General features: G+C 72.0%; 46 protein-coding genes (1 of these 46 running past the window's edge). 30 read left to right on the top strand and 16 right to left on the bottom strand.

Going from position 1 to position 57671, the window contains the following annotated elements; translation table 11 throughout:
* The 3 genes from O3X23_RS24610 to O3X23_RS24600 form a co-directional block, all read left to right on the top strand.
* Positions 1-287 carry the 3' portion of an NAD(P)/FAD-dependent oxidoreductase gene (locus O3X23_RS24610; protein WP_269273681.1) on the top strand. It extends 1108 nt beyond the left edge of the window, so 287 of the gene's 1395 nt are visible here — the last part of the coding sequence; its start codon lies beyond the left edge, outside the window; the stop codon is at positions 285-287.
* A gap of 167 nt (positions 288-454) precedes the next feature.
* Positions 455-907, top strand: a complete 453-nt coding sequence (locus O3X23_RS24605; RefSeq protein WP_269273680.1) for a hypothetical protein — start codon at positions 455-457, stop codon at positions 905-907.
* A 198-nt stretch (positions 908-1105) separates the two neighbouring features.
* Complete coding sequence (locus O3X23_RS24600) at positions 1106-2611, top strand: CoA-acylating methylmalonate-semialdehyde dehydrogenase (protein ID WP_269273679.1); 1506 nt, start codon at positions 1106-1108, stop codon at positions 2609-2611.
* On the opposite strand, the gene O3X23_RS24595 is transcribed toward O3X23_RS24600, so the two are convergent.
* Together O3X23_RS24595 and gabT are read right to left on the bottom strand one after the other, a co-directional pair.
* Entirely contained in the window at positions 2583-3548 is a 966-nt protein-coding gene (locus tag O3X23_RS24595) for a phosphatase PAP2 family protein (protein WP_269273678.1), read from the bottom strand. The two genes, O3X23_RS24600 and O3X23_RS24595, sit on opposite strands and share 29 nt — an antisense overlap.
* Positions 3549-3643: 95 nt before the next feature.
* Entirely contained in the window at positions 3644-4975 is a 1332-nt protein-coding gene (gabT, locus tag O3X23_RS24590) for a 4-aminobutyrate--2-oxoglutarate transaminase (RefSeq protein WP_269273677.1), read from the bottom strand.
* A 335-nt stretch (positions 4976-5310) separates the two neighbouring features.
* Here gabT and O3X23_RS24585 point away from each other — a divergent pair, with 335 nt between their 5' ends.
* From O3X23_RS24585 to O3X23_RS24575, 3 genes are all read left to right on the top strand, one after another.
* Complete coding sequence (locus tag O3X23_RS24585) at positions 5311-7332, top strand: ATP-binding protein (protein ID WP_269273676.1); 2022 nt, start codon at positions 5311-5313, stop codon at positions 7330-7332.
* Between the two features lie 189 nt (positions 7333-7521).
* Positions 7522-9156 (top strand): PucR family transcriptional regulator, encoded by a 1635-nt coding sequence (locus tag O3X23_RS24580; protein ID WP_269273675.1) that lies wholly within the window; start codon positions 7522-7524, stop codon positions 9154-9156.
* A gap of 118 nt (positions 9157-9274) precedes the next feature.
* Positions 9275-10720 carry an aldehyde dehydrogenase family protein gene (locus tag O3X23_RS24575; RefSeq protein WP_269273674.1) on the top strand — a complete coding sequence of 482 codons (1446 nt, stop codon included), beginning with the start codon at positions 9275-9277 and terminating at the stop codon, positions 10718-10720.
* Positions 10721-10869: 149 nt separating this feature from the next.
* Here the strand turns inward: O3X23_RS24575 and O3X23_RS24570 are convergent, their stop codons facing one another.
* From O3X23_RS24570 to O3X23_RS24555, 4 genes are all read right to left on the bottom strand, one after another.
* Positions 10870-11628: an anti-sigma factor gene (locus O3X23_RS24570; RefSeq protein ID WP_269273673.1), complete on the bottom strand. Its 759-nt coding sequence runs from the start codon at positions 11626-11628 to the stop codon at positions 10870-10872.
* The gene (locus O3X23_RS24565; RefSeq protein WP_269273672.1) at positions 11625-12212 is read right to left on the bottom strand and encodes a sigma-70 family RNA polymerase sigma factor; all 588 of its coding nucleotides are present in this window, start codon (positions 12210-12212) and stop codon (positions 11625-11627) included. The genes O3X23_RS24570 and O3X23_RS24565 overlap by 4 nt, the downstream gene beginning before the upstream one ends.
* Before the next feature lie 70 nt (positions 12213-12282).
* Positions 12283-12942, bottom strand: a complete 660-nt coding sequence (locus tag O3X23_RS24560; protein WP_269273671.1) for a fasciclin domain-containing protein — start codon at positions 12940-12942, stop codon at positions 12283-12285.
* Between the two features lie 89 nt (positions 12943-13031).
* Positions 13032-14621, bottom strand: coding sequence for a molybdopterin-dependent oxidoreductase (locus O3X23_RS24555; protein WP_443047954.1), 1590 nt, complete (start codon positions 14619-14621; stop codon positions 13032-13034).
* A gap of 225 nt (positions 14622-14846) precedes the next feature.
* Here O3X23_RS24555 and O3X23_RS24550 point away from each other — a divergent pair, with 225 nt between their 5' ends.
* From O3X23_RS24550 to O3X23_RS24520, 7 genes are all read left to right on the top strand, one after another.
* Entirely contained in the window at positions 14847-16787 is a 1941-nt protein-coding gene (locus O3X23_RS24550; protein WP_269273669.1) for an acyl-CoA dehydrogenase family protein, read from the top strand.
* 73 nt (positions 16788-16860) lie between these two features.
* Positions 16861-18108, top strand: a complete 1248-nt coding sequence (gene dxr / locus O3X23_RS24545) for a 1-deoxy-D-xylulose-5-phosphate reductoisomerase (protein ID WP_269273668.1) — start codon at positions 16861-16863, stop codon at positions 18106-18108.
* Positions 18105-19406: a M50 family metallopeptidase gene (locus O3X23_RS24540; protein ID WP_269273667.1), complete on the top strand. Its 1302-nt coding sequence runs from the start codon at positions 18105-18107 to the stop codon at positions 19404-19406. Before dxr ends, O3X23_RS24540 begins: the two co-directional genes overlap by 4 nt.
* A 95-nt stretch (positions 19407-19501) precedes the next feature.
* Positions 19502-20656 (top strand): flavodoxin-dependent (E)-4-hydroxy-3-methylbut-2-enyl-diphosphate synthase, encoded by a 1155-nt coding sequence (gene ispG / locus O3X23_RS24535; RefSeq protein WP_269273666.1) that lies wholly within the window; start codon positions 19502-19504, stop codon positions 20654-20656.
* A gap of 125 nt (positions 20657-20781) precedes the next feature.
* Positions 20782-21627, top strand: a complete 846-nt coding sequence (locus O3X23_RS24530; protein WP_269273665.1) for a GNAT family N-acetyltransferase — start codon at positions 20782-20784, stop codon at positions 21625-21627.
* A gap of 16 nt (positions 21628-21643) precedes the next feature.
* The gene (locus O3X23_RS24525) at positions 21644-22201 is read left to right on the top strand and encodes a GNAT family N-acetyltransferase (protein ID WP_269273664.1); all 558 of its coding nucleotides are present in this window, start codon (positions 21644-21646) and stop codon (positions 22199-22201) included.
* A 71-nt stretch (positions 22202-22272) separates the two neighbouring features.
* Positions 22273-23961 carry a proline--tRNA ligase gene (locus O3X23_RS24520; RefSeq protein ID WP_269273663.1) on the top strand — a complete coding sequence of 563 codons (1689 nt, stop codon included), beginning with the start codon at positions 22273-22275 and terminating at the stop codon, positions 23959-23961.
* A 6-nt stretch (positions 23962-23967) separates the two neighbouring features.
* On the opposite strand, the gene O3X23_RS24515 is transcribed toward O3X23_RS24520, so the two are convergent.
* The 3 genes from O3X23_RS24515 to O3X23_RS24505 form a co-directional block, all read right to left on the bottom strand.
* A complete protein-coding gene (locus O3X23_RS24515) occupies positions 23968-24912 on the bottom strand; it encodes an aminoglycoside phosphotransferase family protein (protein WP_269273662.1) in 945 nt (314 codons plus the stop codon).
* Between the two features lie 113 nt (positions 24913-25025).
* Complete coding sequence (locus tag O3X23_RS24510) at positions 25026-25454, bottom strand: ferritin-like domain-containing protein (protein ID WP_269273661.1); 429 nt, start codon at positions 25452-25454, stop codon at positions 25026-25028.
* 4 nt (positions 25455-25458) lie between these two features.
* Positions 25459-25977, bottom strand: a complete 519-nt coding sequence (locus O3X23_RS24505) for a hypothetical protein (protein WP_269273660.1) — start codon at positions 25975-25977, stop codon at positions 25459-25461.
* Positions 25978-26174: 197 nt separating this feature from the next.
* Here O3X23_RS24505 and rimP point away from each other — a divergent pair, with 197 nt between their 5' ends.
* From rimP to O3X23_RS24460, 9 genes are all read left to right on the top strand, one after another.
* Entirely contained in the window at positions 26175-26732 is a 558-nt protein-coding gene (rimP, locus tag O3X23_RS24500; protein ID WP_269273659.1) for a ribosome maturation factor RimP, read from the top strand.
* A gap of 2 nt (positions 26733-26734) precedes the next feature.
* Positions 26735-27754, top strand: coding sequence for a transcription termination factor NusA (nusA, locus tag O3X23_RS24495; RefSeq protein ID WP_269273658.1), 1020 nt, complete (start codon positions 26735-26737; stop codon positions 27752-27754).
* Positions 27755-27835: 81 nt separating this feature from the next.
* Complete coding sequence (locus O3X23_RS24490; RefSeq protein ID WP_138356691.1) at positions 27836-28135, top strand: YlxR family protein; 300 nt, start codon at positions 27836-27838, stop codon at positions 28133-28135.
* Between the two features lie 152 nt (positions 28136-28287).
* The gene (gene infB, locus O3X23_RS24485; RefSeq protein WP_269273657.1) at positions 28288-31467 is read left to right on the top strand and encodes a translation initiation factor IF-2; all 3180 of its coding nucleotides are present in this window, start codon (positions 28288-28290) and stop codon (positions 31465-31467) included.
* 192 nt (positions 31468-31659) lie between these two features.
* A complete protein-coding gene (locus tag O3X23_RS24480) occupies positions 31660-31953 on the top strand; it encodes a DUF503 domain-containing protein (protein ID WP_138356689.1) in 294 nt (97 codons plus the stop codon).
* Between the two features lie 61 nt (positions 31954-32014).
* Complete coding sequence (gene rbfA / locus O3X23_RS24475) at positions 32015-32545, top strand: 30S ribosome-binding factor RbfA (protein ID WP_269273656.1); 531 nt, start codon at positions 32015-32017, stop codon at positions 32543-32545.
* The gene (gene truB, locus O3X23_RS24470; protein ID WP_269273655.1) at positions 32542-33465 is read left to right on the top strand and encodes a tRNA pseudouridine(55) synthase TruB; all 924 of its coding nucleotides are present in this window, start codon (positions 32542-32544) and stop codon (positions 33463-33465) included. The genes rbfA and truB overlap by 4 nt, the downstream gene beginning before the upstream one ends.
* A 245-nt stretch (positions 33466-33710) precedes the next feature.
* On the top strand, positions 33711-37907 hold the full coding sequence (locus O3X23_RS24465; RefSeq protein ID WP_269273654.1) for a serine protease: 4197 nt from the start codon (positions 33711-33713) through the stop codon (positions 37905-37907).
* A 131-nt stretch (positions 37908-38038) separates the two neighbouring features.
* On the top strand, positions 38039-38998 hold the full coding sequence (locus tag O3X23_RS24460) for a bifunctional riboflavin kinase/FAD synthetase (RefSeq protein WP_269273653.1): 960 nt from the start codon (positions 38039-38041) through the stop codon (positions 38996-38998).
* 13 nt (positions 38999-39011) lie between these two features.
* Here O3X23_RS24460 and O3X23_RS24455 read toward each other — a convergent pair whose 3' ends face one another.
* From O3X23_RS24455 to O3X23_RS24435, 5 genes are all read right to left on the bottom strand, one after another.
* Positions 39012-39677: a response regulator gene (locus O3X23_RS24455; protein ID WP_269273652.1), complete on the bottom strand. Its 666-nt coding sequence runs from the start codon at positions 39675-39677 to the stop codon at positions 39012-39014.
* Entirely contained in the window at positions 39674-40942 is a 1269-nt protein-coding gene (locus O3X23_RS24450; RefSeq protein ID WP_269273651.1) for a sensor histidine kinase, read from the bottom strand. Before O3X23_RS24450 ends, O3X23_RS24455 begins: the two co-directional genes overlap by 4 nt.
* Positions 40943-40946: 4 nt before the next feature.
* Positions 40947-41771, bottom strand: coding sequence for an ABC transporter permease (locus O3X23_RS24445; RefSeq protein WP_269273650.1), 825 nt, complete (start codon positions 41769-41771; stop codon positions 40947-40949).
* Positions 41768-42712, bottom strand: a complete 945-nt coding sequence (locus tag O3X23_RS24440) for an ATP-binding cassette domain-containing protein (RefSeq protein ID WP_269273649.1) — start codon at positions 42710-42712, stop codon at positions 41768-41770. The genes O3X23_RS24445 and O3X23_RS24440 overlap by 4 nt, the downstream gene beginning before the upstream one ends.
* Before the next feature lie 237 nt (positions 42713-42949).
* A complete protein-coding gene (locus O3X23_RS24435; protein ID WP_269273648.1) occupies positions 42950-46429 on the bottom strand; it encodes an SCO5717 family growth-regulating ATPase in 3480 nt (1159 codons plus the stop codon).
* Between the two features lie 483 nt (positions 46430-46912).
* Between O3X23_RS24435 and rpsO the strand changes: the two genes are divergently transcribed.
* From rpsO to O3X23_RS24410, 5 genes are all read left to right on the top strand, one after another.
* The gene (gene rpsO, locus O3X23_RS24430) at positions 46913-47200 is read left to right on the top strand and encodes a 30S ribosomal protein S15 (RefSeq protein ID WP_138357422.1); all 288 of its coding nucleotides are present in this window, start codon (positions 46913-46915) and stop codon (positions 47198-47200) included.
* Positions 47201-47466: 266 nt separating this feature from the next.
* Positions 47467-49683, top strand: coding sequence for a polyribonucleotide nucleotidyltransferase (locus O3X23_RS24425; RefSeq protein ID WP_269273647.1), 2217 nt, complete (start codon positions 47467-47469; stop codon positions 49681-49683).
* On the top strand, positions 49680-51056 hold the full coding sequence (locus tag O3X23_RS24420) for a M16 family metallopeptidase (RefSeq protein ID WP_269273646.1): 1377 nt from the start codon (positions 49680-49682) through the stop codon (positions 51054-51056). The genes O3X23_RS24425 and O3X23_RS24420 overlap by 4 nt, the downstream gene beginning before the upstream one ends.
* A gap of 76 nt (positions 51057-51132) precedes the next feature.
* Complete coding sequence (dapB, locus tag O3X23_RS24415; protein ID WP_269273645.1) at positions 51133-51885, top strand: 4-hydroxy-tetrahydrodipicolinate reductase; 753 nt, start codon at positions 51133-51135, stop codon at positions 51883-51885.
* Between the two features lie 5 nt (positions 51886-51890).
* Positions 51891-52346, top strand: coding sequence for a tetratricopeptide repeat protein (locus tag O3X23_RS24410; protein WP_269273644.1), 456 nt, complete (start codon positions 51891-51893; stop codon positions 52344-52346).
* Between the two features lie 39 nt (positions 52347-52385).
* Here O3X23_RS24410 and O3X23_RS24405 read toward each other — a convergent pair whose 3' ends face one another.
* Positions 52386-52931 carry a hypothetical protein gene (locus tag O3X23_RS24405; protein ID WP_443047953.1) on the bottom strand — a complete coding sequence of 182 codons (546 nt, stop codon included), beginning with the start codon at positions 52929-52931 and terminating at the stop codon, positions 52386-52388.
* Positions 52932-53004: 73 nt separating this feature from the next.
* Entirely contained in the window at positions 53005-53247 is a 243-nt protein-coding gene (locus O3X23_RS24400; protein ID WP_269273643.1) for a hypothetical protein, read from the bottom strand.
* Between the two features lie 169 nt (positions 53248-53416).
* Here O3X23_RS24400 and thyX point away from each other — a divergent pair, with 169 nt between their 5' ends.
* From thyX to O3X23_RS24385, 3 genes are all read left to right on the top strand, one after another.
* Positions 53417-54154 (top strand): FAD-dependent thymidylate synthase, encoded by a 738-nt coding sequence (gene thyX, locus O3X23_RS24395; protein WP_269273642.1) that lies wholly within the window; start codon positions 53417-53419, stop codon positions 54152-54154.
* A gap of 173 nt (positions 54155-54327) precedes the next feature.
* On the top strand, positions 54328-55227 hold the full coding sequence (dapA, locus tag O3X23_RS24390; RefSeq protein ID WP_269273641.1) for a 4-hydroxy-tetrahydrodipicolinate synthase: 900 nt from the start codon (positions 54328-54330) through the stop codon (positions 55225-55227).
* 175 nt (positions 55228-55402) lie between these two features.
* A complete protein-coding gene (locus O3X23_RS24385; protein WP_269273640.1) occupies positions 55403-57088 on the top strand; it encodes a ribonuclease J in 1686 nt (561 codons plus the stop codon).
* The last annotated feature ends 583 nt before the right edge of the window (positions 57089-57671 follow it).

Below are 57671 nucleotides of genomic sequence, written 5' to 3'. Positions count from 1 at the left end.
CCGCCCATGGCGGAAAGGTGTCCTACGCGGCGGGGTACACCGGCCTCGGTGTCGGTGCCACCCGGTTCGGCGCGGACGTCATGCTCGACCTGCTCTCCGGCGAACACACCGAACGCACCGAGCTGAAGATGGTCCGCAGCAAGCCGATGCCGTTCCCGCCCGAGCCGTTCACCTCGGTCGGGATCGGCCTCACCAAGTGGTCCCTGGACCGCGCCGACCGCAACGGCGGACGGCGCAACCTGTGGCTGAAGGCGATGGACAAGGCGGGACTGGGCTTCGACAGCTAGACCGAGCGGTCGGTGCGGAGGTGCGCCGCGCGCCCCCGGGCGCACCCCACCCGCACGCCGTGAGCCGACTCGCTACCAATCAGTAGCAGAACCCGCGTAATAATCCGCCCGTCCTGCGCTCTCTTCCGTGTCAGCACCATCAGTTTCACGGAAACGGAGGGATCGGCATGGGCAGCTCCGGTGCTAGGAGTGCGGTCGAATGGCTGGTATCCGCGGCACCTGATCCAGAGGGCTGCCGGTGGGACTGGGAACGGAGCCCCTTGGGGGTCGCGTTGCTGCCCGCCGGCAGGCTCTGGGATGTTCTGATCCTGACGGGAGAGCTGGGCTACCCGACCCTGGACGTGCTCACCCGGCTCGTGGACCGGCCGGGGCCGGTCCTGTCCGACTTCGGGGACTCCCGCATGGGGTTCTTCGTACCCCCCGGAACGGCCGCGCGCTGGATCGCCACCGGCGTGCGCGGCGCGGGCCGCGGCACCTGGATCGTCGTCCCCTACCCCGGCCGGGCCACCGGCGGCGTCCGCTGGCTCATTCCGCCGGACGGCACCGGGCACCTCACCGACCCGGTGATCCTTGAACTGGCGATGCACGAGGCCGTCGCGCAGCTCGCGGGCGACGGCTGACCGAACGGATCCCCCCGCCCCCCGGCCCCCCGGATTCCGCCTCGGTTCCCCCCGGAACCGGTCCGGAGATCCGTCGGCGGGCCCCCGCCGTCCGACGGTCTGTAAGGCCCCGCGACGCGCCGCCGACACGTTGCCGCTTGTACGCCCCGCCACGCGCTCGCGAGACTGGTGGCAGGCTTACGAGAGAAGGGTCCCCCCGTGTCCACCAAGAACATCACCCACTGGATCGCCGGCCAGGCATGGACCGGTACCGCGGAGCGGCGCGGCGATGTGTACGACCCGGCCACCGGGGCGGTCACCGGACAGGTGGACTTCGCGTCGATCCGTGAGGTCGACCAGGCCGTCAGCGCCGCCGTCGAAGCGTTCCACGGCTGGCGCGGCGCGTCCGTCGCCAAGCGCAGCCAGGTCCTCTTCGCCTTCCGTGAACTGCTCAACTCCCGCCGTGACGAGCTGGCCTCGATCATCGTCTCCGAGCACGGCAAGGTGCACTCGGACGCGCTGGGCGAGATCGCCCGCGGCATCGAGGTCGTCGAGTACGCGTGCGGCATCCCGCAGCTGACGAAGGGCGGCTTCACCGAGCAGGCCTCGACCGGCGTCGACGTCTACTCGATCCGCCAGCCGCTCGGCCCGGTGGCGATCATCTCCCCGTTCAACTTCCCGGCCATGGTGCCGATGTGGTTCTTCCCCATCGCCATCGCCGCGGGCAACACGGTGGTCCTCAAGCCCTCGGAGAAGGACCCCTCGGCCGCGAACTTCATCGCGGAGCTGTGGAAGGAGGCCGGTCTGCCGGACGGCGTCTTCAACGTCGTGCACGGTGACAAGGTCTCCGTCGACCGCCTGCTGGAGCACCCCGACGTCAAGGCCGTCTCCTTCGTCGGCTCCACGCCGATCGCCCGCTACGTCTACGAGACCGGCACCAGCTACGGCAAGCGTGTCCAGGCGCTCGGCGGCGCGAAGAACCACATGCTGGTGCTGCCCGACGCGGACCTCGACCTCGCGGCCGACGCCGCCGTCAACGCCGGGTTCGGCGCGGCCGGCGAGCGCTGCATGGCCATCTCCGTCCTCGTCGCGGTCGACCCGGTCGGTGACGAGCTCGTCGAGAAGATCAAGACGCGGATCGCCGGTCTGAAGGTCGGGCCCGGCTGCAACGGCGACTCCGAGATGGGCCCGCTGGTCACCGGCGTGCACCGCGACAAGGTCACCTCCTACCTCGACGCGGGGGTCGCCGACGGCGCCACCCTCACCGTCGACGGCCGCAAGCACGCGATCTCCGGAGAGGGCACCGCCGACGGCTTCTGGCTCGGCCCGACCATCTTCGACAACGTCAAGCCGGGCATGTCCGTGTACGACGACGAGATCTTCGGCCCGGTGCTGTCCGTGGTGCGGGTCGACTCGTACGACGAGGGCCTGGAGCTCATCAACAGCAGCCCGTACGGCAACGGCACCGCCATCTTCACCAACGACGGGGGCGCGGCCCGCCGCTTCCAGTACGAGGTCGAGGTCGGCATGGTCGGCATCAACGTGCCGATCCCGGTCCCCGTCGCCTACTACTCGTTCGGCGGCTGGAAGAGCTCGCTCTTCGGCGACACGCACGCGTACGGCGAGGACGGCGTCAAGTTCTTCACCCGCGGCAAGGCGGTGACGCAGCGCTGGCTGGATCCCAGCCACGGCGGCATCAACCTGGGCTTCCCGACGAACAGCTGACACCCGCACCGTCCGCGCCGGGCCGGTCCGTACCGCGGACCGGCCCGGCGCCGCTGTCGGCGGGCCCGGCCGCCGGGGTCATGGCCACCCCCGACAGCAGCGCCGCGCACAGGCACCAGCTGCCCAGGACGTCCAGTGGCCAGTGGTATCCGCACCACACCAGGGACACGCCGACGGCGCCCAGCACCAGCAGGACCGCGGCGGCGAGCAGCCTGCGGAGCGCAGCGCTCTGCAGGAGCGGGAGGACGAGGAGGGCGGCGGCGCCGATGGCGACCGACGCCGACGCCGTGTGCCCGGACGGGAAGAAGCCCGGGTAGGAGCCGGGGCCGAGGCGGCGGTGGCCGGGGGAGGGGCGGGCGACGGCCGTCTTGACGACGCCGACGATCAGCGGCACGGCGGCCATGGCCAGCGCCGCGGCCAGCGGGCGCGCCCACCAGAGGGACAGCCCGGCCCGGCGACTCCGCCACGCGGTACCGCAGATGGCGGCCGCGAGCAGCGGCACCGCGATCTGCGCGTTGCCGAGGTCGCAGAAGAACTGCCCGGCACCGTGCAGATTCCGGTGGTGCGCGGCAGCGTGCTGGACGTGGCGCAGCAGCCACCAGTCGGTGTCGACCAACGGGCCCTCGACGACGACCTGCCAGGTGATCAGCGCGAAGAGCGTCAGGCTGACGGCCAGGATCAGGTTCAGGGCAGAAGTCGGCCGCCCCGGAACAGGGGGGAGAGTTCCGAGGCGGCCGGGGCGATCTCCGTGCCGCTCGTCCCGGGGGGTTTGGGACGAACGGTCGATCGATCGGCGAAGAGTGCCGGAACGCTTGGTTCCGACGCCTTTGTGCGCGAGGGCACTGCTGTGCCGGCAATGGGGGGTCGCCGACGCGGTGTCGCCCGTGGTCTCCCACGAGCGGGGTGGTGCGGTGTATCTGCCGAAACCGTACGTCACCGACGACGCTCCCGGGCGGGCGATTACCCCTCCGCCATCAGGCCCGCACACCTTCTTCACCGATGCCGCCCCCTTACCCAGAGTTACACCGGGAATCACACCCGGGTGAAGGCCTCCTCGATGATGTCCAGGCCCTCGTTCAGGAGATCTTCGCCGATAACCAGCGGCGGCAGGAAACGCAGCACGTTGCCGTAGGTGCCGCAGGTCAGAACGACCAGGCCCGCGGCGTGGCAGGCCTTCGCCAGGGCGGCGGTCGTCGTGGCGTCGGGGGTCTTGGTGCCCGGCTCCACCAGCTCGACGGCGATCATGCCGCCGCGGCCGCGTACTTCACCGATCACGGCGAACTTCTCCTGCATCGCGTGCAGTCGGCCCTTCATGACCTCCTCGATGCGCCGCGCCCTGGCGTTGAGGTCGAGCTCCTTCATGGTCTCGATCGCGCCGAGCGCCGCGGCGCAGGCCACCGGGTTGCCGCCGTAGGTGCCGCCGAGGCCGCCCGGGTGCGCGGCGTCCATGATCTCGGCGCGGCCCGTGACGGCGGCGAGCGGCAGGCCGCCCGCGATGCCCTTGGCGGTGGTGATCAGGTCCGGGACGATGCCCTCGTCGTCACAGGCGAACCACTGGCCGGTGCGGCAGAAGCCGGTCTGGATCTCGTCCGCGACGAAGACGATGCCGTTCGCCTTCGCGAACTCGGCGATCTTCGGCAGGAAGCCCTTGGCGGGCTCGATGAATCCGCCCTCGCCCGCGATCGGCTCGATCACGATCGCGGCGACGTTCTCGGCGCCGACCTGCTTGGTGATCATGTCGATCGCCTGGGCCGCGGCCTCCTCGGCGCAGTTCTCGGCGCCGGACAGCCAGCGGTAGCCGTACGCGAGCGGTACGCGGTAGACCTCGGGCGCGAACGGCCCGAAGCCCTCCTTGTACGGCATGTTCTTGGCGGTGAGGGCCATCGTCAGGTTGGTGCGGCCGTGGTAGCCGTGGTCGAAGACGACGACCGCGGTGCGCTTGGTGTACGAGCGGGCGATCTTCACCGCGTTCTCGACGGCCTCGGCACCGGAGTTGAACAGCGCGGTGCGCTTCTCGTGGTCGCCCGGGGTCAGCTCGTTGAGCTGCTCGGCGACCTCGACGTACCCCTCGTACGGGGTCACCATGAAACAGGTGTGGGTGAAGTCCGCGAGCTGCGCGGTCGCCCGCCGCACCACGGCCTCGGCGCTGTTGCCGACCGAGGTCACCGCGATGCCGGAACCGAAGTCGATGAGCGAGTTGCCGTCCACGTCCTCCAGCACGCCGCCGCCGGCGCGCGTCACGAAGACGGGGAGGGTGACGCCGATGCCGCTGGGGACCGCCGCGACCTTGCGGGCCATCAGCTCCTGCGACTTCGGGCCGGGGATCGAGGTGACGAGCCGGCGCTCCTGGGACAGTTCGGTCATGGCGGGCGTACTCCTCTTATATGTCCACGGGCTTTTCCCGCAGGCTAAGCGGGGGCCGCGCGGACCCGCTTACTCCGATAGGGCGCAGTGGCGGGTGGCCATTCGACACGGCGGACAGTCCGCTTCCCGGCAGACCGTAGTCCCGGCAGGCGATTTCGGCACCCGCGCCTCGCGAAGCGCCATGATCCTTATGGACCGGTGTCCGCTCCACTACATTGAGTTCCGTCGCTGGCGACGAGGCTGAGGGGCGGCCGGTAGTGGATATCGAGGGTACGCAGGGATTCCGGAAGGCCGCGCCCGCGACCCCGGTGCCGAGGCCGGCGGGGCCGCCGCCGATGCCGCAGGCGCCACCGGTGTCGGCGCTGGAGACCTGGCTGCGCACACCGCGCCACCACGACGCCCCGGGGATCTTCGCGTACGGGCACGTGCCCCGTCCGCCGGAGGATCCGGGCCGGCTCGCCGGACGGCGGCTGATCGGCGGCGCGCTGCTGGCCCTGCTGTGCGGGCTGATGGTCTGGTCGCTGCTGTGGAACTACTTCGGCAGCCTCTGGCTCAAGCCGATGTTCTGGCTGATCCCGGACACCTGGGCGTACACCGGTGACCGCGTGGCCTACACGGTCGCGTCCAACACGTACTACCTGATCTGGGTCGGCCTGCTGGCCTATGTGTTCGGCCGGGCCGGCCACTGGCCCGAGGTCTGGCGCCGGTACGCCGCGCCCGCCCTGGGCCGGCTGTGGGACGAGCCGGCGCACCCGGGGGCGCGGCCCGACGGGCAGCCCGTCGAGGACGACCCCGTCCAGTGGCCCGAGCTGCGGGCCGCCGGCCAGCACGCGGTGGCGGACCGGCTCGCGGCCGAGATCCGCGGTGGGCGGATGAACGACGTCGACTACACGCGGATCCAGCGCGCCTGGACGGCGGTGCGGGCGGAGCCGCGGCAGATCGACGCCTTCGTCGACACCGTGCTGCGGCAGGGCGCCGCGGCCTGCCTGCACCCCTCCGGCGCGCGCGACCTGCCGTTCCGCTCGGCGCCGCACGACCTGCTCGGCGGCCAGGTGCGGATCGGCCTGGCACCGGCCGAGGCCCGCAATCCGTACCGGCACCGGGGCGCGGGGCTGGCGCTCGACCCCTCGCTGCTCGGCACCGGGCTGGTCGCCGTCGGCCCGCCCGGCTCCGGGAAGACCCGGCAGCTGGTCCGGCCGGTCGTCGAGTCGCTGTGCCTGCAGGCGCTGTCCGGCAGCGCCGCGGTCATCGCCGTGGGCTCCGCGGGCACCGACCTGGGACCGGCGGACGCCTTCGACGTGGTGATCTCGCTCGGCGACCCCTCCTCGCGCTACGACCTGGACCTGTACGGCGGCAACCCGGACCCGGACGCGGCAGGGAGCACCCTCGCCGAGGCGCTCATCGACGACGGGCCCACGCACGAGGCCGACATCCGGCGGGCCGCCACCGCGCTCTCCCAACTGCTCGGCCCGTACCGGGCGGCCCACGGACGGTTCCCCGCCGTCACCGAACTGCGCGAGCTGCTCGACGGCATCCCGCACGCCTTCGCCGCGCTGCGCGATGCGCTGGACCTGGCCGGGGAGCCGGGGCCGGTCCGCGAACTGGAGGCCCGGCAGCGCCAGGCGGAGCGGCCCGACGACATCGGCACCCTGCTCGCCGACCGGATCGCGCTCCTCGACCGGCCGGCCTTCGCGGGGTTCTTCGACGTCACCGGCCGGACCCGGCCGTTCTCCATGCACACCCTGGAGCACCCGCTGCGGGTCAGGATCGACCTGCCGGAACGCGGCCACGCCGAGGCGTCGCGGATCCTCGCCCGGCTCGTGCTGGCCCAGTTCACCGCGGCCGTCACCGGCCGCCGCGACCGGTCGCTCTTCGCCTGCCTGGTCCTCGACGACGCCGCGCACACCATCACCGGCGAGTCGGTGCGCGGACTGCAGCGGCTGCGGTCCGCCAACGCGGGGGCGGTGCTCGCGCTGCGGACGCTCGACGACGTCCCCGAGGCGCTGCGCACCGCGCTGCTCGGCGCGGTCGGCTGCCGGATGGCGCTGGCCGGGATCACCACCTGGGACGGGAAGCGCTTCGCCGAGGCGTGGGGCACCACCTGGGTGGAGACCCGAGATGTGACGCGCACACCCGACCAGTCCGGCGGCACGCTGCGCCGCCTCAACCGCGGGGTGCGGCGGCTGTTCACCGGGGAGGCGGTCACCACCGAATCGGTCACGGTGCGCAGTGTCGAGCGGGAGCGCTGGTCCGCGTCCGAGCTGGCCCATTCGGTGCCGGCCGGACACGCCGTCGTCTCGCTCACCGCCACCGACGGTGAGCACGCCCCGCCGATACTGGTCGACCTCCGCGCGTGACCGCCGCGGTTCGACCCATACCTGTTATCGGACGTCCGGTGCCGGAATCTGGACGGTGAGGCAGAATCGGAACCGGTCACCACTACCGGTCGGCCAAAAACCATGAGTCCTCGGGTCCTGCGGGTCCGGCGGGTCACCGCGACCCCGCCGGCGCCGTCGGAGACCCCCCGCCGGAGGCGACAGCGCGTCATGCCCCTCACCCTCGCCTCGCTCGTCCACCACTCGGCGCTCAAGCTCGCGGTCCTCGCCGGCGGTGACCACCTGGACGCCACCGTGCGCTGGGTGCACACCAGCGAGCTGGACGACCCGGGACCGTATCTCGAAGGCGGCGAGCTGCTGCTCACCACCGGTCTCAAGCTGGACGTCGACGACCCGGGCAGCCTGCGCGCCTACGTGCGGCGACTGGCGGACGCCGGGGTGGTCGGGCTCGGCTTCGGCGTCGGCGTGGGGCATGACACCGTGCCGTCCGCGCTGGTGGACGCGGCGGCGGAGCTCGACCTGCCGCTCCTCGAAGTGCCGCGCCGTACGCCGTTCATCGCGATCAGCAAGGCCGTGTCGGCGGCGGTCGCGGCCGACCAGTACCAGGCCGTCACCGCAGGCTTCGAGGCCCAGCGCGATCTGACCCGCGCGGCCCTCGCCCCGGACGGCACCTCCGCGCTGCTCGGCCGGCTCGCGCACCACCTCAACGGCTGGGCCGCGCTCTACGACGCCTCCGGTGCGGTGCTCGCCGTCGCTCCCGATTGGGCGGGCCGCCGTGCCGCCCGGCTGACCGGCGAGATCGACCGGCTGCGGGACAAGCCGGCGCCCGCCAGCGCGGCCGTGGCGGGTCCCGCGGGCACCGAGGACCGGGTCGAACTGCAGTCGCTGGGCACCGCCCGCCGAGCGCGCGGCTATCTCGCCGTCGGCACCGAGGAGCGCCTCGACACCCCCGCCCGCTATGTCGTGCACGCCGCCGTCGCCCTGCTCACGCTGTCGCTGGAGCAGTCGAGGGCGCTGCAGGACACCGAGCAGCGGCTCTCGGCGGCCGTGCTGCGGATGCTGCTGACGGGGGAGAGCGAGCACGCCCGTACCGTCGCGGGCCGGCTCTACGGCGACCTGCTGGCCGGGCAGGTGCGGCTGCTCGTCGTGGAGCCCGCCGAAGTTCCCGCCAAGGCAGCCAAGGCGGCGAAGGCGGCGAAGCCCGTTCAGGCGGCCCAGCCCGACCGGCCCGCTCCCCGCACCGGCCGCCCGGCGGCGGCCCTGGACTCGGTGGCACTGCTGTCCGAGCGTGCCGAGGCCGCCGGCGCCCGGTCGGGCGAGCCGGTCATCGCCGTCCGCGAGGGTTCCCGGCTGGTGGTGCTCGCCGCCGAGGACTCGGCCGTACTGAAGGCCTGCACCGACTTCGCCGAGACCGACGACGCGCTGGCCGCCGGGCTGTCCGCCGCGGTCCCGGTGGCGGAGCTGCCGGCCGCCCACCGGCAGGCGGAACGGGCGCTGGCCGTCGCGCTGCGCCGCGGCCGCAACCTGGTCGAGCACGGCGAGGTCGGTGCAGGATCGGTTCTCCCGCTGCTCGGCGACGACGCGGTCCGGGCGTTCGCCGAGGGGCTGCTGCGCCCGCTGCGCGAGCACGACGCGACCAGCCGCGGCGACCTCGTCGCCTCCCTCCAGGCGTGGCTCGCACGGCACGGCCAGTGGGACGCGGCCGCCTCCGACCTCGGCGTCCACCGGCACACCCTGCGCTACCGGCTGCGCCGGGTGGAGGAGATCCTCGGCCGCTCGCTGGACGATCCGGACGTCCGGATGGAGCTGTGGCTGGCGATGAAGGCCCTGCCGCCCGGAGAGTGACAGATCGGAGTACCCGCCGCGGATGATGCTCCGCGGTGGACAAAAGGCCCCGCGCCCTGCCCGGCCTACGGTGGACGCACGTGATCGATCACCACCCCATCGGAAGGGCCGGGCCGCTGTGAGCACCCCCACCGCATTCTGGCTCGCCGGCCGCAAGGCGACCGGCGAGGACAGCTTCGACGTCACCAACTCGTGGGACGGCCGCGTCGTCGGCACGGTCAGCGTTCCCACCGAGGCCCAGGTCGAAGAGGCCGTCGCGGCCGCCGAGGCCGGACAGGCCGAGTTCGCCGCGACCCCGGCCCCTGTGCGGTCGGCCGCGCTCGACCTCGTCGCCAAGCGGCTCGCGGAGCGCACCGAGGAGATCGCCCGGCTGATCACCGCCGAGAACGGCAAGCCGATCAAGTGGGCCCGCGGTGAGGTCGGCCGGGCCGTGTCGGTGTTCCGCTGGGCTTCGGAGGAGGCCCGCCGCTTCAACAGCGGCGAGGCGCAGCGCCTGGACACCGACGCCGGCGGCGTCGGCCGCCTGGCGCTGACCCGGCGCTTCCCGCGCGGTGCGGTGCTCGGTATCGCGCCCTTCAACTTCCCGCTGAACCTCGTCGCCCACAAGGTCGCCCCGGCGATCGCGGTCGGCGCGCCGATCATCCTCAAGCCCGCCCCGGCGACCCCGCTGTCGGCCCTGGTGCTGGGCGAGATCCTCGCCGAGACCGGCCTGCCGGCCGGTTCCTGGAGCGTCCTGCCGGTCCCCAACGACCGGATGCCTGCCCTGGTGCAGGACAAGCGGCTGCCGGTGATCTCCTTCACCGGTTCCGACAAGGTCGGCTACCAGATCATGGATTCGGTGCCGCGCAAGCACACCACCCTCGAACTGGGCGGCAACGCCGCGGCCGTGGTCCTCGCCGACTGGTCCTCCGAGGAGGACCTGGAGTGGGCGGCCACCCGTATCGCCACCTTCGCCAACTACCAGGGCGGCCAGTCCTGCATCTCGGTGCAGCGGGTGATCGCCGACGCGTCGGTGTTCGACGTGCTCGCCGAGAAGGTCGTCGCCAAGGTCGCGGCCCAGGTCACCGGTGACCCGTCCGACGACGCCACCGACGTGGGCCCGCTGGTCGACGAGAACGCCGCGAAGCGCGTCGAGTCCTGGGTCGACGACGCGGTCGCCAAGGGCGCCAAGCTGCTCACCGGCGGCACCCGCGAGGGTGCCTCGTACGCCCCGACCGTGCTCACCGGGATCCCCGCGGACGCGATCCTCGCCACCGCCGAGGTCTTCGGCCCGGTCCTGTCGCTGCAGAAGGCCGACGGCGCGGACGAGGCGTTCGCGGCCGTCAACGACTCGAACTACGGCCTGCAGACCGGTGTGTTCACGCACGACCTGCAGACCGCGTTTCGCGCCCACCGTGAGCTGGAGGTCGGCGGCGTGATCATCGGTGACGCGCCCTCGTACCGTGCCGACCAGATGCCGTACGGCGGCGTGAAGGACTCCGGTGTCGGCCGTGAGGGCGTCTCGTACGCGATGGCCGACTACACCTACGAGCGGGTCCTCGTGCTGACCGGCCTGGACCTCTGAGCCCGGACCTCCGGGACCGACGGACTGCCCGACCACCCTCCACCGGCCGGGGCGCATGTGCGGTGCGCCCCGGCCGGGTTTTTTTCTGCCCGGACGCGCGTCCGGGCCGGGCCCGGCGCCTTCGCGCGAGGACCCGGCCCGGAATCCGGTCAGGAAGTGATCGGTACGACCATGACCGGCGGACCCGACGGGGTCCGTGAGCCGCCGGCCGGTTCGACCGTCACCCCGACCGCGTCGGAGCCGCTCGGGCCACCCGCCAGGATCTGGGTGCCGTCGCTGCGGCCCTGCGTGACGAGCCCGGCCGGGACCATCGAGCCGTTCTGGCTGTACCAGAGCTGATAAACCTGGGAAGCGGCCAGCGGAGGCAGGTCGTGGTAGACGAACGCCGCCCGCCCGAGCCGCTCGGAGGCGACCACCGTCGCCCCGCCGCCGCCCCGCATCGAGCCGGTCCGCAGCGTGGCGTCGGGCGCGGCCATCAGCGTCTCCAGGTCGGAGGCTCGCTGTTCGGCCTGAACGCTCCCGTCCCGTGCCCGGTCGGCGTCCCGCTGGGCCTGGACGGCCCAGACACCGGCGCCGACGGCGAGCGCCAGACAGGCCGCGGCGGCCAGTGCCGGCAGTCGTTGGCGCCATCGCGGGCCGCGCAGCGGCACCACGACGGGTTCGACGACCAGCGGCGGCAGCTGCCGCACCTCGGGCAGCGCCCACATGACGCGCTCCCGCAGCCCCGGCGGCGGCACCTGGGCCACCGCGAAGGCCAGCCGGGTCGCGGTCTCCCGCAGCTCCCGCACCTCCTGGGCGCAGGCGAAGCACTCGGCGAGATGCCGGGAGAACTCGTCCGCCTCGGCGGGCGAGAGGGCGTCCAGTGCGTAGGCGCCAGTCAGTGTGTGCAGATCGGCGGAGTCGGTCACGACGTCACCCCCAAGCAGTCCCGCAGGCGAATGAGCCCGTCCCGCAGACGGGTCTTGACGGTGCCGAGCGCCGTTCCCAGCACGTCGGCGGTCTCCCGGTAGGTGTATCCCCGGTAGTAGGCCAGGTTCACCGACTCGCGTTGGAGTTCGGTGAGCTGCTCCAGGCAGCGTCGCACCTGTTCGCGCTCCAGCCGCCGCTCGACCTGCTCCGACACCTCGTCGAAGGCCGGGGTGTGGTCGCGGACCGCGGCCCGATGCTCCCGGTCGGACGAGGCCTGTGCCGAGCGCACCCGGTCGACGGCCCGGCGGTGGGCGAGCGTCATGATCCAGGCCATGGCGCTGCCCCGGCCGGCGTCGAAGCGGGCGGCGCTGCGCCACACCTCGATCAGTACCTCCTGGGCGACCTCCTCGGACTGCGCGGGATCGCGCAGCACGCGGTGGGCCAGGCCGAGCACGGAGCCGGCAACGGCCGTGTAGACGCCGTCGAACGCGTCCTTGTCGCCCCTGGAGACCCGTTCGAGCAGGGTCTCCAGGCTTCCGGGGCCCGGCGCCATGGGTCCGTGGTCGCGGGCTACCGCGTGCATGCGCACCTCCGAGCAATGGTCGTCACACCACTGGTTCGTAGCCGGGGCCCCGGTGGATTGGTCGCTTCGGTCAGGCGGCCGGCGGCATCAGAACGGTGTCGATGATGTAGACGTTGGCGTTGGCGGTCTTGACGTTGCCGCAGACCACGTTAGCGGTGTCGTTGACCATGTAGGACTCGCCGGAGCCCTTGGTGGTGACGGACTGCTTCTCCAGCGTGGGGAACGTACCGCTGGCGAGCTGGTTCGGGGTGATGGGCTGGCCCACGACGTGGTAGGTCAGGATCTTGGTGAGCGTCGCCTTGTCGTTCAGCACCTTGTCCAGGTCGGCCTTCGGGATCTTGGCGAACGCGTCGTTGGTCGGCGCGAAGACCGTGATGTTCGACGCGCTGTTGAGGGTGTCGACGAGACCCGCCTTCGTCACCGCGGTCACCAGGGTGGACAGCGCCGGGTTGTGCGAGGCGGCGGTGGCCACCGGGTCCTTCGCCATGCCGTCGAAGCTGCCCTCGCCGTCCTTCGGCACGCCGGCGCAGGCCGGGCCGAAGGGCGCGGACGCGTTCGTCGTGCCGCCCGCGGCGGACGAGGAGGACGCGGGGGGCGGCGCGGCCGTGGTGGTGTTCGCGGCGTTGCTCTTGTCGCTGCCGCTGTCGGAACAGGCGGAAGCGGTGACGGCGAGGACGGCCGCGGCGGCCGAGACGAGGGCGACGCGACGGATGCGGTTGGTGGTGTACATGACAGATCTCCTCTTGAGGGTGCCCGGTGGGACCGGGTGGTGTTGCGATGTGGTGCGGATGGGGGTGCCGGTGACGTGGCGCGCGGAGCTCACTCCACGGTGACCACCACCGAGTGCCAGCCCGTGGAGCCGTTGGGCACGGTGCCCTGGCGGTCCTCGGTCTGGGTCTGGCCGGTGCGGTCCGTCGCGCGGACCTCGATGCGGTGCGAACCGGGCTTGGCGTCCCAGGGGTAGGACCACTGGCGCCAGGTGTCGGCGGTGTCCTCCGTGGCGGGCCGGGCGGCCAGCCACTCACCGCCGTCGATCCGCACCTCGACCTTGTCGACACCACGGTGCTGGGCCCACGCGACGCCCGCGACGGGCACGGGGCCCGCCTTCAGCGAGGCGAAGGGCCGGGGGGTGTCGATCCGGGACGACGTCTTGATGGGGGCCCGCGGGGACCAGCTGCGCCGGACCCAGTAGGCGTCGTAGTCGGCGAAGGTGGTCAGTTCCAGGTCGGTCAGCCATTTGCAGGCCGACACGTAGCCGTAGAGGCCCGGGACGAGCATCCGGACCGGGAAGCCGTGGGTGAACGGCAGCGGCTCGCCGTTCATCCCGACCGCGAGCATCGCGTCCCGGCCGTCGAGCACGGTCTCGACCGGGCTGCCGAGCGTCATCCCGTCCACCGAGCGCGCCACCAGCTGATCGGCGGGACCGCCGGCGGAAGGCGGCCGGACGCCGGCCTCCTTGAGGAGGGCTGCGAGCGGCACCCCGATCCACCGGGCGTTGCCGACGTAGGGGCCGCCGACCTCGTTGGACACACAGGTCAACGTGATGTCCCGCTCGACCAGCGGCCGCCGCAGCAGGTCCTGATAGGTGAACTCCAGCGGCTTGCTGACGCCCTTTCCGTGGATCCGCAGCCGCCAGGTATCGGCGTTCACCTGCGGAACGGTGAGTGCGGTGTCCACCCGGTAGAAGGACGCGTTGGGCGTCGTGAAGGGCATCATGCCGGGGATCCGCAGGTCGGTGCCCGCAGGCACCCGCCCCGCCGCCGACAGCGGGGCGGGCAGTCTGACGGCGTCACGGGAGGCGACCGCCGCAGCGTTGTTGGTGTTCAGCCGCCGGCCGACGGTGCCGCCGACGGCGGAGAACGCGGCCGCCGCGGACGCGGCGATCAGGAACCCGCGCCGGTCGAAGGCGCCGGCCGGTTCCCCGGGACCTCCGGCGTCGTCCTGGACGGGTGCGCCCCGCCCACGGATCCGGCCGGCCAGCAGCCAGAGGACCGCCGCGCCGGCCAGTGCGCCGACGAGCGAGGGGAACGCGTCCGTCCACACACCGACCGGCCGCCGGACCGCCGCCACCGCGCCGACCACCCCGAAGAGCGCCACGCCGATGACGCCCGCCGGCCGGTGGCGCACGGCGATCACGCCGACGACCGCCGCGAACAGCGCCAGCGTCGCCACGATGCCCAACTGCAGCACCAGCTTGTCGGAGGTGCCGAAGTGCCGGATCGCCCAGTTCTTGACCTCCACCGGAGTCGCGTCGATCGCCGTTCCGCCGATCGCCGTCACCGGCGATGCCTGCGGTCCGACGGCGATGGCCACCAGCTCGGCGGCGGCGAGCGAGACGGCTGCCGCCAGTTCTCCGCTTACCGCGCCGAGCAGCAGCTCGCGCTTCCAGTTCCTTGTCACACGGGGCATTCGGAGCGGTGCGTGAGCCGGATTGGTCCGTCACCCGATCGGGTGAGCGGAGGGGGCCGTGCGCCCGGTCCGTGCTGTTCGGGGGGTGGTGGAGGCACGGGAATTGGGGTAGATACGGGCAAGTAGAACCGATCGGTAACTCGGCGACCCCGGTAGTTCGGCGGCCGGATGCCCGGGTGGCCGACCGCGTCCGTACATCCCGACTCCGCGGCGAGGTGAGCCCTCTTGACCGCACCATCCGCACACAACGTTTCTGAGCGCGAGGCCCGGCAGGTGGCCGAGGCCGCCCGCGAACAGGACTGGCGGAAGCCCAGCTTCGCCAAGGAGCTGTTCCTGGGACGCTTCAGGCTCGATCTGATCCACCCACATCCCCAGCCGGCGCCCGGCGACGTCCAGCGCGGTGAGGAATTCCTCGCCAGGCTCCAGCACTTCTGCGAGACGAAGATTGACACGGCGCTGATCGAACGCGACGCGCAGATCCCCGACGAGGTCATCAACGGGCTCAAGGAGCTCGGTGCCCTCGGCATGAAGATCGACACGAAGTACGGCGGCCTGGGCCTGACGCAGGTGTACTACAACAAGGCCCTCGCGCTCGTGGGCTCCGCCAACGCCGCGATCGGCGCGCTGCTCTCCGCGCACCAGTCCATCGGCGTCCCGCAGCCGCTCAAGATGTTCGGCACCGCGGAGCAGAAGGAAGCCTTCCTCCCGCGCTGCGCGCGCACCGACATCAGCGCCTTCCTGCTCACCGAGCCCGATGTCGGCTCGGACCCGGCCCGGCTGGCGACCAGCGCGGTGCCCACCGCGGACGGCTCCGCCTACGTCCTGGACGGCGTCAAGCTCTGGACGACCAACGGCGTCGTCGCCGACCTGCTGGTCGTGATGGCCCGGGTGCCGAAGTCGGAGGGGCACAAGGGCGGCATCACCGCCTTCGTCGTCGAGGCAGCCTCCGAGGGTGTCACCGTCGAGCACCGCAACGCGTTCATGGGGCTGCGCGGTCTGGAGAACGGCGTCACCCGGTTCCACCAGGTCACCGTCCCCGCCGGCAACCGCATCGGCCCCGAGGGCGCCGGCCTCAAGATCGCCCTGACCACCCTCAACACCGGCCGCCTGTCGCTGCCCGCGATGTGCGTCGGCGCCGGCAAGTGGTGCTTGAAGATCGCCCGCGAATGGTCCCTGGAGCGCGAGCAGTGGGGCAAGTCCATCGCGAAGCACGAGGCGGTCGGCTCGAAGATCGCCTTCATCGCGGCGACCACGTTCGCCCTCGAGGCGGTCGTCGACCTCTCGTCACAGATGGCCGACGAGGACCGCAACGACATCCGGATCGAGGCCGCCCTCGCCAAGCTCTACGGCAGCGAGATGGGCTGCCTGATGGCTGACGAACTGGTGCAGATCCGCGGCGGCCGCGGCTTCGAGACCGCCGCGTCCCTCGCCGCCCGCGGCGAGCGTGCCGTCCCCGCCGAGCAGGTGCTGCGCGACCTGCGCATCAACCGCATCTTCGAGGGTTCGACGGAGATCATGCACCTGCTGATCGCCCGTGAGGCGGTCGACGCGCACCTGTCCGTCGCGGGCGACCTCATCGACCCCGAGAAGAGCCTCGGCGACAAGGCGAAGGCCGGTGCGAGGGCCGGCGGCTTCTACGCCCGCTGGCTCCCCAAGCTCGTCGCCGGACCCGGCCAACTGCCGACGTCCTACCCCGAGTTCCACCCGGACGGCTATCCGGACCTGGCCGCCCACCTGCGGTACACCGAGCGCAGCGCGCGCAAGCTCGCCCGTTCCACGTTCATGGCGATGGCGCGCTGGCAGGGCCGGATGGAGACGAAGCAGGGCTTCCTCGGCCGCATCGTCGACATCGGGGCGGAGCTCTTCGCGATGAGCGCCGCCTGCGTACGCGCCGAGATGCTGCGCTCGTCCGGCGAGGAGGGCCGGGCCGCGTACCAGCTCGCCGACGCCTTCTGCCGGCAGTCCCGGATCCGGGTCGAGGAGCTCTTCAACCGCTTGTGGTCGAACACCGACGACCTGGACCGCAAGGTCGTCGACGGGGTGCTCGGCGGCGCCTACACGTGGCTGGAGGCCGGCATCGTCGACCCCAGCGGCGAAGGCCCGTGGATCGCCGACGCCACGCCCGGCCCCGCCACGACCGACAACGTCCACCGCCCCATCCGCTGACCCGACCCGCCGACGCACCCCGCCACCCGCATCCCCTGTCGGTTCCGACAGGGGATGCGGCCACAATGGGGGGATGACGGACTCCCTCGCAGACCCGCATCACCGCGATTTCGCGGCCGCCGCCGAGACCGACGGGCCCCGGGACATCGTGATCCTCGGTTCCACCGGATCGATCGGCACCCAGGCCATCGACGTGGTGCTGCGCAATCCCGACCGCTTCCGGGTGGTGGCGCTGTCCGCCGCCGGCGGCCGGATCGAGCTGCTCGCCGAGCAGGCCCACCAGCTGCGGGTACGGACCGTGGCCGTGGCGGACGAGGCCGCCGTCGAGCCGCTGCGGCAGGCGCTCGGCCGGCACTTCGGTGCCGGCGAGGCGCTGCCCGAGATCCTGGCGGGGCCCGACGCCGCGACCCGGCTCGCCGCGAGCGAGTGCCACTCGGTCCTCAACGGCATCACCGGTTCGATCGGGCTGCGCCCGACGCTGGCCGCCCTCGAGGCCGGCCGGGTGCTGATCCTCGCCAACAAGGAGTCGCTGATCGTGGGCGGCCCGCTGGTGAAGGCGCTCGCGAAGCCCGGCCAGATCATCCCGGTGGACTCCGAGCACTCCGCGCTCTTCCAGGCGCTCATGGGCGGCAGCCGCGAGGAGGTCCGCAAGCTGATCGTCACCGCCTCCGGCGGCCCGTTCCGCGGCCGCACCAAGGAGGAGCTCGCCGACGTCACCCCGAAGGACGCGCTCGCGCATCCGACCTGGACCATGGGGCCGGTCGTCACGATCAACTCCGCGACCCTGGTCAACAAGGGCCTGGAGGTGATCGAGGCGCATCTGCTCTTCGACATCCCCTTCGACCGGATCGAGGTCGTGGTCCACCCCCAGTCGTACATTCACTCGATGGTGGAGTTCGCCGACGGTTCGACGCTCGCCCAGGCGAGCCCGCCCGACATGCGGATGCCCATCGCCCTCGGTCTCGGCTGGCCCCGGCGGGTCCCGGACGCCGCGCCCGGGTGCGACTGGTCGAAGGCGTCGACGTGGGAATTCTTTCCGCTCGACGACGACGCGTTCCCGGCAGTGGCTTTGGCGCGACATGTAGGTAGCCTCGGGGGCACCGCACCCGCGGTGTTCAACGCGGCCAACGAGGAATGCGTCGACGCCTTCCTCGCCGGCCGACTGCCCTTCACGGGGATCGTGGACACCGTCGCCCGGGTGGTCGAGGAACACGGCCACCCGGATCCGGGAACTCGACTGACCGTCGAGGACGTCCTTGAGGCGGAAGCGTGGGCACGGGCCCGCGCACGGGAACTGGCTACGGAGGCTGCACGGGTATGACGGCACTCATGTGGGGCGTCGGGATCGTCATCTTCGTCGTCGGCCTGCTCATCTCCATCGCCTGGCACGAGCTCGGCCATCTCTCCACCGCCAAGCTCTTCAAGATCCGCGTGCCGCAGTACATGGTCGGCTTCGGCCCGACGATCTGGTCACGGCACCGGGGCGAGACCGAGTACGGCATCAAGGCCATCCCGCTCGGCGGCTACATCCGCATGATCGGCATGTTCCCGCCCGGTGCGGACGGCAAGGTCACCGCACGCTCCACCTCGCCGTGGCGCAGCATGATAGAAGACGCCCGCTCGGCGGCGTACGAGGAGCTGCAGCCGGGCGACGAGACGCGGATGTTCTACACGCGCAAGCCGTGGAAGCGCGTCATCGTGATGTTCGCCGGGCCCTTCATGAACCTGATCCTGGCCGTGGTGCTCTTCGCGATCACCCTGATGGGGCTCGGGCAGGTGAAGGAGACCACCACCGTCAGCAGTGTCGGCGAGTGCGTGGTCGCCGCGACCGCGAAATCGGACGTCTGTCCCAAGGGCGCCAAGCCGCCGCCCGCGAAGACGGCCGGGCTGCTGGCCGGCGACCGGATCGTGTCCTTCAACGGAGAACCGGTCACCAAGTGGTCCGAGCTCTCGGACCACATCCGCGAGACGATCGGCCATGCCACCATCGGGGTCGTCCGGGGCGGTCAGAACCTCACGCTGGACGCCGATCTCGTCAAGAACACCGTCGTCCAGCGGGACGGCGACGGCAACTACGTGCGCGACAAGTACGTGACCGCGGGGTTCCTCGGCTTCTCGCCGGACTTCAAGGTGCAGACCCTCTCGCTGTCGGAGTCCGCCGACTACATGGTGGTCATGACCAAGCACAGCATCGAGGGCATCGGCGACATCCCGTCGAAGATCCCGGCGCTCTGGGGATCGGCCTTCCAGGGCGACAAGCGCACCCCGGACCAGCCCGTCGGCATGGTCGGTGTCGCCCGGATCAGCGGGGAGATCTTCTCCTCCGACATCCCCGCGACCCAGTCGCTCGCCTTCTTCATCAACCTGCTCGCCGGCGTGAACCTGTCGCTCTTCCTGTTCAACATGCTGCCCCTGCTCCCGCTCGACGGCGGTCACATCGCCGGCGCGCTGTGGGAGTCCCTGCGCCGCAGGCTCGCCAAGCTGACCCGGCGCCCGGACCCGGGCCCCTTCGACGTGGCCAAACTGATGCCGGTCGCCTATGTCGTCGCGGGCATCTTCATCTGCTTCACCGCACTGGTGCTCGTGGCGGACGTCGTCAATCCGGTGACGCTTTCCTGACGGATGCCGGAGACGTGGGCGGGGTGCCGTAACCTCGGTGATCGGAGCCCGCCCACGCCGGGACCTTGTTCCACAGCCTTGGGGATGCCAAGAACATGACCGCGATTTCGCTCGGAATGCCCGACGTTCCGATCAAGCTCGCCGAACGCCGCCACAGCCGCAAGATCCAGGTCGGGTCGGTCGCGGTGGGTGGGGACGCGCCGGTTTCGGTCCAGTCGATGACGACGACGGTGACGGCGGACATCGGGGCGACCCTCCAGCAGATCGCCGAGCTCACCGCTTCCGGCTGCCAGATCGTGCGGGTGGCCTGCCCGACGCAGGACGACGCGGACGCGCTGGCCACCATCGCCAGGAAGTCGCAGATCCCGGTGATCGCCGACATCCACTTCCAGCCGAAGTACGTCTTCGCCGCGCTCGACGCCGGTTGTGCGGCCGTCCGGGTCAACCCCGGCAACATCAAGCAGTTCGACGACAAGGTCAAGGAGATCGCGAAGGCGGCCGCCTCGGTCGGCACCCCGATCCGGATCGGCGTCAACGCGGGCTCGCTGGACCGCCGGCTGATGGAGAAGTACGGCAAGGCCACCCCCGAGGCGCTGGTCGAGTCCGCGCTGTGGGAGTGCTCGCTGTTCGAGGAGCACGGCTTCCGGGACATCAAGATCTCGGTCAAGCACAACGACCCGGTCGTGATGGTCAACGCCTACCGGCTGCTGGCGAGCAAGTGCGACTACCCGCTGCACCTCGGTGTCACCGAGGCCGGTCCCGCGTTCCAGGGCACCATCAAGTCCGCCGTCGCGTTCGGCGCGCTGCTCTCCGAGGGCATCGGCGACACGATCCGTGTCTCGCTCTCCGCTCCGCCGGTCGAGGAGATCAAGGTCGGCCTCCAGATCCTGGAGTCGCTTAACCTCAAGCAGCGCCGCCTGGAGATCGTCTCCTGCCCGTCCTGCGGCCGCGCCCAGGTCGACGTGTACAAGCTCGCCGACCAGGTCGCCGCGGGCCTGGAGGGCATGGAGGTCCCGCTCAGGGTCGCCGTCATGGGCTGCGTCGTGAACGGCCCCGGTGAGGCCCGCGAGGCCGACCTCGGTGTCGCGTCCGGCAACGGCAAGGGCCAGATCTTCGTCAAGGGCGAGGTCATCAAGACCGTGCCGGAGTCGAAGATCGTGGAGACCCTGATCGAAGAGGCGATGAAGATCGCCGAGCAGATGGAAGCGGACGGCATCGCGTCCGGCGAGCCCCAGGTCAACGTGAGCTGACCGGGGAGAGGCCCCCAGGCCACCTCCGCGAAACCCGCCGCCGCGGGGTAAAGTGCGAAGATCTACCCCCGGTCGTGTGGCCGGGGGTACCCCCGCCCCCCGCGGCCTGTAGGTGAGGCGCACACGTGTTGACGACGACGACCGCGAAGGTCCTGGAGGCCGGCGAACTCGACGCCGCCCTCGAAGTGCTCGACCGCGACCCCGTGTCCAACGCGTTCGTCGCCTCCCGTGTGAGCGTCGCGGGCCTCGACCCCTGGCGCCTCGGCGGCGAGATGTGGGGCTGGTACTCCGGCGGCCGGCTCACCTCCCTGTGTTACGCGGGCGCCAACCTGGTGCCCATCTGCGCAGGCCCCGAAGCCGTCCGCGCCTTCGCCGAGCGGGCCCGCCGGGCGGGCCGCCGCTGCTCGTCGATCGTCGGACCCGCCGAGCCCACCACCGAGCTGTGGTCGCTGCTCGAACCCAGCTGGGGCCCCGCCCGGGAGATCCGCGGCCGCCAGCCGCTGATGACGACCCGGGCGCTGCCCGCGGGCATCACCCCCGACCCCCTCGTACGCCGCGTCCGGCGCGACGAGATGGACGTGATCATGCCCGCGTGCGTGTCCATGTTCACCGAGGAGGTCGGCGTCTCCCCGCTCGCCGGGGACGGCGGGCTGCTCTACCAGGCCCGAGTCGCCGAACTCGTGACCGCCGGCCGGTCCTTCGCCCGCATCGAGAACGGCCGGGTGGTCTTCAAGGCCGAGATCGGCGCCGTCACCCGGCACGCCTGCCAGATCCAAGGTGTCTGGGTGGCGCCGGAGTACCGGGGACAGGGCCTGTCGGAAGCCGGCATGACCGCCGTGCTGCACTACGCGCTGCGGGATGTGGCGCCGGTCGCGAGTCTGTACGTCAACGACTTCAACGCACCCGCCCGCGCCTCCTACCGCCGGGTGGGATTCACCGAGGTCGGAGCCTTCATGAGCGTGCTGTTCTGACGTAATGTCGCGTCCCATGGAAGATGTCGCGGTCGGCCGTCTCGACCTCGGGGAACGGGTCGACGAGGCCCTCGCCGTCCAGGCCCTCGCCTTCGGTCTCGACGACGACGAGATCGCCATCCGCCGCCAGATCGTCGTGCGGCACCTCGCCTGCCCGGGTGCCCGCTCGCTGGGCGCGACCACCGAGGACGGCCGGCTCGTCGGCTTCGTCTACGGCATGCCCAACGACCGCGCGCACTGGTGGTCCACCGTCGTCCAGCCCTACATGCGCCACCGCGGCACCGAGCAGTGGCTCGACGGCTCCTTCGTCATCACGGAACTGCACGTGCTGCCCGCCTTCCAGGGCCTGGGCATCGGACGGCAGCTGATCACCACCATCACCGACACGGCCACCGAGCCGCGCAGCATCCTCTCCGCGATCGACGTCGAGAGCCCCGCCCGCCACCTCTACCGGTCGCTGGGCTACCAGGACCTGGCCCGCCCCGTGCACTTCCCCAGCGCGACGAGTCCGTACGCGGTGATGGGCGCGCCCCTGCCGCTGCTCCGCCCGGATCGGCCCCGGAACCCGGCATAACGCGTTTCCGTGCCGCCGGGCGGGCTGGATATCCTCGCGGGAATCCCCGTCGAGCCCCCTGGAGAGCCACCATGGTCCTGCGCATGTCCCGTCTGATGCTCAAGACGCTGCGCGACGACCCGGCCGACGCCGAGACCGCCAGCCACAAGCTGCTGGTCCGGGCCGGTTTCGTACGCCGCTCGTCGGCGGGCGTCTGGATCTGGCTGCCGCTCGGCAAGCGGGTCCTGGAGAACGTCTCCCGCGTCGTCCGCGAGGAGATGGACGCCATCGGCGGCCAGGAAGTGCTGCTGCCCGCGCTGCTGCCGCGCGAGCACTACGAGACGACCGGCCGCGCGGGAGAGTACGGCGACCTGCTCTTCCAGCTCAAGGACCGCAAGGGCGCGGACTACGTCCTCGGCCCGACCCACGAGGAGATCTTCACCCAGGTGGTGAAGGACCAGTGCACGTCCTACAAGGACCTGCCGGTGATCCTCTACCAGATCCAGACGAAGTACCGGGACGAGGCCCGCCCGCGTTCCGGCGTGCTGCGCGGCCGCGAGTTCCAGATGAAGGACTCGTACTCCTTCGACACCACGGACGAGGGACTGGCCGAGGCCTACCGGGCGCACCGCGACGCGTACATCCGGATCTTCACCCGGCTCGGCTTCGACTACCGGATCGTCTCCGCGGTCTCGGGTGCGATGGGCGGCTCCGCCTCCGAGGAGTTCCTCGCCCCCGCCGAGGCCGGCGAGGACACCTTCGTGGACTGCCCGGCCTGCGAGTACGCGGCGAACACCGAGGCCGTCACCACGGTCGTGCCGCCGGTCGAGGACACGGAGCACGGGCCCGTCGAGGAGCTCGACACCCCCGACACCCCCACGATCGAGACCCTCGCCGCGCACCTGGGCGTCCCGGCGTCCGCGACGCTGAAGAACCTGCTGGTGAAGGTCGACGGCAAGATCACCGCCATCGGCGTCCCCGGTGACCGCGAGGTCGACCTCGGCAAGCTCGGCGAGCACCTCGCCCCGGCCGTCGTCGAACTGGTCACCGCCGAGGACTTCGTGGGCCGCCCCGAGCTCGTCCGCGGCTATGTGGGCCCGCAGGGCCTGGACGGCATCGAGTACATCGCCGACCCGCGCATCGTCCGGGGCACCGCCTGGATCACCGGCGCCAACAAGCCCGGCAAGCACGCGCGCGACGTCGTCTGCGGCCGGGACTTCGAGGTCGACCGCTACCTCGACGTCGTCACCGTGCGGCCCGGCGACCCCTGCCCGCGCTGCGGCGCCGGACTGCGGTTGGACCGCGCGATCGAGATCGGCCACATCTTCCAGCTCGGCCGCAAATACGCCGACGCCTTCCAGCTCGACGTGCTCGGGCAGCAGGGCAAGCCGGTGCGGGTGACGATGGGCTCCTACGGCATCGGCGTCTCCCGCGCGGTCGCGGCCCTCGCCGAGCAGACCGCCGATGGCCAGGGCCTGTGCTGGCCGCGCGAGGTGGCCCCCGCCGATGTGCACGTCGTCGCGGCGGGCAAGGCCCTGCAGACGGAGCTGGCGCTCGAAGTCGCGGAGAAGCTGCACGCCGCGGGCGTCCGGGTGCTCGTCGACGACCGCGCCGGGGTATCGCCCGGTGTGAAGTTCACCGACGCGGAACTCATCGGCGTCCCGCAGATCCTCGTCGTCGGCCGCCGCGCGGCCGAGGGCGTCGTGGAGCTGAAGGACCGCCGGTCGGGCGAGCGGGTCGAGCTGACGGTCGAGGAGGCACTGGCCCGGCTGGCCGGCTGAGGCGGTCTACAGCCAGCCGGCGAATTCCAGCAGGAGCTCGCCGGTCTGGCGGTCGCCGGCCGAGAGTGACCGGACGCCCGCCTCGACAGCCCGGAAGCAGCTCCAGCCGCGCAGCCGCTCCGGGTCCACGTCGAGCGCGGCGCCGAGCTTCGCGACCCGGCGGCGGGCGGCGGCCTGCGGCCCGGGGGCGGCGGCCAGCGTCTCCACCCGGTCGCGGACCAGCCAGGCCAGGTCGTACGCCCGGTCGCCGACCAGCGGCTTGGGGTCGATGGCCAGCCACGGGCTGCGCTCGGCGGCCAGCACGTTGCCGTGGTGGTAGTCGCCGTGCAGCAGCACGTCCTCCACCGCCGTGGACAGCAGCTGCTCGCGCAGTGCCAGCGCCTCGTCAATGAGCGGGCGCACCTCCGCCGCCCACGGCAGCTCACGGCGCTCGCGCAGCCGCGCGGCGAGGCCCGCGGTGTCATCGGCGACCGAGGCGAACGGATGGCCCTCGGCGGGCGCCACCCACAGCCGCTGCAAGGTGGCCGTCGCTTCGAGCATCGCCTTGGGCTCCGGGAGGGAGCGCAGCGACACCTCGCCCTGCAGCCGCTCCAGCAGCATCGCGCCCTCGGCGGGCTCCGAGCGCAGCAGCCGGACCGCGCCGCGGCCGTCCCAGTGGGCGAGCGCGGTGTGCTCGTGCTCGGTCCCGGCGGTGACCATGCCCACCTTGAGCACGGCGGGGGCGTCGTCCGAGGTCCGGACGAGCACGATCATGCTGAGCCGGCCGCCGGGGGTGAACACCCGCTCCGGCCGCAGCTCCCACCGCTCCAGCGTCGCGGCCACCCGGCCCGGCAGCCCCGCGAGCCACTCCTGGCCGGCGTCGCCCTCCCAGGCACCGATCGACCGGACCAGCCGGTCGGGCGGGTCCAGCGGGATGGTGCCGGGGCCGCCGGGTCGCGGTGCTGAAGCCATGGTCGTGCTGTCCCTCCGTGGATCCTTCGCGGGGCGGGTCTCCCCGTCCACGGAGAGGCCTTCCCGTTCTGCCGCGCCGTACAGCCCTCGCACGGCCCTCTACAGGGCGGCTCTCACGGGGAGCTCCGCTCGGCCAACCCGGGGAAGGCTACGCTGCCGCCGCGCCACCGCACGGCACGCACCGCCGCCTCGCGCAGGGCGCCGGCCGCGTCACGGCGCGCCTCCCCGGTCGCCGCGCGGACCAGATCCCCGTACACGCCGGCGACCCGGTCCTCGATCACGGCGGCCAGCCGGACGGCCGCGGCGCTGTCTGCCACCGGGAACGGGAGCGCGTACCCGGCGTCCGCCGGCACCGGCTCCCCGCCCAGGTCCCGTACGGTGCGGCCCAGCGCGTCGCGGCGAGCGCGGTGCGAGTCGTAGGCGGCGCGGGCGTCGGCGGCGCGCGGCTTCGCGACCCGGGCGCCGATCACCCCATAGGCGTACACCGCGGCGTGTTCCGCGGCGAGCGCGGCCTGGAGCGCGGCCACGGCCTGCTGCGTCATCTCCTCAGCCCTTCGCCGTCAGCAGGATCACGTGCGCGGCCCCGGCGGCGGCCATCGAGGCGAGCAGCCGGGCCAGCTCCGGCGGCGCGTCGAGCAGCGCGGTCGCGCGGGTGTCCGCGAGCCGGCGTTCGGCGTCGGCGAGGGTGCCGAGGGTGGGCGGGACCGTGGTGACGGTGGTCCCGGCGGGGGCCGGCTTCGGCGCGGGGGCGCCGAACGCCTGGGCGTGCCGGGCGACTTCGGCCCGCAGCGGGGCGAGCCGCGCGGTGAGTTCCGGACGGGCCGCGATGAGGCCGTCGTAGCGGGCGAGGAGCGCCGTGCTGTCGGTCGCGGCCCGGGCCCGCAGTGCGGCTCCCGGGACGGCCGGGGGAGTGGGGTGCGGGGTGTCCGCCGCGGCCGGGGTCCCGCCGGAGCAGCCGGTCGCGAGCCCGGCCAGCGCCGCCAGCCCGCCCGCGCCCACCACCAGCGGTATTCCGGCGGCCGAGGCCAGTACCGTCCGTCTGCCCGGCGTAGCTCTGCCTGTCACCGCGCCCCCTCCCCTGATCACCGACCAGAGCGTACCGGGCGGCGGCGGGCCTGGGCTTCTGTCCACCGTGCTCGCGGGTGGCGGCACCGAGGGGCGAACCACGCCGAATCGTCGATCCGGTGTCGGAACAGATAGGCTTTGGGGCGACACGCGACCTTCCATACAACAGCACACACGCGGCCGAGGAGTCACCCGGGATGAGCACCACCCAGAGCGAGAGGCTGCGCGGACTGCTGGAGCCGCTCGTCGCCAAGACGGGTCTGGATCTGGAAGAGATCACAGTGACCTCGGCGGGCAGCCGGCGGCAGTTGATGGTCGTGGTGGACTCCGACGACGGTGTGCAGCTCGACACGGTTGCCGAGCTGAGCCGCGAGATCGCCCAGGTGCTCGACGACACGGACGCGATGGGCCAGGGCGAGTACGTCCTGGAGGTCAGCTCCCCGGGCACCGACCGGCCGCTGACCACGCCGCGGCACTTCCGCCGCAACGAGGGCCGGCTGGTCAAGCTGACGCTGAACAACCACGAAGAGCTGATCGCGCGGATCATCGCGCTGGACGAGACGGGCCTCGATCTGGAGGTCCCGGGCATCAAGGGGCGCAAGCCCAAGCCGCGCCGGGTGGAGTTCGCGGAGATCGCGAAGGCCCGCGTGGAGATCGAGTTCAACCGCAAGAACAAGGACGACGACGTCGACGCAGCGGATACGGCCGACGCCGACACCGACAGCGACAACGACGAGAGCATTGAGGAGGCGTAGCCGTGGACATCGACATGAAGGCCCTACGGGGTTTGGTGCAGGAGAGGCAGATTTCGTTCGACCTGCTGGTCGGGGCGATCGAATCGGCGCTCCTCATCGCCTACCACCGGGAGCCGGGCAGTCACCGCCGCGCCCGGGTGGAGCTCGACAAGTCGTCGGGGCACGTGACGGTGTGGGCGAAGGAGGACGCGTCCGAGGTCGCCGAGGGCGCCGAGCCCCGCGAGTTCGACGACACCCCCTCCGGGTTCGGCCGGATCGCCGCCTCCACCGCGAAGCAGGTCATCCTGCAGCGGCTGCGGGACGCGGAGGACGACATCACGTTCGGCGAGTACGCCGGCCGTGAGGGGGACATCGTCTCCGGCGTGGTCCAGCAGGGCATGGACGCGAAGAACGTGCTGGTCGACATCGGCAAGATGGAAGCCATCCTGCCGGTGCAGGAGCAGGTGCCGGGCGAGGACTACAAGCACGGGGTGCGGCTGCGCTCCTACGTCGTCCGCGTCGCCAAGGGGGTGCGCGGTCCGTCGGTGACGCTGTCGCGCTCGCACCCCAACCTGGTGCGCGCCCTGTTCAAGATGGAGGTCCCGGAGATCGCGGACGGTTCGGTCGTCATCGAGGCGATCGCCCGCGAGGCCGGCCACCGGACGAAGATGGCGGTGCGCTCGACGCGCTCCGGGCTGAACGCCAAGGGCGCCTGCATCGGCCCGATGGGCTCCCGCGTGCGGGCGGTCATGGCGGAGCTGCAGGGCGAGAAGATCGACATCGTGGACTGGTCGGACGACCCGGCCGACATGGTGGCGAACGCGCTGTCGCCGGCCCGGGTCTCCCGGGTCGAGGTCGTGGACCTCGCGGCCCGGTCCGCCCGGGTGACCGTGCCGGACTACCAGCTGTCGCTCGCCATCGGCAAGGAAGGGCAGAACGCCCGCCTCGCCGCCCGGCTGACCGGCTGGCGGATCGACATCCGTCCGGACATCGAGCCCGAGAGCGCCGAGGAGTCCGCGGAATCGGACGCTCCGCGGGCCTGAAAGTCAACTCACGACTGACCGAACAACCGTGCGTCGACTAACCCGAAGGGGTGAGGTCGGCGCGGGGAGGTAGACTTAGCAGTGTCTGGCCGGACGCGTTCCCTTGCGTGCCCTGAGCGAACCTGTGTGGGTTGCCGGGAACGGGTGGCCAAGAACGATCTGCTGCGTGTGGCGGTGAGCGGTGACGCGTGCGTCCCCGATCCTCGCGGTACGCTGCCCGGTCGGGGCGCTCACTTGCACCCTGACCTGGTCTGTTTCGACCTGGCGGTTCGCCGCCGGGCCTTCTCCAGGGCCTTCAGGTCCAAGGAGACGTTCGACACCGCGGAACTCCGCCGGTACGTCGAGCAGAACACCAAGCCCGTCGAAGTGGCGGCACCGTAAGTGAACGGCACGGGTATCCGTGCGGTCAGGTACCTCGCGAGTCGGAAGTAGGTCGAGATTGCGATGAGCACCACTCGATGAGTACGCGATGAGTACGAGCATGAAGTAGCGACGGTCCGGCGGACGATCACCCCGGACCTAAAAGGAGCGAAGTGGCTAAGGTCCGGGTATACGAACTCGCCAAGGAGTTCGGAGTTGAGAGCAAGGTCGTCATGGCCAAGCTCCAAGAACTTGGTGAATTCGTACGTTCGGCGTCCTCGACGATCGAGGCGCCGGTTGTTCGCAAGTTGACTGACGCTTTGCAGGGGCCCGGTGGCGGAAACGCCGCGAAGCCTGCTGCCAAGCCCGGCGCGCCCCGCAAGGCGACGCCTGCCAAGCCTGGCGCCCCCACTCCGGGTGCGCCGGCCCGTCCCGCTGCGCCGGCTCCCAAGCCGGCCGCGGACGCCCCCGTAACTCCGGCGGCTCCGGCCGCCACGGGCACCGGCTCCACGCCGGCCGGCCCGCGTCCGGGTCCGAAGCCGGCCCCGGTCAAGCCCGCTCCGGCGGCTCCGGTCCCGGTCGCGGAGTTCTCCGCCCCGGCTCCGGCCCAGCAGACGCAGCAGGCGCCCCAGGCGCCGGCGGCCTCCGCTCCGGCGGCCCCGGCCGCCGCACAGCGTCCCGCGGGTGCCACTCCCGGCCCCCGTCCGGCACGTCCGGCCCCGGCACAGCGCGAAGAGCGCCGTGACGGCGGTCAGCGTGACGCCGCTCCCCGTGGCGACCGTCCGGCCCGTCCGGCCGGCCAGGGCGCGCCCGGTGGCGCACCCCGTCCCGGTGGCGCCCGTCCGGCGGGTCCCCGTCCCGGCAACAACCCCTTCACCTCCGGTGGCTCCACCGGGATGCAGCGCCCCGGTGGCGCCCCGCGTCCCGGCGGCGGCCAGGGTGCCGGTGCTCCCGGCAGCGAGCGTCCCGCTCGTCCGGCCGGCACCGGCGGTCCCGGTGGCGCACCGCGTTCTGCCGGTGGCCCCGGCGGCGCGCCGCGTCCGGGTGGTGCGGGCGGTCCCGGCGGTGCCGGTCGTCCGGCTCCCGGCGGCATGCCCCGCCCGCAGAGCTCCGGCCCGCGCCCGAACCCGGGCATGATGCCGCAGCGTCCCGCCCCGTCCGGCGGTCCCGGCGGCCGCTCCGGCGGTCCCGGCGCCCGTCCCGGTGGCGGTCCCGGTGCGCGTCCCGGTGGCGGCAGCGGTGGTCCCGGTGCACGTCCCGGTGGCGGCGGCGGCGGTTTCGCCGGTCGTCCGGCCGGTCCCGGTGCGCGTCCCGGCGGCTTCGGCGGCCCGCGTCCCGGTGGTGCTCCCGGCGGTGGCGGCGGCTTCGGCCCCCGTCCCGGTGGTTTCGGCGGTCGCCCCGGCGGCCCCAACGCCCGTGGCGGCACGCAGGGTGCCTTCGGCCGTGGCCCGAATGGCCGTCCGGCCCGTGGGCGCAAGTCGAAGCGCCAGCGTCGCCAGGAGTACGAGAGCATGCAGGCCCCGTCCGTGGGCGGCGTGCTGCTGCCCCGCGGTAACGGTGCCGCCGTACGCCTGCGTCGCGGCTCCTCGCTCACCGACTTCGCCGAGAAGATCAACGCCAACCCGGCGTCGCTCGTCCAGGTGATGTTGAACCTCGGCGAGATGGTCACGGCGACGCAGTCGGTCCCCGACGCGACGCTGCAGCTGCTCGCCGACGAGATGAACTACGTCCTGGAGATCGTCAGCCCGGAGGAGGAGGACCGCGAGCTGCTCGAGTCCTTCGACATCGAGTTCGGCGAGGACGAGGGTGGCGAGGAAGAGCTCGTCTCCCGTCCGCCGGTCGTGACCGTCATGGGTCACGTCGACCACGGTAAGACCCGACTCCTCGACGCGATCCGCAAGACCAACGTGGTCGCGGGCGAGGCCGGTGGCATCACCCAGCACATCGGTGCCTACCAGGTCGCGGCCGAGGTCAACGGCGAAGAGCGCAAGATCACCTTCATTGACACCCCCGGTCACGAGGCGTTCACCGCCATGCGTGCCCGTGGTGCCAAGTCGACCGACATCGCGATCCTCGTGGTGGCGGCCAACGACGGTGTCATGCCGCAGACGATCGAAGCGTTGAACCACGCCAAGGCGGCCGGCGTGCCGATCGTGGTCGCGGTCAACAAGATCGACGTCGAGGGCGCCGACCCCGTCAAGGTGCGCGGTCAGCTGACCGAGTTCGGCCTCGTGGCCGAGGAGTACGGCGGCGACACCATGTTCGTCGACATCTCCGCCAAGCAGGGTCTGCACATCGACAGCCTGCTGGAGGCCGTGGTCCTCACCGCGGACGCCTCGCTCGACCTGCGGGCCAACCCGGAGCAGGACGCACAGGGCATCGCGATCGAGGCTCATCTCGACCGCGGCCGTGGCGCCGTGGCGACCGTGCTCGTGCAGCGCGGCACCCTGCGCATCGGCGACACCATGGTGGTCGGCGACGCGTACGGCCGAGTCCGCGCGATGCTCGACGACCGTGGCAACACGCTGGAAGAAGCGGGCCCCTCGACTCCGGTCATGGTGCTCGGCCTCACCAACGTGCCCGGCGCCGGCGACAACTTCCTCGTTGTCGACGACGACCGCACGGCCCGTCAGATCGCCGAGAAGCGTGCCGCTCGTGAGCGGAACGCGGCGTTCGCCCGCAAGGGTGTCCGGTTCTCCCTGGAGAACCTGGACGAGGCCCTGCAGGCCGGTCTGGTGCAGCAGCTCAACCTCATCATCAAGGGCGACGCGTCCGGTTCGGTCGAAGCGCTCGAGTCCTCGCTCATGCAGCTGGACGTCGGTGCCGAGGTCGACCTGCGCATCCTGCACCGCGGTGTGGGTGCGGTCACCGAGTCGGACATCAACCTGGCATCGGGTTCCGACGCCATCGTCATCGGCTTCAACGTGCGCGCCGAAGGCCGCGCCACGCAGCTGGCCGAGCGCGAGGGTGTCGACGTCCGGTACTACTCGGTGATCTACCAGGTCATCGACGAGATCGAGGCGGCCCTGAAGGGCATGCTCAAGCCGGAGTACGAAGAGGTCGAGCTCGGCACCGCCGAGATCCGCGACGTCTTCCGCTCCTCCAAGCTGGGCAACATCGCCGGTGTCCTCATCCGCTCGGGCGAGGTCAAGCGCAACACCAAGGCGCGACTCCTGCGCGATGGCAAGGTCATCGCGGAGAACCTCAACATCGAGGGTCTGCGCCGGTTCAAGGACGACGTCACCGAGATTCGCGAAGGCTACGAGGGCGGTATCAACCTCGGCAGCTACAACGACATCAAGGTCGACGACGTCATCGCGACGTACGAGATGCGCGAGAAGCCGCGCGGCTGATCGCCCACCCGCCGCCCGGCCACCACCCCTGGTGGGCCGTGCTGCGCACGGGCAGTGCATTTCACCGGGGCCGGTCGGCGGAGATATTCCGTCGATCGGCCCCGGCCGTTGCGTGTACCGTTCACATCACGGATCGCGCCTGTCACCAGGGGCGTCACGACGAGGCCCCCAGGGCGGCTAGCCCTGTCGCCCATGTATGCAGGAACACTGTCCTTCGACCTCCTCCTCGGCGACGTACATTCGCTGAAGGAGAAGAGGTCCGTCGTCCGCCCGATCATCGCCGAGCTGCACCGCAAGTTCGCGGTCAGTGTGGCGGAGACCGGCGAGCAGGACCTTCACCGCAGGGCCGAGATAGGCATCGCGGTCGTGTCCGGGGATCTCGGGCACATCAAGGACGTACTCGACCGGTGCGAGCGATGGATGATCGCCCGGCCCGAGGTGGAACTGCTGTCGGCACGGCAGCGGATCCACGGCGACGACGACTGACCGATCGGCGGTCGGCCGGCGCCTGGAAGACCAGAGCAGTAACGAAGAAGGAGACGGACAAGTGACCGACACCTCGCGGGCGCGCAAGCTGGCCGACCGCATCCGGGTCGTGGTCGCGGAAACCCTGCAGCGGCGGATCAAGGACCCGCGGCTCGGTTACGTGACGATCACGGACACCCGGGTCACGGGTGACCTGCAGGACGCGACGGTGTTCTACACGGTCTACGGCGACGACGAGGACCGTGCGGCGTCCGCCGCCGCACTGGAGAGCGCCAAGGGCATCCTGCGCTCCGAGGTCGGCCGTCAGCTCGGCGTGCGCTTCACCCCGACGCTGACGTTCGTCGCGGACGCCCTCCCGGAGAACGCGAAGACCATCGACGACCTGCTCGCCAGGGCGCGCGCCTCGGACGAGCAGGTGCGCAAGGCCGCCACCGACGCCTCGTACGCGGGCGACGCGGACCCGTACCGCAAGCCCGTCGAGGACGAGGATGACCTCGACCTCGATGACGACGAGGACGAAGCGGCCGCAGCCGACGACGCCGAGGCGCCGAAGGCCCCCGAGAACAACGAAAAGGGCTCCGCGACCGCATGAAGCGCAAAGGCCAGGGCCCGGACGGCCTAGTGATCGTCGACAAGCCGGCTGGGCTCACCTCGCACGCCGTGGTCGCCCGCATCCGCCGTTTCGCGGGCACCCGGCGCGTCGGGCACGCGGGCACACTCGACCCGATGGCGACCGGAGTGCTCGTCATCGGCGTCGAGAAGGCCACCCGCCTCCTCGGCCACCTCGCGCTCACCCGCAAGGAGTACGTCGCGACGATCCGGCTCGGCCAGACCACCGTGACGGACGACGCCGAGGGCGAGGTCACGGAGAGCGCCGGCGCGGCCGGCGTGGAGCCGGCGGCCGTCCTGGCCGGGATCGCCGAGCTGACCGGCGACATCATGCAGGTGCCGTCGAAGGTCAGCGCCATCAAGGTCAACGGCGTCCGGTCGTACACCAGGGTCCGGGAGGGCGAGGAGTTCGAGCTGGCCTCCCGCCCGGTGACCATCTCCTCGTTCGTGCTGCACGAACACCGCACCGCGACGGCCGAGGACGGTACCGCCGTCCTGGACCTGGACGTCACTGTCGAGTGCACCTCCGGCACCTACATCCGGGCGCTCGCCCGCGATCTCGGCGCGGGTCTGGGCACCGGCGGCCACCTGACCGCCCTGCGCCGCACCCGGGTGGGACCGTACGACCTGAGCGCCGCCCGCACCGTGGACGAGCTCGAAGCGACGTACCAGGCCGACGGGGCGGAAGCCTTCCGGGTCATGCCGATCGGTGAGGCCGCCGCCGCGGCGTTCCCCCGCTGGGACGTGGACGCGGACCAGGCCCGGCTGCTCGTCAACGGCGTACGCCTGAAGTCCGGCGGCATGGGCCCCGGCACCCACGCGGCCTTCGACCCCGACGGCCGCTTCCTGGCCCTCGTCGAGGACCGCGAAGGCCAGACGAAGATCCTCGCCGTCCTCGTCTGACGGAACTCCCCGGAACGCCCGCTCCCGTCATCGTGGAGCGGGCGTTCGCGTCCCCCACGAACGGCCGCTCCACAATCCCCCTCCTCCCCGTATACGTATCCGCCCCGCACCCTGAATTCACCCCAATGGGCGGGCGCTCGGAGTGAACCACGGGGTGTACGGGGGCGCATTGGGTGCGCGATCAGTAGCGGACGATCATCGTGGGCATACCGTCGAAGGCGGTTGACCAGCGGAGAGGTGCGCGAATGGGGGTGCGGCCCTGCGACGGTGACGACGCGTTGGTGCGGGTGTGCGATCTGGCCGGACGGCCGCGCGGAACGGGGTTCCTCGCGGACCTCGGCGGCACTCTCCTGACGAGTCATGAGGCAGTCGACGGCCTCGCCCGGCTGGTGCTGCACGCTCCCGGCGACCAGGTCTGCCTCGTCGGCGCGGACGCGATCACGCCGCTGCCCGAACTGGGGCTCGCGCTCGTCGCGACGGAAGGCCTCAACCTCCGGCCGCTACCGGTCGCCGTCAGCGGACCCGCGCACCCGGAACGCCGGGTGCGGCTGCGAGCCGGCGGGTGGACGGACGCCGTGGTCGTCGGCAGCGCCGCCGTGACCTACACCGCGACCGACCGGTTCCACCTCCTCGACGAGGTCTACGAACTCGCCCTCGGCGCACCGGAGGTGCTGCGGGTCCACCCGCAGGCGTCCGGCAGCCCCGTGATCGACGCGGAGACCGGCGCGGTGCTGGCCGTCATCGCCACCGCGCTGCACGCCGGGCACCGGGCCGAAGGCTTCGCTGTCCCGCTGCGGGCCGAGTGGGGGCCGCTGGCGGAGCTGCTCGCCCGCAACGCCGCCACCGTGCCCGCCTACGGGCCGCACCTGAACCTCGCGGGCGCACTGCAGCTGACGGCCACCTCGGTCGGTTCCGCGGCCGTACCGCGCGAATGGCGCGAGCCGGTCGCCCGGCCGGAGACGGAGGACGAGCTGCGCGCCTTCCTCGACGGGGGAGGGGACCGCGGACCGCTCGTGCTGGGCCTGGTCGCCGACCCCGGCTGCGGGCGCACCACCGAACTGGCGGCGCTGGCCGCCCGCCGTGCCCGGGGTGCTGAGCCCGCCCCGACGGTGTGGCTGCGCGGCGCCGAACTGCGTCCGGGCGACGGCGGGCTGAAGGACGCGGTGGAGCGCTCACTGCGGACGGCCGCGCGGATCGTCTCGGCCGCGGCGGGCGACGGCCGGGGCGAGGCGCCCGTCGCCTCCCCGGACGCCGTCGCGGACCTGGCCCGGTCGGCGGGCCGCCCGCTGGTCGTCCTGCTCGACGGCCCCGAGGAGATGCCGCCCGTCCTGGCGCACGCGCTGCCCGACTGGACGGCGGGTACCGCGAGTTGGCTGCGGGCCGGTGGCGTCCGGCTCGTCGTGGCCTGCCGCCCCGAGTACTGGGAGCAGGCAGGCGCCCTGTTCCCCGCCGGAATGCTCCACGCGCCCGAGGAGGCGCCGGCCGTGCCGCCCGGCGCCCCGGCCCGCGCGCTGCCGGCCTGCGTCCGCCTCGGTGACCTCCCGGAGCGGCAGGCCGGCCGCGCGAGGGCCCGGTACCGCATCGCGCCGGTAGCGCTGGCCGCGGCCGACGCCGCCCATCCGCTGGCACTGCGGCTCTTCGCGGAGATCCGCGCGGCCCTCCCGGAGCCCGACGCGCCGGGCGCGCCCGGCGGGGGAACCGCCGTGCCCGACCGCACGGAGATCTTCTCCGCCTATCTGGACCTGGTATGCCTGCGGATCGCCGTCCGGCTGACGGCGGGCGCCGACAGCCCCGCCCGGGGGACCGCCGTCCGGCGGCTGGCCGCGCGGGTGGCCGGGCAGGTGCACGAGGCGGCGCGACGCTGTCTGGGGCCGGGACAGGGCGAACTGGACCGCGAGTCCTTCGAGGACCTCTTCCCCTGGCGCACGGGGTGGGCCTCGGCGGTCCTCACCGAGGGCCTCGTCGTCCCGGCGGGATCCGGATACCGCTTCGCCCACGAGGAGTTCGCCGACTGGCTGCAGGGGCTGCACCTGGACCTGGACGAGGCGCTGTTCGCCCTCGTCCACCGGTGGTTCGCGGCCCCGGCGGGCGCGGCGGAGGCCCCCGTCCGGCTGCCCTCACGTCCGGGAGCCCGCGCGGGACACGCCCCCGGGCACACCGTCCCGCCCGCCCCTCCGCTCGGCCCCGCCGCCGCCCCGCACGCGCTTCCGGTGCCGCGGCACCGCATCGGTCCCGTCATCCAGTCGCTGCTGCACACCGCCCGCCAGTCCGGCCCCACCGAACTCGCCCGGCACCTCGAAACGCTGGTCCACGCCCTCGACCAGCAGGCCGCCGAGCCGAGCCGCCTGGCGCCTCCGGCGCAGGCGGTGAAGGCGGGCGCGGCCCGCGCCCCCGCACGCCACCCGGACGGGCACCCGTCACCGCCGCGGTCCCCGGCACAGGAGGCTGCCGAACCGCAGCGTTCCGCGGCCGGCACACCGTCGTGGGCCCCGGCGGAGGGGACCGTGGAGTCACGCCGTTCCGCCCCTCCCGCGCCGCCCCACTCCCCGGCGGAGGAAGCAGCCGGGCCGCTCCACCCCGCCGCTTGCGCACCGTCTCCGGCCTCGCCCCGGACGTCGGCGGACGCGACGCCCCCGGGACCGTCTCTGACGGACCGCCTCATGGACCGCGCCTTCGATGGCGGCGCCACCGCGCCGGCCGATGCCGACGCCGACCTCGATGCCGATGCTGACGCCCACCTCGATGCCGACACGGTGCCGAACCGGCGGCCCGTTGCCGGACGGGCGACGGTGCCGCCGCCCCGGAACCCGGTCGCGACGGAGGCGGCCCCTGAAGGAGGGGCCGGGGACCCCCGCCCGCCGAAGCCACCGAACCCGCCGGCCGTGCCGGCGCCCGTACCCGCGCCGGAGGCGGCCCGGCGGGCGGACGCCTTGTGGTGGGCGGCGCATCTGCTGGGCGAGGTCCTGCTGCGGGTGCCGGACAGCAGCCAGTACCGGGGCGTGCTGCGGCTGCTGGCGGAACGGATCGCCGTGCGGTCGATCGAGCGCGGCGGGTTCGGTCCGCAAGGGCTCGGCGGGCTGGGGGACTTCGGCCCGTGGTTCTGGCGGCGGCTGGCACTGCCGCTCGACGAACGGCTCGACCTGCTGCGCCTGCTCCTGCCCGCCGACGGACCGCCGCAGCCCCAGACCCCGCAGCAGCACCCGAATCCCTCCGGGCCCGCCGAGCGGTTCCTGACGACCGTCGGGGACCTGCTCTGCGCCGCGCCGCGCTCCGTACTGCCCGTCATCTGCGGCTGGTTCGGCGACGACCGGCCGCTGCAGACGGACGAGGCGCTGAAGGGCCCGCGCCCGACCGTGGCCGCCGCCGTCCAGGCGCTGCTGCACACCCACCGGCAGCGCGCCGTGGACGATCTGACCGAGGCGCTGGTCGAGGCCGCGCACCCCGGGGCCGACGAGCTGCTGGCGGCCCTCGCCGAGGACGAACCGTCGGCGGTCTGCCGCGCCGTCGACCGCTGGGCGCACGACGAACGGCCCGCCCGGCACGTCGCCGCCGCCGCGTACGGGCTGCGCGCCGCGCCGTACGTACGATCCGACGCCGACCGGGAACTGCTGCGCTACGCGGCGCTCGCGATGCTCGCCCGCACCGCGGACTGCACGCTGCACGGAGCGGCTCTGGCGCTCCTCGTCCGGGACCCGGCGACCCGCTCACGTCATCTGCCGGCCGCGCTCGCCCACTTCGCCGCGGGCGACCCGCAGCTTCCGGCGGGCGCCCTCGCCGCCGCGCTCGCCTCGCATCCCGAACCGGTGCTCGCCGCGTTCCAGGCACGGCTGCGGGAGCCGGGAGCGGGCGCCGCCGAGGTGCTGCGCGAACTGGCGGGGGTGAGCACCCCCGCGCTGGCCCGCCGCGCGGCCGGACTCGTACGGGACCACCTGCGGCACCGGCCGGAGGGCGCCGTCCACGCGGCCGCCTTCCTCGACCTGCGCCTCGAGCAGGGCGGGTCGGCCCGCGCCGTGCTGTTTCCGCTGGTCGTGGAGGTGTTGCGGGAACACCCTCCGGAGGTGCGGCGCGCGCTGGCCCCGGTACTCGCCGCACCCGGCAGCCACATCTCCCGGCCGATGCGCCAGGAACTGCTCGACGTGGCGCTGGAACACGAACGGGACCCCGACGTGCTGGACGCGCTGCTCGGCGCCGCCGCCGACGGCTGCGCCCGCCGTCCGCCGCTGCTCACCCGCGACCTCGTGCACCGGCTCGGCCTGGTCCTCGGGCGCACCCCGGAAGGCGCCGCGCACTTCGACCGGCGCCTGGTGCAGCTCGCCGCCGCCTCGCCGTGCTTCGCCCGGCTGGTCCGCGGCTGGCTGGACTCCGACGGCGCCTGGGACGCCGTGATCGGCCCCAGCGCCCGCCGCCGCTGCGAGCAACTCGCTGTGCCGTCCACCTCGTAGCCGCCGGTCGGAGCCCGTGCCGCGGGCGCGGCGGCGGGGCCGGTGGCTGAGCCGGGCACGGGGACATGGCAGGCTTGGACCCGTACAGGCATACACAGCTATTCGGTACGACGAGGAAGCGGAGCGTCAAGGTGCAGCGCTGGCGGGGCTTGGAGGACGTTCCCGGGGACTGGGGACGCAGCGTCGTCACCATCGGCTCCTACGACGGTGTGCACAGGGGGCATCAGCTGATCATCGGGCAGGCCGTCGACCGCGCCCGTGAGCTGGGCGTCCGATCGGTGGTCGTCACGTTCGATCCGCACCCCAGCGAGGTCGTGCGGCCGGGCAGCCACCCGCCGCTGCTGTCCGCGCACCACCGCCGTGCCGAGCTGATGGAGGGGCTGGGCGTCGACGCGCTGCTCATCCTCCCCTTCACCGCCGAGTTCTCGAAGCTGTCGCCCGGCGATTTCGTGCGGACGGTGCTCGTCGACGCGCTGCACGCGAAGCTCGTCGTCGAGGGCCCGAACTTCCGGTTCGGGCACAAGGCCGCCGGTGACGTCGAGTTCCTCTCCGCGATGGGCCTGAAGTACGACTACGAGGTCGATGTCGTGGACCTGTACGTGCGCGGTTCCGCGGGCGGCGGCGAGCCGTTCTCGTCGACGATGACGCGCCGGCTGGTCGGCGAGGGCGACGTCGCGGGCGCCATGGAGATCCTGGGCCGTCCGCACCGCGTCGAGGGCGTCGTCGTCCGGGGCGCGCAGCGCGGCCGTGAGCTGGGCTTCCCGACGGCGAACGTGGAGACGCTGCCGCACACCGCGATCCCCGCGGACGGCGTGTACGCCGGCTGGCTGCACGTGGACGGCGAGGCGATGCCCGCCGCCATCTCCGTCGGTACGAACCCGACCTTCGACGGTACCGCCCGCACGGTCGAGGCGTACGCGATCGACCGCGTCGGGCTGGACCTGTACGGGCTGCACGTGGCCGTCGACTTCCTCGCGTACCTGCGTGGCATGGAGAAGTTCGCGTCGATCGACGCGCTGCTCGTCCGGATGGCCGAGGACGTGAAGCAGTCCCGCGAACTGATCGAGGACGCGACGACGCCCACCTCCTGACCGGGCCGCGGCCTCAGGACGGCCGGATCAGCCGCGTCTCGTAGGCGAAGACCACGGCCTGCACGCGGTCGCGCAGCCCGAGCTTCACCAGGATCCGGCTCAGGTGGGTCTTCACGGTCGCCTCGGCGAGGTGCAGCCCCGCGGCGATCTCCGTGTTGGACAGCCCGCGGCCGACCTCGACCAGCACCTCGCGCTCCCGCGCGGTGAGCCGGCCGAGCCGCTCGTCGCCGTCCGCCGCGCTGCTCCCGGCCGGGAGCTGGTGGGCGAAGTTCTCCAGCAGGCGGCGGGTGATCCGGGGCGCGACGACGGCGTCGCCCGCGGCCACCGACCGGATCGCGGCGAGCAGTTCCTCGGGCAGCGCGTTCTTGAGCAGGAAGCCGGACGCGCCCGCCCGCAGCCCGGCGAAGGCGTATTCGTCCAGGTCGAACGTGGTCAGGATCAGTACCCGGGTCTCCGGGCAGGACTCGACGATCCGGCCGGTGGCCTCGATCCCGTCCGTGCCGGGCATCCGGACGTCCATCAGCACCACGTCGGGCCGCAGCGCGAGCGTCAGGCGGACGGCCTCGGCGCCGTCGGCGGCCTCGCCGACCGGCTCCATGTCGGGCTGGGCGTCGAGGACCATCGTGAAGGCCATCCGCAGCAGCGGTTCGTCGTCGACGAGAAGCACCCGGATCGTCACAGGGCACCGCCCCCGGCCCGCTGCGCGTCCGCGTGGTGAGGCGCGTCGCCGTCCTGGGGCGCGTCCTCGTCCTGGTCCGGGATCAGGGTGAGCACGGCCGATACCCGCCACCCGCCCTCCGGCCGCGGGCCCGCGTCGAGCTGCCCGCCGTACGCGGCCGCCCGTTCGCGCATCCCGGCGATCCCGTGCCCGGACGGGGGCGTCGGCGTGGTCGTGGCGGGGCCGTCGTCGGTGACGTCCACGCGGACGGAAACGGGGGAGCAGCGCACCCGGACGTCGGCACGGGTGCCGGCCGGGGCGTGCTTGAGGGTATTGGTCAAGGCTTCCTGTACCAGTCGGTAGACGGTGAGCTGGGCGGCCGCGTTGGCCACGGCCGGGTCCCCTGCGACGCTGAGGCGGGTCGGCAGCCCGGCGGCGCGCACCTGCTCCGCGAGCGGTTCCAACTGGGCGATGCCCGGCATGGGATGGCGCAGCGCGTCGGGTTCGTCGGCACGCAGCACGCCGAGGAAGCGGCGCATGTCGGTGATGGCCTGCCGGCCGGTCCCGGAGACCTGCCGCATCGCGGCGGCCGCCTTCTCCGGATGCCGCTCCTGCGCGAAGACCGCGCCGTCGGCGAGCGCGACCATCACGGACAGGTTGTGGGTGACGATGTCGTGCATCTCCCGGGCGATCCTGGCCCGTTCACCGGCCACCGCGAGCTGCGCCCGCTGGTCGCGCTCCCGCTCCAGCCGTCCCGCCCGGTCCTCCAGCGCGGCGAGGTAGGCGCGCCGGGTGCGCATGTTGACCCCGATCACCGCGGCGGCGATCACCATCGCCGACAGCGCGATGAACGACTGGGTGGTGCGTCCGTGCGTCGCCCAGGTCAACGCGGCCAGCAGCGTGCCGAGTTCGAGTACGGCGAAGGCCAGCAGCGTCCTGCGCCGGGTGGAGTGCGCGGCCACGGTGTACAGCGCGATGAGCAGCGCGACATCGGCGGGGAGCGGGGCACCGGCCAGCCACTGGAGGAACGCGACCGCCGCCAGGACACCGAAGACGGCCAGCGGGGCCCGCCGCCGCCACACCAGCGGGAGCAGCAGCAGCCATTGGAAGACCATGAGGGAGGGCGAGCGGGCCAGGTCACGGTGGGACAGGCCGGCCGTCGCGAGCAGCAGCGCCGCGGTGAGCGCCGCGTCGACGGCGACCGGCGGCAGTTTCGCCCGCACCAGCAGCCGGACCCGCCCGAGGGCGGTGCCCCAGGCGCGCACCGTCCGCCGGAGCCGCGTCACGGTCTCACGCGTCCCGGCGCCTGAGTGCTGCCGCCGCCGCTGCCAGGGCGACGGCCGTGTAGAGGCAGAAGACTGCGAACCCGGTCCATGGGGCCAAGATATGCGGCTCCGGGTGGGCCACGAGCAGGGCCTGCCCCGCGTTGCCCGGCAGGTACTCGCTGACGGACCAGGTGGACGGCAGCGAGTCGGCGAGCAGCGGCAGCACCATGAGCAGCCCGAAGACGGTGGCGATGCCGCCCGCGGTACTGCGGACGAGGGTGCCGATGGCCACGCTCAGCAGGCCCACGACGGTGAGGTACAGGCCGGCGCCGAAGACCATGCGGGCGGCGCCGGGCGCGCCGAGCGTCGTACCGATGTGCTGGGACGACAGGATCGCCTGGCCGGCCAGGAACGCGATGAGCGACGCCGTCGTCATCGCGACGAACGTCACCGCCGTGTACACGGCGGCCTTCGCCCACAGCACCGGAAGTCGTCGTGGCACGGCGGCGAACGTCGCGCGGATCATGCCGGTCGCGTACTCGCCGGTGACCACGAGGACGCCGAGGACCGCGACGGCGAGCTGCGCGAGCAGGAAGCCCCGTACGCTCACTCCGGCCGCGCTGAACCTGAGCTGCTCACCCCGGTCCATATGGGGCCAACGGTTCGCGCTGACCGCGCAGAAGAGCAGTCCGAGGCCGATCATCGCGACCACGGCGGCGGTCAGCGTGATGAGCGTGGACCGCAGGGTGCGCAGCTTGATCCACTCGGAGTGCACCACCCGGAGCTGGGTCACGTGGCCGCGACCGGCGGGGGCGCTCGCGGTGGGTGTCCGGTCGAGGAGGGTGGTCATGCCGCACTTCCTTCGCGGGCGGAGAATTGCGTGGCGGGGGCGGGTGCCTGGTACTCCACGGCGTCCCGGGTGAGTTCCATGAACGCCTGCTCCAACGAGGGCTGCTGCGGGGTCAGTTCCCCGAGCGCGATGCCGTGGTCGGCGGCGATCCTGCCGATGCGGTCGCTGCTCAGACCGATCACCTCCAGCACGCCCGCCGCCTCCGACTCCACGGTCACCTCGGGACCCGCCAGCAGCCTCCGCAGCCGGTCCGCGTCGTCGCTCCGCACCCGCACCGAGGTGCCCGCCGCGCCGCGGACGAACTCCTCCACGGAGGTGTCGGCGATCAGCCGGCCGCGGCCGATCACGATCAGGTGCTCGGCGGTGAGCGCCATCTCGGACATCAGGTGCGAGGAGACCAGGACCGTACGGCCTTCGGCGGCCAGGCTCCGCAGAAGGTTGCGGATCCACAGGATGCCCTCCGGATCCAGGCCGTTGACCGGCTCGTCCAGGACGAGCGTCGCGGGGTCGCCGAGCAGCGCGCTCGCGATGCCGAGGCGCTGCCCCATGCCGAGCGAGAAGCCGCCCGCGCGCTTCCTCGCGACCTCGCGCAGGCCCACGATGTCGATCACCTCGTCGACCCGGCCGCGCGGGATGCCCGTGGTGACGGCGAGGGCGAGGAGATGGTGGTACGCCGAGCGCCCGGTGTGGATCGCCCGGGCTTCCAGCATCGCGCCGACCTCGTGCAGCGGGGCCCGGTGGTCGGCGTAGTGCCGTCCGTTCACCGTGACCCGGCCCCCGGAGGGCGCGTCCAGACCCAGGATCATCCGCATCGTGGTGGACTTCCCGGCGCCGTTGGGCCCGAGGAAACCGGTGACGATCCCCGGCCGCACGGTGAAGCTGAGCTCCTCGACGGCGGTGCGCTCGCCGTAGCGCTTGGTGAGTGCGTGGGCTTCGATCATCGGAAGGTCCTTGTGGCCGGCAGCGATCGGGGTATTCGATACGCCCTCACGCTAGGCCGCCGACCAGGGCGGGCACGACGGTCCCCAGGCGGAACTCTCGGCCGCGCGGCTGCATCCCGGGGTGGAACGGGAGTACACCCGGTGATGTACCCCGAGGCTCCGCGCCACCGCGCGAAGAGGGCCCCGCCGCGGGTGCGGCGGGGCCCTCGACTGCCTCGGCTACTGCTTCGGCTTCGGCTACTGCTGGGGCGGAGGCGGCGGCGGGTAGCCGTAGCCCGGCGGCTGCTCCGGCGGGGCCTGCTGCGGAGGCTGCTGCGGCCAGCCCTGCTGCGGCTGCGGCTGGTACGGCTGCGGCGCCTGCGGCTGGTACTGCTGCGGCGGCTGCGGTGCCTGTGGGTGCGGCTGGCCAGGACCCTGGGGCGCGTGGCCGTGGAACCCGGGCTGGGGCGGCTGCGGCTGCTGGTACTGCGGCTGACCTTGCTGCGGTGCCTGCTGCTGGTACTGCTGCTGACCCGGCGGCGGGCCCTGCTGCTGACCGGGGACCGGCGGTGGCAGGTGCGGCGGCGGGTTCCCGTCGGCGGTCCACAGCCCCTGTGCCTGCTGCGCGCGGACGAAGTCCTCGGCGACCATGGCCGAGAGGTTGAAGTACGCCTCCCGGGTCTTCGGACGCATCATGTCGAGGTCGACCTCCGCGCCCGCGGCCAGGTGCTCGTCGAACGGGACGACCATCACCCCGCGGCAGCGCGTCTGGAAGTGGGCGACGATGTCGTCCACCTTGATCATCTTGCCGGTCTCGCGGACTCCCGAGATGACCGTGATGCTGCGCTGCACCAGTTCGGCGTAGCCGTGCGCCGACAGCCAGTCCAGCGTGGTGCTCGCACTGCTCGCGCCGTCGACGGACGGCGTGGACACGATGATCAGCTGGTCGGCCAGGTCGAGCACGCCGCGCATCGCGCTGTAGAGCAGACCGGTGCCCGAGTCGGTGAGGATGATCGGGTACTGCTTGCCCAGCACGTCGAGGACCCGGCGGTAGTCCTCGTCGTTGAACGCGGTCGACACGGCCGGGTCCACGTCGTTGGCGATGATCTCCAGCCCGGAGGACGCCTGCGAGGTGAACCGGCGGATGTCCATGTAGCTGTTGAGGTACGGGATCGCCTGCACGAGGTCGCGGATGGTCGCACCGGTCTCCCGGCGGACCCGGCGGCCGAGCGTACCGGCGTCCGGGTTGGCGTCGATCGCGAGGATCTTGTCCTGGCGCTCGGTCGCCAGCGTCGAGCCCAGTGCGGTGGTCGTCGTGGTCTTGCCGACGCCGCCCTTGAGGCTGATCACCGCGATCCGGTAGCAGGACAGCACCGGAGTACGGATCAGCTCCAGCTTCCGCTGCCGCTCCGCCTCCTCCTTCTTGCCGCCCAGCTTGAAGCGCGACGGCGTCGCGTTGGCGCCGGGCCGCTTCGGCTTCGGCTGGTTCTTCAGCAGCCGGTCCGACGACAGCTCGACGGCCGCGGTGTAACCGAGCGGCGCGCCCTGCACCGAACGCTGGCGCTGGTCCGGCGTCACCGTCGGCCAGCCGCCGGTACGCGGATCGGCGGCCGGCCCCTCGGCGGGAGCCGGGTGGGGCTGCGCCTGCGGCTGGGGCTGCGCGTACTGCTGGGGCTGGGGTTGCGGTTGAGCCTGCGGCTGGGCTTGCGGCTGCTGTCCCTGCGGCGGGAAACCGTATCCGCCGTGCGGCGGCAGCGGCTGCAACGCCGCACCGGGGTTGGCCTCCGGCGGCAGCGGCGCCGCGGGCGGCGGGAAGCCGTAGCCGGCCTGCGGCTGGGGAGCGGGCGCCTCAGGCCCCGGCGCGACGGGCGGCTGCGGAGCCCCGCCCTGCGGGAACCCGTACCCCTGCTGCGGAGCCGGGGCCGGGGCGGCCGGGGGCAGCGCGGGGTTGGGCCAGGGTGCGCCGGTGGGCGGAGCACCGCGGTCCTCCGGAGCGGGCTGCGGCAGCGGCGCGAACGTGCCCGGCTGCGGCTGCTGCGGCTGCTGGGGCTGCGCCGACTGGCCGCCCTGCGGGAACCCGTAGCCGGGCTGCGGGGCAGGCGGGTTGGGACTCGGCCACGGTGCCGCCGAGGGTGCGGGAGCGCGGTCCTCGGGGGTCTGCGGCGACGGCGGAACATCAGCGGGAGCCGGGTATGCGTACCCGCCCTGCGGCGGCTGCTGCGCCGGCGGGAGCTGCGGCTGCGCCGCGGCCGGCGGGAAGCCGTACTGGGGCTGCGGAGCCGGCGCGGGGTTGGGCCAGGGCGCGGGCGGCGGCGTCCGGTCCTCCGGCGCAGGCGCCAGCGGCGGCTGCCCGGCCTGCCCCGGCTGCGGGAACCCGTACCCGCCCTGCGGCGCGGGAGCCGGCGCCGGCGCGTCGGCGCCGGGAGGCGGGAAGCCGTAGCCGTCCTGTGCGAGCGGCGGCTGCTGTGCTGCCGGCGGGGGAGTGGGGGTTTCCGGCGCGTCGATGACCGGCCGGGGGAAGCCGTAGCCGTCCTGTGCGAGCGGCGGTCGTGGTGCTGCCGGCTCCGGTGTGTCGGAGGCGGGGCGCGGGAAGCCGTAGGACCCCTGTGCCAGCGGGGGCTGCTGGGCTGCCGGCGGGGGCGTGTTCTGCTCCGGGTGGTCTACGGGTGCGGGAGCCGGGGGCGCGTCGGCGGGGCGCGGGGAGTCGTAGCCGTCCTGCTGCTGAAGAGGCGCTGCCGCGCGCGGGGCCGGGAGGTTCGGCGTGCCGGATCCCGCAGGGGTCGGCGGGGTGGCCGGCTCGACGGCCTCGGGCGGCGCCGGGGGAGCGAACGTGTAGTCCGCGCCGGGCGCGGGAGCGGGCCAGGGCGCGCCCGTGGGCGGGGTGGCCCGGTCGTCGGGGAGCGGCGGCCTCGCGGGGGTGTCCGCGGCCTGGAACTGCGGCGGCAGCGGCGGGACCGCGCTCTGCGGGGGAGCGGGGGACCACGCCGCGACCGGCGCCGGCGGCGCCGTGGGCACCCAGACGGGACCGGAGGACGGCGGAGGGGCGTCCTGCTCCGGATCCGGTTCCGGAGTCGCCTCCGGCTCCGCGGGCGTCGACGCGCCTTCGGGCTTGTCCGCTCCGGGCCGCTGGCGCAGCGATCCGGGCGCGATCCGCACCGTCGACTCGCTCCGGACCGCGCCCGGCAGCTCGTCGTCGTCCCGCTCGGGCTCGGTCACGGGGGCGTCCGCCGGACGCTCGTCGCCGACGCTCGGCTTCAGCGTCGGAAACGCCGGAACAGCGGGTGCGACGGCCTCGGCGCGAACCGGTTCCGCGGCGGCAGCCGGAGCCGGCTCCGGGACAGGAGCGCGGGCAGGTTCGGGAGCGGGAGCCGGGACGAACGGCACCGAGGTCGCGGACCAGGTCGGCTCGCTCGCGGCCGCAGGGGCCGCCGGCGGCGCGACCGGGCTCACGGGCAGCGGAGCGGGCGGCTCCGCCGCCGCCACCGGGGGCTCGGGCGCGCGCTCGGGCTCCTCCGCCACGGAGGGAGCGGACGCGTCGCCGGAACCGCTACCCGCCCCCGAGTCGCCCCCGTCGACGTCATCCCCATCGCCGTCACCGCTGTCGTCCGCACCGGCGTTCTGCATGTACCAGGCAGGCGGCGTGTAGTCGAAGGTGAACTCGCCGGTGTAGTCGGCGTCGCCCCTCTCCTCGACAGGGGCGGCCCCGCCCACGCGGTTCTCGTCCCGCTCGCTGCTCACAATGCCTCCTGGTATATCTCTGAAACGCATCCGAACGGCAGGGACGGACGGTCGGTGGAGCGCTGAAGGCCTGCTGGCGAACGGAACCGGTCGGCGATCGCGCGACGGTCTCCGCGACGGGCGCGGCCGGGTGATCCGGCGTGCTGCATCGTCGATCCCCTCCCCCGGGTGTGCCGCAGTAGCCTTTACTTGCCCCACTCGGGCTGTCCGCCCTCTTCTGCTCCTGCCGCTCTAAGGGACACCCTAATCATCGGCGGCAGTTCCACGGCAGGCCCGCCCCTCCGGCGGGCACCCGCGGCCCCCTCCACCCGGCGCCCCGGGCAGCTCCCCGGGGAGCGCGGCAAAGCGGTGCCCGCGCGGCTGGTATCCTGGCTGACGGATGTGTGTGTAAGAACCCGCGTCCTCGCCTCCAGAGTTATCCAAGATCGCCTGTGATTCCAGTCCAGGGGCACTCGGAGGCAAACCAACACCTGAGGAGTTCGTATGCCGCTCGACGCCGCGACGAAGAAGCAGATCATCGCCGAGTTCGGTGCCAAGGAGGGCGACACGGGCTCCCCCGAGGTGCAGGTCGCGATGCTCTCGCGCCGTATCTCGGACCTCACCGAGCACCTCAAGCTGCACAAGCACGACCACCACTCCCGTCGTGGCCTGCTGCTCCTCGTCGGCCAGCGCCGCCGTCTGCTGCAGTACCTGGCCAAGAAGGACATCACGCGCTTCCGCGCCCTGGTCGAGCGCCTCGGCATCCGCCGCGGTGCGGCCGGCGCCAAGTAACACGTTGACGGGGGAGCGGTTCCCACCCGGGAGCCGCTCCCTTTGCGTACTCAACCGGCGATTCTTTGTAGTCTGGTGTGAGCACGCTGTAACACACTGAGGAGGAGCGTCCTCCTAATGAGCCACGAACGCCGGTCCTCGGTAGTGGCCTCCGGGCAGCAGGACTCCCCGAAGGCTTCGATCGAAGACCGGCCCCTGGCGGGACGCTCCCCTCACCGAAGGTCCCCGGGATACGCCCTGGGACATGAATGAGGAGAATTCCCATAGTGGAGAACGAGACCCACTACGCCGAGGCCGTTATCGACAACGGTTCCTTCGGCACCCGCACCATCCGCTTCGAGACGGGCCGTCTGGCCCGTCAGGCCGCCGGCTCCGCCGTGGCCTACCTGGACGATGACACCATGGTGCTGTCGGCCACCAGTGCTTCGAAGCACCCCAAGGAGAACCTCGACTTCTTCCCCCTCACGGTGGACGTCGAGGAGCGCATGTACGCGGCCGGCCGGATCCCCGGTTCGTTCTTCCGCCGCGAAGGGCGCCCCTCCGAGGACGCGATCCTCACCTGTCGCCTGATCGACCGCCCGCTGCGCCCGTCCTTCGCCAAGGGCCTGCGCAACGAGATCCAGGTCGTCTGCACGATCATGGCGCTCAACCCCGATGACCTGTACGACGTGGTCGCGATCAACGCCGCCTCCGCCTCGACGCAGCTCGCCGGTCTCCCCTTCTCCGGCCCGATCGGCGGCGTCCGCGTCGCACTGATCAAGGGCCAGTGGGTGGCGTTCCCGCGTCACAGCCAGCTCGAGGACGCCGTCTTCGACATGGTCGTGGCCGGCCGCGCCCTGGAGGACGGCGACGTCGCGATCATGATGGTCGAGGCCGAGGCCACCGTCCGCACGATCGCGCTCGTCGAGGGTGGCGCCGAGGCGCCGACCGAGGAGATCGTGGCCGCCGGCCTCGAAGCCTCCAAGCCCTTCATCAAGGCCCTGTGCAAGGCGCAGTCCGAGCTGGCGGCCAAGGCCGCGAAGCCGACCGCCGAGTTCCCGCGCTACCTCGACTACCAGGACGACGTCTTCGCCGCCCTGTCCGAGGCCGTCACCGGTGAGCTCGCCCAGGCCCTGACGATCCCCGGCAAGCAGGCCCGCGAGGCCGAGCTGGACCGCGTCAAGGCCATCGCCGCCGAGAAGCTTCTCCCGAAGTTCGAAGGCCGCGAGAAGGAGATCTCCGCCGCGTACCGCTCGCTGACCAAGAAGCTGGTCCGCGAGCGCGTCATCAAGGACAAGGTCCGCATCGACGGCCGTGGCGTGACGGACATCCGTACGCTGGCCGCCGAGGTCGAGGCCATCCCGCGCGTCCACGGTTCCGCCCTGTTCGAGCGCGGCGAGACCCAGATCCTGGGTGTCACCACGCTGAACATGCTCCGCATGGAGCAGCAGATGGACACGCTGGCGCCCGAGACGCGCAAGCGCTACATGCACAACTACAACTTCCCGCCGTACTCCGTCGGTGAGACGGGCCGCGTCGGTTCGCCGAAGCGCCGGGAGATCGGTCACGGCGCGCTGGCCGAGCGGGCGATCCTGCCCGTGCTGCCGTCCCGCGAGGACTTCCCGTACGCGATCCGCCAGGTCTCCGAGGCGCTGAGCTCCAACGGCTCGACGTCCATGGGCTCGGTCTGCGCCTCGACCATGTCGCTGCTGAACGCCGGTGTGCCGCTCAAGGCCCCCGTCGCCGGTATCGCCATGGGTCTGATCTCCGAGGAGATCGACGGCAAGACGCACTACGTCGCCCTCACCGACATCCTCGGTGCGGAGGACGCGTTCGGCGACATGGACTTCAAGGTCGCCGGCACGAAGACCTTCGTCACCGCGCTGCAGCTCGACACCAAGCTCGACGGCATCCCCGCCTCGGTCCTGGCCGCCGCGCTGAAGCAGGCCCGCGACGCCCGCCTCCACATCCTCGATGTGATGAACGAGGCGATCGACGTTCCGGACGAGATGTCCCCGAACGCACCGCGGATCATCAGCATCAAGATCCCGGTGGACAAGATCGGTGAGGTCATCGGCCCCAAGGGCAAGATGATCAACCAGATCCAGGAGGACACGGGCGCCGACATCTCCATCGAAGATGACGGTACGGTCCTCATCGGCGCGACCGAAGGCTCCCAGGCCGAGGCCGCGCGCGCGGTGATCAACCAGATCGCCAACCCGACGATGCCCGAGGTCGGCGAGCGCTACCTCGGCACCGTCGTGAAGACCACCACCTTCGGTGCCTTCGTCTCGCTCATGCCGGGCAAGGACGGTCTGCTGCACATCTCGCAGATCCGCAAGCTCGCCGGCGGCAAGCGCGTCGAGAACGTCGAGGACGTACTCGCCGTGGGCTCCAAGGTCCAGGTCGAGATCGCCGAGATCGACGCCCGTGGCAAGCTCTCGCTGATCCCGGTCATCGAGGGTGAAGAAGCGGGCGACCCCGAGGACGAGTCCGGCTCGTGACCTCTCGCACCACTGTCGTGACGGCCCGCCCCTCCACCAAGGGGCGGGCCGTCCGCACACAGACCCTGATTCCCGGCACCGACGGCATCGGCACCGTGCGCAGGACCGTGCTCCCCGGCGGCCTGCGCGTCGTCACCGAGACCCTGCCCACGGTGCGCTCCGCGACCTTCGGCATATGGGTCAACGTCGGCTCCCGCGACGAGACCCCGGCGCTGAACGGCGCCACCCACTACCTGGAGCACCTGCTCTTCAAGGGCACGAAGCGGCGTAGCGCACTCGACATCTCCTCGGTGATCGACGCGGTCGGCGGCGAGATGAACGCGTTCACCGCCAAGGAGTACACGTGCTACTACGCACGCGTCCTCGACAACGACCTGCCGCTCGCCATCGACGTCGTGTGCGACATGCTCACCGGCTCGCTGATCCGCCAGGAGGACATCGACGCCGAGCGCGGCGTCGTCCTCGAGGAGATCGCGATGACCGAGGACGATCCGGGCGACCAGGTCCACGACCTGTTCACCACGGCGATGCTCGGCGACTCCCCGCTGGGCCGCCCGGTCCTCGGCACCGTCGAGACCATCAACGCCCTCACCCGCGACCAGGTCGCCCGCTTCTACAAGCGGCACTACGACCCGACGCACCTCGTCGTCGCCGCGGCCGGGAACGTGGACCACGCGACGGTCGTCCGCCAGGTCCGCAAGGCGTTCGAGAACGCCGGCGCCCTGCGCGACACCGACGCCGTTCCGATGGACCCGCGCTCCGGCGCCCGCACGCTGCGCACCGCCGGCCGCGTCGAGCTGCTGGACCGCAGGACCGAGCAGGCGCACGTGGTGCTCGGCATGCCCGGCCTGGCCCGTACCGACGAGCGCCGCTGGGCGCTCGGCGTGCTCAACACGGCGCTGGGCGGCGGCATGAGCTCGCGGCTGTTCCAGGAGGTCCGCGAGAAGCGCGGCCTGGCGTACTCGGTGTACTCGTACACCTCGTCGTTCGCGGACTGCGGCCTGTTCGGCGTCTACGCGGGCTGCCAGCCGCGCCGGGTCCCCGAGGTGCTCAAGATCTGCCGGGACGAGCTCAACAACGTCTCCGAGCACGGTCTCACCGACGAGGAGCTGCAGCGCGCCATCGGCCAGCTGTCCGGCTCGACGGTGCTGGGCCTGGAGGACACCGGGGCGCTGATGAACCGTCTCGGCAAGAGCGAGCTGTGCTGGGGCGAGCAGATGTCGGTGGACACGATGCTGGAGCGCATCGCCGCCGTCACCCCGGACGACGTACGCGCGGTCGCCCGCGATGTACTGGGACAGCGTCCGTCGCTGGCCGTCATCGGCCCGCTGAAGGACAAGCAGGCCGCGCGTCTGCACGAATCGGTCGCGTAGCCCCCACGCGACGGGTCGCACCCGTGCCGCGGTCGCACCACGCGACCGCGGCGCACAACCGGAGGAACGGATCAGCATGAGCAAGCTCCGTGTGGCCGTCATCGGCGCAACCGGCCGGATCGGCGCCGAGGCCGTGCGGGCCGTCGAGGCCGCCGACGACCTGGAACTGGTCGCCGCGCTCGGCAGGAACGACCCGCTGACGGCGCTGACCGACGCCGGCGCGCAGGTCGCCGTCGAGCTGACGCACCCGGACGCCGTGATGGCGAACCTGGAGTTCTGCGTCCGCAACGGCATCCACGGCGTCGTGGGGACCACCGGCTGGACCGAGGAGCGGCTGACGTCGCTCAACGGTTGGCTGGCGGACTCCCCGGCCACCGGAGTGCTCATCGCCCCGAACTTCTCGATCGGCGCGGTCCTGACGATGCGCTTCGCGCAGCAGGCCGCCCGCTACTTCGAGACCGTCGAGGTCATCGAGCTGCACCACAACCGGAAGGCGGACGCCCCCAGTGGCACCGCCACCCGGACCGCCCAGCTGATCGCGGCCGCCCGGGACGCGGCGGGGATGCCCCGCCAGCAGGACCCGACCAGCCACGGCCTGGACGGCGCGCGCGGCGCGGACGTCGACGGGGTGCCGGTGCACTCCGTGCGGCTGCGCGGCCTGCTCGCGCACCAGGAGGTCCTGTTCGGCGACACGGGGGAGACCCTCACCATCCGGCACGACTCGCTGCACCACAGCAGCTTCATGCCGGGCATCCTGCTCGCCGCCCGGAAGGTCACCGGAACCCCGGGTCTGACCTTCGGGCTGGAGCACTTCCTGGACCTGGACTGATCGCCGTGCGCGCCAAAGTGACCTACTTCCTCCTGGCCGGGGCCCTGGTCTGCTACTTCGTCCTGGTCGGCAGCCGGGGAGTGCTGCTCCTGCAGGAGGGCACGTGGATCACCGTGCCCTTCGGCATCGCCGTCCTCGTCCTGCCGTTCATCGGAGCCTGGTTCCTGTGGCAGACCACCCAGTTCGCCCGGCACGCGAACCGGCTCTCGCGGGAGCTGGACGCCGAGGGCGGCCTGCCCGTGGACGAGCTCGTCCGCACGCCCGGCGGCCGTATCGACCGCGACTCGGCCGACGCGGTCTTCGCGAAGCGCCAGGCCGAGACGGAAGCCTCGCCCGACGACTGGCGCAGCTGGTTCCGGCTCGCCATCGCCTACTTCGACGCCCGCGACACCCCGCGGGCCCGCAAGGCCATGCAGCGCGCCATCGCGCTGCGCGACGGCAAGCCGGTCCGCACGGGCTGACACAGCCGAAACGGTTCGCCGGACGGTCCGGAGCGCGGGTCAGCGCAGTTCGGTGGCCCAGCCCTCTATGGCGTCGGCCGCCATGTCGAAGGCCTCGACGCGCCCGAGGAAGTCGGCGTTGTGGTCCGTCATCAGCGGCCGCAGCGCCTGGCCGTTCCGGCGGGTGACGACCAGCGCCTGACCCTGGACGGTACGCGGCAGCCCCAGCACCTTCACCGGCTGCTGCACGGTGCGCACGCTGCCGACGCCGTCCCACGGCACGGTGATCGTGTAGAAGAGGCCCGCCTGCCGCAGCCCGCGCCCGCTGACCCAGAAACCCATGCGCAGCAGGCGCAGCGCGCAGAGGATCACCAGAAAGCCTCCGCCCAGGCAGAGCCCCGCGCCGGGCAGCGCGCCGGTGGCCGCGATGATCATCGCGGCGAAGAGCACGTACGAGGAGAGCACCAGCAGCAGCGCGGCGGTCGCGACCCGCCACGGGCCGGGGCGGTACGGGCGCATCCACCGGTCCTGCGGGGTGTGCGCCAGCGCGGCGGACGCCTCGTGCTGGTCGTGGACGCCGTCGGAGGCGAGGAAGGGCAGGGGCACGCGCGTGGTCCTTTACCGGCAGAGGTGGGGCTCTGACCGGTGAGGTTATCGGCCGACCGACGTGGTGACCAGCTCAGGGCGTTCTGGCGGCCTTTTCGTGTTGCGAGCCGACGGAGCCCTGCTGGTGCGGATCGAGTGCGGGGGCGCCGAGCAGCGCGGCGGCGACCAGTCCGGCGAGCACCAGTACGGTCCCCAGCGCGCGTCCCGCGATGCGGAGCCGGCTCGGACGGGTTCGGGGCGGGGGAGCGACGTTGCTCTGGAAATTCTCCGCCTCGGCTATGAAGGCGAACGGCACGGGCTCTCCCCGGCGGAACATGCGACCCACTCCACTGTCAGAAAATCTGTCCGAATTACTGCAAGTCTCCCAATCTAGCAACGCTTGTCCGCCATTCGGCGGGCGGGGTGGGGTTTGTGGCGGTGAGCAGGGCTGTCGGCGCCAGCGTCTAGGCTGGACGCGCCCCTTGAGACGACAGATAGGACCCACGGTGAGCGATACCTCCACCGAGACCGCCGTCCAGTTCCGCGGTGAGGTAACCGTCGACCTGGTGAAGCACAGTGCCGCGGACTCGGACGTGCTGTGGGCGGCGCGCGTGTCCACCGCGGGAGAGCAGTCCCTCGAAGAGCTGGCGAAGGACCCCGAGCGCTCCAAGGGCCTGATCAACTATCTGATGCGCGACCGGCACGGCAGCCCTTTTGAGCACAATTCGATGACGTTCTTCATCAGCGCCCCGATCTTCGTCTTCCGCGAGTTCATGCGGCACCGCGTGGGCTGGTCGTACAACGAGGAGTCCGGCCGCTACCGCGAGCTCCAGCCGGTGTTCTACGTTCCCGCGCAGGAGCGCAAGCTCGTCCAGCAGGGCCGTCCGGGCAAGTACGAGTTCGTGGACGGCACGGACGCCCAGCACCGGGCGACGACCGAGGCCATGGAGGCCTCGTACCGCCAGGCGTACGACGCGTACCAGGAGATGCTGGCCGCCGGCATCGCCCGTGAGGTGGCCCGTGCGGTCCTCCCGGTGGGTCTGTTCTCCTCGATGTACGCGACTTGCAACGCGCGCTCTCTCATGCACTTCCTCGGACTCCGTACCCAGCACGAGCTGGCGGCCGTTCCGTCGTTCCCGCAGCGGGAGATCGAGATGGTCGGCGAGAAGATGGAAGCCGAGTGGGCGAAGCTCATGCCGCTGACCCACGCGGCCTTCAACGGCAACGGGCGCATCGCTCCGTAGCGCTTGTCACAGCCGATTGTCCGAAGTGTCCCGATTGCAGGCATTCGCGAAGTTCATCTAGGCTGCGGAAACGGACTCCGGCAGTGCTTGAACCCCCGAGCAGGCACCGCCGGAGTCCTTTCCGCAGGTCCCGAGGCGACACGCGCCGACATACAACGAGTAGCGTTGGACCCATGGCTCCGACCTCCACACCGACGACCCCCTTCGGGCGGGTCCTGACCGCAATGGTCACGCCGTTCACCGCGGACGGCGCGCTCGACCTCGACGGCGCGCAGCGACTGGCCGCCCACCTGGTCGACGCAGGCAATGACGGCCTGGTCGTCAACGGCACCACCGGCGAGTCGCCGACCACCAGCAACGTGGAGAAAGGGCAGCTCGTACGGGCTGTCCTGGAAGCCGTGGGGGACCGCGCCTTCGTCATCGCCGGAGTCGGGACCAACGACACCCGGCACAGTGTCGAGCTGGCGCGCCAGGCCGAGCAGGCCGGTGCGCACGGCCTGCTCACCGTGACGCCGTACTACAGCAAGCCCTCGCAGGAGGGGCTGTACCAGAACTTCACGGTCATCGCCGATGCCACCGGCCTGCCGGTGATGCTCTACGACATCCCCGGCCGCAGCGGCGTCCCGATCGACACCGAGACCCTCGTCCGGTTGGCCGAACACCCCCGCATCGTCGCCAACAAGGACGCCAAGGGCGACCTCGGCGCGGCGAGCTGGGCCATCGCCCGCAGCGGACTCGCCTGGTACTCCGGCGACGACATGCTCAACCTGCCCCTGCTCTCCATCGGCGCGGTCGGCTTCGTCTCCGTCGTCGGCCACGTGGTCTCCCCGGAGCTGCGCGCCCTGCTCCAGGCCCACCTGGCCGGGGACATCGCCAAGGCCGCCGAGATCCACCAGCGTCTGCTCCCCATCTTCACGGGAATGTTCAGGACGCAGGGCGTCATGACCACCAAGGCCGCCCTTGAACTGCTGGGACTGCCCGCGGGACCGCTGCGACTGCCTCTCGTGGAACTGTCCGCGAGCGAGACGGAGCAGCTGAAGCAGGATCTCGCCGCCGGCGGGGTAGACCTGTAGTCACAGACTTCCGCAGCCCCGGGCTCGCGGTTCGCACACTTCGTCACCACAGACTTCACAACTGAATACGCACGCATAAGCACCACGAACACGCACAACGCAAACCGACAGCACAACGAAATGTCACGCGCGCCGGCGATCCACCGGACCCCGGCGCGCGTGGTGAGGAGAAACTTTGAGCCACCCGCACCCCGAGCTCGGCCTGCCCCGCGCGCTGCCCGAAGGCGGCCTGCGCATCACACCGCTCGGCGGCCTCGGTGAAATCGGCCGCAACATGACGGTCTTCGAGTTCAACGGGAAACTGCTGATCGTCGACTGCGGCGTGCTCTTCCCCGAGGACGAGCAGCCCGGCATCGACCTGATCCTGCCGGACTTCTCATCGATTCGGGACCGCCTGGACGACATCGTCGGCATCGTGCTGACCCACGGCCACGAGGACCACATCGGCGCCGTGCCGTTCCTGCTCCGTGAGCGGGACGACATCCCGCTCATCGGCTCGAAGCTGACGCTCGCGTTCATCGAGGCGAAGCTCCAGGAACACCGCATCCGGCCGTACATCCTCGAAGTGGCCGAGGGCCAGCGCGAGCGCATCGGCCCCTTCGACTGCGAGTTCATCGCGGTCAACCACTCCATCCCGGACGCGCTCGCGGTCGCGATCCGCACCCCCGCGGGCATGGTCGTGCACACCGGCGACTTCAAGATGGACCAGCTGCCGCTCGACGGCCGGCTGACCGACCTGCACGCCTTCGCGCGGCTGGCGGACGAGGGCATCGACCTGCTGCTCTCCGACTCCACCAACGCGGAGGTCCCCGGCTTCATCCCGCCGGAGCGCGACATCTCCCAGGCGCTGGAGCAGGTCTTCGCCAAGGCGGAGAAGCGGATCATCCTGGCGAGCTTCGCCAGCCACATCCACCGCATCCAGCAGGTGCTGGACTGCGCGCAGCAGCGCGGCCGCAAGGTCGCCTTCGTGGGCCGCTCCATGGTCCGCAACATGGGCATCGCCCGTGACCTCGGCTACCTCAAGGTGCCGCAGGGCCTGATCGTGGACGTCAAGCAGCTCGACGACCTGCCGGACAACAAGGTCGTCCTGGTCTGCACCGGCTCGCAGGGCGAGCCGATGGCCGCACTGTCCCGGATGGCCAACCGCGACCACCAGATCCGGATCGTCGAGGGCGACACCGTCGTCCTGGCCTCGTCGCTCATCCCGGGCAACGAGACCGCGATCTACCGCGTCATCAACGGTCTGACCCGCTGGGGTGCCAACGTCGTCCACAAGGGCAACGCCAAGGTCCACGTCTCGGGCCACGCCTCGGCCGGCGAGCTGTTGTACTTCTACAACATCTGCAAGCCGAAGAACCTGATGCCGGTCCACGGCGAATGGCGCCACCTGCGCGCCAACGCCGAGCTGGGACAGCTCACCGGTATCCCCAAGAGCCGCTGCGTCATCGCGGAGGACGGCGTGGTCGTCGACCTCATCGACGGCGTCGCCAAGATCGCGGGCAAGGTGCAGGCCGGCTATGTGTACGTCGACGGCCTGTCGGTCGGCGATGTCACCGAGTCGTCCCTCAAGGACCGCCGCATCCTCGGCGAAGAGGGCATCGTCTCCGTGACCGTGGTCATGGACAGCAACACCGGCAAGCTCGTGGGCGGGCCGTACATCCACGCCCGGGGATCCGGGATCGACGACGAGGCGTTCTCGGCGGTCATCCCGCGGATCGAGGAAGCGATGGCCAGGTCGGCCTCCGACGGCGTCGTGGAGGTACGGCAGTTGCAGCAGCTCATCCGCCGTGCGATCGGCAAGTGGGTGTCCGACACCTACCGCCGCCGGCCGATGATCCTGCCGGTCGTCGTCGAGGTCTGAGCACCGACCTGATGCACAGTCACCGGGGCGGGGCAACCGATTTGCATCCGGGTGCCCCGCTCCAGTAAGTTGGCACAACCGCCTCGACGAGTGCCGCGGAAACGTATGTTTCCAGGGCAGACTTGAATTGGCCGGTAAATCCGACGAAAAGCTTCTGCTAAAGTCGGGTGCAGCGGGAAAGCCGAAAGGCAGAAACGCTAAAGCAGGAACTGAAAGAATCCCGCTGACTGGGAATCGGACGCGAAAGCGTCTGATAGAGTCGGAAACACGAAGGGAAGCCCGGAGGGCGCCGGAGACGGCACCAAAGGAAGCGTCCGTTCCTTGAGAACTCAACAGCGTGCCAAAAGTCAACGCCAGACTTAAAACACCCCGGGCGGAACCCAATCGGGTTTCGTTTGGTGGTTCCTTTGAAACAAAGTCCTTCTGCCCTCCGGTCCTTCGGGACAGGAACTGGTGGGAGGCAATTACACAGCGAGGACGCTGTGCACCACGGGCCTTATTCCGGCCGGTGGTGCCGCTCTTGCGTGGAGACATTCACGGAGAGTTTGATCCTGGCTCAGGACGAACGCTGGCGGCGTGCTTA

It is taken from the genome of Streptomyces sp. H39-S7 (assembly GCF_027158205.1).
Classification (GTDB): domain Bacteria; phylum Actinomycetota; class Actinomycetes; order Streptomycetales; family Streptomycetaceae; genus Actinacidiphila.
Note: the sequence above shows the minus strand (reverse complement) of the source record. Positions and strands in the feature narration are given on the sequence as shown.

What these genes read in the sequence shown, in the direction of transcription:
- O3X23_RS24565 (WP_269273672.1), bottom strand. Translation starts at nt 12,212, where the DNA reads ATGCACGCGGTAGCCCGCGACCACGGACCCATGGCGCCGGGCCCCGGA.
- rimP (WP_269273659.1), top strand. Translation starts at nt 26,175, where the DNA reads ATGAGCACCACCCAGAGCGAGAGGCTGCGCGGACTGCTGGAGCCGCTC.
- O3X23_RS24585 (WP_269273676.1), top strand. Translation starts at nt 5,311, where the DNA reads ATGCCGCAGGCGCCACCGGTGTCGGCGCTGGAGACCTGGCTGCGCACA.
- gabT (WP_269273677.1), bottom strand. Translation starts at nt 4,975, where the DNA reads ATGACCGAACTGTCCCAGGAGCGCCGGCTCGTCACCTCGATCCCCGGC.
- rpsO (WP_138357422.1), top strand. Translation starts at nt 46,913, where the DNA reads ATGCCGCTCGACGCCGCGACGAAGAAGCAGATCATCGCCGAGTTCGGT.
- O3X23_RS24605 (WP_269273680.1), top strand. Translation starts at nt 455, where the DNA reads ATGGGCAGCTCCGGTGCTAGGAGTGCGGTCGAATGGCTGGTATCCGCG.
- O3X23_RS24560 (WP_269273671.1), bottom strand. Translation starts at nt 12,942, where the DNA reads ATGTACACCACCAACCGCATCCGTCGCGTCGCCCTCGTCTCGGCCGCC.
- truB (WP_269273655.1), top strand. Translation starts at nt 32,542, where the DNA reads ATGAAGCGCAAAGGCCAGGGCCCGGACGGCCTAGTGATCGTCGACAAG.
- O3X23_RS24445 (WP_269273650.1), bottom strand. Translation starts at nt 41,771, where the DNA reads ATGACCACCCTCCTCGACCGGACACCCACCGCGAGCGCCCCCGCCGGT.
- O3X23_RS24465 (WP_269273654.1), top strand. Translation starts at nt 33,711, where the DNA reads ATGGGGGTGCGGCCCTGCGACGGTGACGACGCGTTGGTGCGGGTGTGC.
- O3X23_RS24515 (WP_269273662.1), bottom strand. Translation starts at nt 24,912, where the DNA reads ATGGCTTCAGCACCGCGACCCGGCGGCCCCGGCACCATCCCGCTGGAC.
- O3X23_RS24480 (WP_138356689.1), top strand. Translation starts at nt 31,660, where the DNA reads ATGTATGCAGGAACACTGTCCTTCGACCTCCTCCTCGGCGACGTACAT.
- O3X23_RS24540 (WP_269273667.1), top strand. Translation starts at nt 18,105, where the DNA reads ATGACGGCACTCATGTGGGGCGTCGGGATCGTCATCTTCGTCGTCGGC.
- O3X23_RS24510 (WP_269273661.1), bottom strand. Translation starts at nt 25,454, where the DNA reads ATGACGCAGCAGGCCGTGGCCGCGCTCCAGGCCGCGCTCGCCGCGGAA.
- O3X23_RS24525 (WP_269273664.1), top strand. Translation starts at nt 21,644, where the DNA reads ATGGAAGATGTCGCGGTCGGCCGTCTCGACCTCGGGGAACGGGTCGAC.
- O3X23_RS24440 (WP_269273649.1), bottom strand. Translation starts at nt 42,712, where the DNA reads ATGATCGAAGCCCACGCACTCACCAAGCGCTACGGCGAGCGCACCGCC.
- O3X23_RS24400 (WP_269273643.1), bottom strand. Translation starts at nt 53,247, where the DNA reads ATGTTCCGCCGGGGAGAGCCCGTGCCGTTCGCCTTCATAGCCGAGGCG.
- dapA (WP_269273641.1), top strand. Translation starts at nt 54,328, where the DNA reads ATGGCTCCGACCTCCACACCGACGACCCCCTTCGGGCGGGTCCTGACC.
- O3X23_RS24520 (WP_269273663.1), top strand. Translation starts at nt 22,273, where the DNA reads ATGGTCCTGCGCATGTCCCGTCTGATGCTCAAGACGCTGCGCGACGAC.
- dxr (WP_269273668.1), top strand. Translation starts at nt 16,861, where the DNA reads ATGACGGACTCCCTCGCAGACCCGCATCACCGCGATTTCGCGGCCGCC.
- dapB (WP_269273645.1), top strand. Translation starts at nt 51,133, where the DNA reads ATGAGCAAGCTCCGTGTGGCCGTCATCGGCGCAACCGGCCGGATCGGC.
- ispG (WP_269273666.1), top strand. Translation starts at nt 19,502, where the DNA reads ATGACCGCGATTTCGCTCGGAATGCCCGACGTTCCGATCAAGCTCGCC.
- O3X23_RS24580 (WP_269273675.1), top strand. Translation starts at nt 7,522, where the DNA reads ATGCCCCTCACCCTCGCCTCGCTCGTCCACCACTCGGCGCTCAAGCTC.
- O3X23_RS24555 (WP_443047954.1), bottom strand. Translation starts at nt 14,621, where the DNA reads ATGCCCCGTGTGACAAGGAACTGGAAGCGCGAGCTGCTGCTCGGCGCG.